This window comes from Bacillus sp. (in: firmicutes) (genome assembly GCA_017656295.1).
GTDB lineage: Bacteria > Bacillota > Bacilli > Bacillales > JACDOC01 > JACDOC01.
In genome coordinates this window covers 1-57,671 of the sequence record JACDOC010000013.1, presented here as the reverse complement: position 1 = coordinate 57,671, position 57,671 = coordinate 1, and the positions used below count along the sequence as shown (strand labels likewise).

The window sequence follows — 57,671 nt, the reverse complement described above, 5'->3', positions numbered from 1 at the left end:
ATTCATTTCTTTTCATCCTTTTCATAATCTTTTCTACATTCATAGGCGTATTTATCACACATCAACAACATCATCATACTATAAAACTAGAAAATGTATATAAGGATGTGAACGGTCATGCCAGCCTTAGTCGGTGCCGTTCAAGTTATCAGCATTGGTACTGGAGGGGTTTTTAATATCGGCGATGTGTTCCAAATACAACCGTTATCCTCTGCCAAAACCTACTCTGGCGCTGGTTCATTTAATACTGGTGACGGCTTAAACGTATACAATCATCAATCTGCAACGAATACGTTCGATCCGGACGTTGTAGACCAAGCAAATGCCTTTAATGTTTAATAAACGCAGGTGAACATCATGAACATTTATGTTACGCAAACGATCAATATCCACTCGATAAAAATTGGCAGCGTGAGCAACTCTTCAGTATTTCAAATCGGAACATCGGGAATTATCAAGCCTGCCTCCTATTTATACAATACCGGGGGATTTATCAAGCCCGCCCCTAGGCCGAAAACATTAAACGGACCGGTTCCAATAAGTCCGATCGCCCAACCACTTGTTCCATTCAATCCCTAGTTAGTCCCCCTCTTCCAATAAAAAGGGAGGTGAAAGGATGGACTGGTACAACCAAATTACAAATATACAACAATGGATTCAAAAACAGCATAAACAAATTCAAACTTTAGAAAAAGAAATTGATAAGTTAAAAAACCAAATCAAACAAATGAAAGAATCACCTGCCATCAATATCGAGAAAATAGAATATAAATTTGATCAACTGAAGATCGAACGATTAGACGGCACATTAAATATCGGTCTTACACCAAATGGACTATCTGAGATTGAAGAATTAGCTGTTCCGAATGGTGGGTTTCCACATCAAACTGTTTTTTATCGCCAGTCAGAAGCCATCTTGGATCGCCTTCAACAAACGATTGATCACGATATTGAATCGATTATTCAACAACACGAACAACAAATGGAAAAGCCATTAGATTCTCACATCCATCAACTTATTAAAGACGATATTAAAAAACAGCTTCCACAACGGATCAATTATCACCTACAAACACTGATGATGGGCCAATCCCGAGATTACAACGAACAGCAACTTGAACAAGAATTGCTACAAAAAATTATGAATGATATCCGACAAGGAGTTTATCATTTTATTTCTCACTTCCCACAAAACATGAAAGGAGTTTCTGACAAATGAATTTGCATGTTGAAAATCACGGCATAAACGTTGGATCGGTACGAGTGATCGGAGTATCGAGTTCCGGCTTATTGTTAGTCGGCGATGCTGAAACGATTCAACTCGCTGCCACCTTTGATACACCACCCGAATCATTAATCATTGGTCCCTTTGTTCCATTGGCCCCAGAGTGATGCCTATGTATAAACGATATTCGATTGTGGATTCAGTTGAAGCCAACATCGTATCCTTCGCTTCCGTTTTTGAAATCGGAGACTCCAACCGCATTTTACCTCGGGCAAACGTGTTAGCTGTCCAACGTGAAAAAGAGCTATTCTTTGGAAACGAAGGGAACTTTGCGCAATTTTCAGTCTTCAACGAACCAATCCCCTTCCCCCCTATTACAGAAAAGGTTACGATGTTAAAAAATGATCTAAATCCTGTCATTCATGTTAGAAATATCAACATTTTAGGTGTCTCTACATCATCTGTTTTTCATATTGGCAGTACTTGCTTTATTTCTTCAGAAGCAAGAATCAAGCATATTCGCCAATTATTAAGTGAATGAACTCTTTCTGTTTAACTGCATACACTATCACTAGATAACATATGAAAAGGATGTTTTTCATGCCAGCTATTGTCGGTCCTGTTCAAATTTTAAATGTTGGTGGAGGCACAGTCCAGTTTGGTGACGCGGCGGTTATCTCTCCTAAAAGCGCCTCAAAATCAACTAGTGGATCTGGTGGTTTTAATACCGGTGCGTTTATCGGGACAGTAACTGGATTTAGTGTAAACACAACGTTCGATTGCAATGTCATTGACCAGCCAATTACAGGAAATAATTAACAGGAGAAAGGAAGAAACCCTTTCTCCTGTTTTTACTTCCTACTGTACCGAAACCACTATTATAAAGAAAGTAAATGTCCACCGTCAAAGAAATATAAATACTTTTCTATTATTGGTTGTTGTACAATCTGCTCTACTGCTTGGGCATATAAGGCGATTTGCGTCTCGTATCGTTTTTGCAGAATTGGTTTTGCCTCCGCAAATCCTCCTAGAAAACGATCCGTAATGGCATCGGTCTTATAATCGAGCAAAATCAATTGATCCTTTTCTTTTATTAAACAGTCAATAACTCCTTGAACTAAAATGGTTTCCGAATCCCCTTGCCAATCCGGATAAATGTCAGTAGCTGGAACTCCAAAACTAAATGGGATTTCTCGAAGTACATGATCGGCTTGCAAGATCCGTTTACCAATTTCTGTATTAAAAAACGTAAGAATTTGATAAGGGTCAATAACAGCCTTTTGTTCTTCTGATAATATTTCACGTCGAACTAAATCATAAAGAAGTTCTTCAATGGAAGAAATGGTTGGCTGTTCAGAAAGGGAAATATGCTGCATGACGACGTGCATCGCGGTTCCCTTTTCAGCCGGCGTTAATTTCTTTTCTTGTAAGAAAAGCGGGCGCTTAAAAATCGCCTTTTGCTTCATTTTACGCTGTTTCCATTGGTCACTACCCAACTCATCTTTCCATTCAAACAGTCGTTTTATTTCGGATACCGATTGTTTAGAACGATGTTTCGTTGCCGCCACATGGGTATATTGCCATTCCAAGCGAGTGTAAATGTCGTTTTTCCATAGGGAGGTAACGTCGATTGGTTTTCCGTTTTGTACAAGCGTTTCCCAATGAACCGCTTCTTCTTGTTCCTGTTCACCAGTATCGTTAAATTGTTGCTTGTTCACTAATTGAACTTGCCACTTGGAAGGATGTTGACGAATCTCATCAGCCAAACCGATTGCATCTTCTTGAATAAGGATTCGTCCATCAAGATGTCGAACAAGAGCCGGTCCAATCCAATCTAAATAGCAATTCGCCTTGGCTCGATCGTAATCATTTAATAGCCAAGAAGACGTTTGTAACGCATGTTTCCATGACTGTAAACTCTTTTCGGCTTTTTTCAAACTGCCAACAAGGATTAATTTTTCCTTCGCCCGTGTTAACGCTACATACAAAATACGCATTTCTTCAGCAATGAGCTCCATCCATTTTTTCCGTTTTAACGCAAGCTGCGGAAGTGACGGATACGAAATTCGTTTGTCGGGATGAATATAAGGACTAGCAAAACCATAATCTTTATCCAATAAATAGCCATTCATGATGTCCATTTTATTAAACGGTTTGCCTAATCCCGCGACAAACACAATCGGAAATTCTAACCCTTTGCTGGAGTGTATAGTCATTAAACGAACGACATCCTCTTGCTCACCTAACGCCCGAGCAGCTCCTAAATCGTCTCCGCGGTCTCTCATTCGTTCAATAAAGCGTAAAAACCGGAATAATCCTCGAAACGATGTGGCTTCGTATTGTTTCGCCCGATCATACAGCGCGCGAAGGTTCGCTTGCCGTTGCTTACCTCCAGGAAGCCCTCCAACAAAATCATAAAAGCGCGTATCTCGATATAATTGCCATATCAGTTCCGATAACGTCCCTTGACGAGCAATGGTTCGCCACTGTTCAAACTGTCGCAGAAAACGGTCTAGTTTTTCGTGAACGTATGGACCTTCTTGTTCTCGTAATTCGACAAACTGCTTTGCCGCTTCATAAAAACTTCCTTTTTTCGAATGAATGCGAATTTGCGCCAATTGTTCTTCATCTAGCCCGACAATCGGTGACCGGAGAACAGCGGCAAACGGAATATCTTGATAGGGATTATCAATGATTTGTAGCAACGACAGCATAATTGATACTTCGGTTGCTTCAAAATAACCCGTTGACAAATTCGCGTATAATGGAATGCCTTCCTTTTTAAACTCTTCCATAATGGTTGGCGCCCATGGCATCGAGCGTAGCAATATGACTATATCTTTATAACGAATCGGGCGGTACGTCTTTGTTTTCGGATCAAAAATCGGATGTTCTTGTTCGATCAGTTCTTTCACTTTTTTGGCCATCAAACGGGCTTCAACTTGAGATTGTTCTAACTCGACTTGATCCAATATATCCGATGACTCGCTTCCTTCTTCTTCATGACCACTCGTCTCATCCGCGTGGTCAATCAAAATGACCTCTACCGGATAATCGTCGTCAGGATACGGTGCTCCTTTTACTAACTCCGCTTGCTTGTCGTACTCGATTTCCCCAACTGTCGTCCCCATAATTTGTTTAAAAAGAAAGTTCGTCCCATCTAACACTTCTTTACGGCTTCGGAAGTTTTTCGCTAAATCAATCCGTAGTCCGCTGTCTTTACCATCCGTCCGAAAGCGACGGTACTTGCTTAAAAACAAATTCGGTTCAGCTAAGCGGAAACGGTAAATCGACTGTTTGACGTCGCCAACCATAAATAAATTTCCTTTTTCTGATTTGACTAACTGAAGAATGGCTTCCTGAACCATGTTCGTATCTTGATATTCATCTACTAAAACTTCTTTAAATTTGTATCGATAGCTCATCGCCGCCTCCGAAGGAAGCAGCTCTCCCTCTTTCGCCTGTGGGTCACGTAAAATCGCTAAACAGTAGTGCTCTAAATCGTTAAAATCGACAAGCCCTTTTTCTCTTTTCGCTTCCGTAAAACGCACGTGAAACTTCTTCACCAAAGTGACTAATTCGGCAATAATCGGTTTCATTTCTCGCATATCGCGTAAGAAAAATTCGGGCTTCCGTGAAAATAAATCGGTTTTCAGCTTTTCGAGCATTCCTTTCGCTTTTTTACGTAGAGAATCACAATAGTCAACTAGCTCTTTATCGTATTCGTCTCCTCGACACGATTTTGCCCGAGTAAATTTCCAAGCTTGCATTTCTACATATAGGTCTTCCCAAGAAGAATGTAAAGCTCGCTCAAGCCGTTCTATTATTTGTAAATCGTCGAGATAATTTTCCGCACGTGGCGCAGGTCCCCCTGGTTTTTTCGTTCCTTCGTATGCTTCTTGGAGGAATCGTTTTGCGCCTTCAAGCTGTAACTGCACATCTCTTTTCAAATAATCTATAAATGGCAAGTCATCAATCGTCGTTTTTTCTTGTACGTCATACATGTTTATTAGTTGGTCGAGCCAACGGTCCGGTACAGGATGCGAACGGGAAAAGTCATAAATTTTTCGCACTAACGTTTGTAGCTCGACATCGCTTCGGTCATTAGAGAACGTATCCACTAACCGATAAAATCCGTCGTTTCCTTCTTTTCCATACTCATCTTCCATTAATTCGTCTAACACATCGTCCCGAATCAATTCTGCTTCTGTTTCATCGGCGATCCGAAAACTTGGGTCAATATCAATTAAGTAGTAGTATTTTCGAATTACTTCTAAGCAAAAGGAATGCAGTGTTGAAATGGACGCTTTATTGACAAGCGATAATTGGCGTCTGAGATGGGCCGAGTGCGGACGTTCAGCAATCGCTTTTTCCAATGCTTCCCGAATGCGGTGGCGCATTTCTGCGGCCGAAGCATTCGTAAATGTCACCACGAGCAGTTGATCGACATCAATGGGATCTTTTTCTGCTAAGATTTTCTGAATAATACGCTCAACTAAGACCGCCGTTTTTCCTGAACCAGCAGCCGCTGCTACTAAAATATCTCTCCCAGAAGCATAAATGGCCTTCCATTGGTCATCTGTCCAGGTGACCTCTTCTGGTTTAATCGGAATGTTCAGCTGGTCCATTACCTAAGACCTCCTCTCGAATGACTTCCATCATCTCGTTCTTTTTCTTTGGTACTAGAATTCGGTAGTTGTTTTCTTCAAACGCTTGATCAAATTGACACACCTGTTTAAAGGAACAATATTGACACGGTGTCCGATCTTTTAATTTGTATGGGGACAAATCGGTTACTCCTGATACGATTTGATTACCCGCTTTTTGGTACAGTCGACGAACGAATTGGCGTAAATGATAAAAGTCTTCTTTGCTCGCTGCTTTTGAAAAATAGTCAGATACCGTTCCATTTTTATTTAAACGAACAGGAACAATATGCGAGTCACCTGCTTCAATCGTTTCGTCCATTAATCGAATCGCGTCCGTGTCGTTCACAACAAGTCCGTTCATCTTAAAGCGTTTAAAGAGTTCACGTTCCAACTCTTCATCCGATAACCATTTGTTCGTTTTTACCATCGGGTTGTGTACGTGGAAATACAGCACCCCGGCTGGTAACGCTTGTTTACCAATAAGTTCTTCTGAATGAGAAACGACAATATCTAAGTACGTTAACATTTGAAGGGCTAACCCATAATACACTTCGGTTAAATCAATTTCTTTTGCACTCGACTTATAGTCAATAATCCGTAAGTAAATGTTGTCGCCATTTTCCGCTTTGTCCACCCGGTCAATACGTCCCGTCAATTCCATTTTTGTCCCATTTTTTAGCGTAAAGGAAAATGGTGGTAGCGGCTCATTTCTACCAAAACCTAATTCTAATCCAATCGGTGCAAACCCACTCGCTTTCGCATGCTCGCTTAACACATACGACGCTTTAGACACGATTTGCTCTAGCTTTCTTTTAATATAGTGATGGCGATTAGAGCTTAATAAGATTTGATGTTGTAGTTTCGGTGCTAAAAAGGCAATCGCTTGTCTCGCCATATCCGCGCACTGTTCTTTCGTTAATTGCTTCCATGATAAGTTTTGGCGATTAATTTCTTCAGCAATCCACTTTAACGCTCCATGGAACATTTCACCGATATCTGGTGCTTCTAATCGATAAATTTCACGTTCTTTTAATTTCAGTCCATACGTTGCAAAATGGGCAAACGGGCAACTATGGAAGCGCTCCATCCGGGATACACTCGCTAAAATCGTGTCCCCGTAAAGAGATTTGCTCGTTTCTTCCGACAATCGTTTCGGGCGATTTTGATAAAATAAGCTCGATAAAATGTGCGTGGCTTTCTCTTTCCAATTCGTAGTCGTTACGTAATAGTTATATACATCCCACCAAAAGTCCGCCATTGGATAGTTCCGTTTTTTAAGCTGCAACTGGCTTGTTAAGTACGCAATCGCCGTGTTGGGATGAGAAACATAGCTAAGTTGGTCCTCAGAGCGTAATTCAGACGGGTCATTCACGACTACTTGCTCTTCTAATTGTGGGAACATCTCATGGAATTTTTTCAAATACGGCGAAGGTAAAAGCGCCCTCCCTTCTTCATCCGCTATAGGATACGAAATGTACAACCGCTCTTCTGGAGTCGTAAACGCGATATAAGCAATAAACTCCTCGTCTAAGAGCTTCATTTTACTGCTTGGGGCAATTTTCAATCCGTTTGTTAACAACCATTCCCGGTCCTCATCTTGCAAAATGCCATCATCGTCCAATTTCGCTGGTAAAACACCGTCGTTTAATCCGATGACAAAGGCCACTTTCACGTGGGACAAGCGGGATTGTTCCATATTCGCTACCAATACTTGGTCCATCGCTGGTGGAACTAATGAAAACCGCATGGATTCGAGTCCAGCATCTAATACAGTAATAAATTTCTTTAATGACATCTCATCCGTTCCTAAAATTTCTACAAGTTGGTCGAGTAAGTCAATGACCGCATCCCATGCTTGTTGATGCTCGCGACTTTTTACTAAATCTCCTCGCTCGGTCGCTTCAAAGCTCATCTTTTCTAGTTTAGCTGGAATATCTAACTCTTCTAAATATAAATACAAGCTGGCGCACTTGTCACGAACGGTGGTTGCTTTTTTCAGGCGACGCGCTAGACGTAAAATTGGGGCGGTAATAAACAAACGCAACTCATTTAACTCATGTTCGATTTTCTTTTCTTCATCCGTTTGCGGAACTTCTTCGATTCCTCGAAATCTTCGATAAATCCACCGCTTCCTGCTCGTCCATTGCTCTCCTTTAATGCCATAAGCCAAAACATAGTTTTCTAGACGGTCCATTTTTTCCCGTAGTTCTTTTTTATTGCTTTGTAGTGGGAACAGCAAATCGGTTTTTACCGCTCGGAAAATCGGCTCATAACGCCAATGACTTTGAATCGTTTCTAGCGTAGAACGTAACAGTTCAATTAATGGATGGGTGTGCATCGGCCGCTTTTGGTCAATAAAGTACGGAATATCATAATCGAAAAAAATCGTTTCTAGTAAATCTTGATACACATTCCCATTTCGAATGAGTAGAGCGATGTCTTGATAGCGGTAACCATGTTGAGAGACGAGCGCTCGAATTTCTCGGGCTACAGCTTCAATTTCCGCCCGGCGATTTGCTCCTTGAATCACACGGATGCCATTTACTACTTTTTCGTATGGAACGGTTGGCCGGTGCTCAAATTGACTTTCGAGATGTTGGAGTTCTTCCTGTCGAAAGCGCTTTGGTGAAGTTAAAATGACTGGTTCTTCCACACGAATTCCTTCTTGAATCGCCATCGTATAAAGGGTTTGATACGTTTCCCCAGTCATTCGGAATAAATGTAAATCATGCGGAGGTTCGGCTGTATACGGTTGGTCCACCGTTAAGGCAATTGAAACTCGACGACACGTCTTCATCAGCTGTTGGATGACTAAGTATTCTTGTGGCGTAAAACTATGGAACCCATCAATATAAATATCCGCTCGTTGTAATTCTTCAGACTGTTCGATGGATTCAGCTAATAACCGGAAATAATCTTCACTATCAATATATTTGTTCACTAATCGCTGTTCGAACTCCTCATAGATTTTGTGTAAATCGTGCAGTTTATCTGCTAAGCTATGATTCTTGTTTTCTGATAATGTCTCTTTTTTGACGAACAATTCTTCCGGCTGTACACAATATCGTCGAAATTCGGTGAGCATCGTTTCCACTTGTTGAACAAAACCGGACTGATCAGCTGCTTGGCGAAAGAGCTTGAGCTCGTCTTTTTTGTCCTCAATAATTTTTCGAATAAGCATGTTTAATCCGGTTGAAGTTAAATGGTAGCGATTGATCCCACCTGTTTGTTGTAAAATGCGCCAGGCGAGGCGGGAAAAACTATATACTTGAGCGCGAATCATTCCGGCAATTTCCGGAGATTTCACTAATTGATATTCGGATAAAAACGTCATCTGATCTGGCACTAAATAAATAATCGGGTCGCCCATCGGCTCTTCTTTTAGTTGATCAACAATTTCTCGAAGAAATAACGTCGATTTTCCCGTTCCAGAACGCCCAATCACAAACCGTACGGCCATTCCTCTCTCTCCTTTCCAACTCTAACAATCAGCGCTCTTTTTAGTTGATAGGTCTATTATAATATACAATTTTAGTTAAAGGGACAGTCCCGCGCCACGGTAAAGCTTTAAAGTGGCGCGGGACTGTCCCTCATTACTTTACATTATTGAGGTGTGTACACTTTCTTTTTACTTTCGATCATGATGGTTAAGCTGATTAATGTTACTAAAATGGTGGCACCCATATCGGATAGGATGGCGATCCATAAGGTGAGCCATCCGGGTATGGTAAGCAGTAACGCGATTAGCTTTAATCCTAAGGCGAGAGCGATGTTTATTTTAATGATTTTATTTACTTTTTTTGAAATACGGATGGCAGCTGGCAGCTTTCCTAAATGGTCTTGCATTAAAACGATATCCGCCGTTTCAATCGCACTATCTGTTCCTTTCCCCATTGCAATTCCTAAATCGGCTGTTGCGAGGGCTGGCGCATCATTAATCCCATCTCCTACCATCGCCACTTTTCCGTTTTTAATGAGCTCTTTGACTTTGGAGACTTTCTCGTCAGGTAAAAGATTAGCATAAAAATTCGTTAACCCTACTTGATTGGCAACCTTTTCAGCCGTCTTGTGATGATCCCCGGTTAACATGACAGCCTTTTTTATTCCAACTGAGTACAAATCGTTAATAATATGTTTACTTTCTTCTCGAATTTCATCGGTAATTCCAAATAGCCCTAATACTTTTTCATTATCCGAAACAATCACAATTGTGTATCCATCATTTTTAAGTTGGTTAATCGTTTCTAATATCTCTTTAGGTATTGGAAAATTTACACTTTTCTCATTTCCTACTTTGTATGTGACACCATCTATGACAGCTGACACACCTTGACCAGTAATTGTTCGAATTTCTTCTAGTTCTGCATAAGAAATATTTTGTTCACTCAATTTTTCTGTAATTGCCTTGGCAATCGGATGAGAAGAATACTTTTCAATGGATCCAGCGATGTAATAAAACTTTTCTTCATCATAAACATACATTTTCTCCACATAAGGACGTCCCTTTGTTAATGTTCCTGTCTTATCAAAAGCGATCGTATCAATTTTTCCAAGTTGTTCGAGGAATACGCCACCTTTTACAAGGATTCCATTCTTAGCATTCCGCGTAATTCCTGAAATGATCGCAATTGGAGATGATAGGACTAATGCACAAGGACAACCTACTATGAGTACAGCTAACCCTTGGTAAAACCATGATTCCCAATCTCCCCCAAAAAAGAGAGGAGGTATGAGCATGACAATAACTGAAATCACCATAATAAGAGGTGTATAATATTTGGCAAATTGATTAATAAATTTCTCTGTTGGCGTCTTTGTTTCTTGCGCTTCTTCTACTAAATGAAGAATTTTGGCCAAGGAGGAATCTTTGTAAGCTTTTGTAATTCTTACTTTAAGAACTCCTTCATTATTAATACTTCCCCCAAGGACTTGTTCATTTGGTTCTTTTTCTACTGGCATCGATTCTCCAGTGATTGCCGCTTCGTTGACTGAACTTTTCCCTGATACGACCACTCCATCAGAAGGAACCGTTTGTCCTGTTTTTACAAGCACTAAGTCTCCTTCTTTTATCGTGTCGATTGAGACTACTTTTTCTTGACCATTCTCGATTAAAATCGCTTCTTTAGGAGCTACTTTTAATAACTCCTCCATCGATCTTCTTGCCTTTTCCATACCCATCCCTTCAAGTAATTCATTGACACCAAATAGGATGGCGACTAACGTTCCTTCTTTCCACTCTCCGATTCCAAAAGCGCCGACTAAAGCAATCGTCATTAACGTATCAATATTAAATTTGAGTTTTAAGAGGTTTTTAGCCCCTTTTAAAAAGGTTTGATATCCACTGGCAGCCGCAGCAACTAAATACATGATGGGAGGGATACTGTTATCAAGCTGTGTATCGACGAAAATCGCGGTAATAAAAATGAACGTAGACACTGCAAGCAACAGCTTCATTCGATAATTATTAGGATGGGAATGCGCACCATTTTTTTCAGAGCGATTCCATTCATCATCTTTTATGATAAACGCACCATCAGAAGACAAAATTTTCTCTACTTTTCGCAAATCAACCCCATCATTTAAAACAAGCTTGCTACTATGATAAAAAATTCTTGATCCTTTCCCGTTTTTTAATTTATTTATTTCTTGTTCCATTTCCCTAGCACAGTTGGCACAAGAGAGCCCTTTGATTTTATATTCGTTCATTACTAGCCCTCCAAACGTTAATGATGTCTTGCGTGATGGATGGTTTGCTGTAACATTGTCATTACATGATCATCATCAGCTGAATAATAAAGTGTGGTTCCTTCTCGTCTAAACTTCACTAAGCGCAAATTTTTTAAAAACCGTAATTGATGAGAAACAGTTGATTGTAAAAGCGATAATTTCTCGGCTATTTCATTTACAGAATGCTCTTTTTGCGCTAGTAAATGCAATATTCTTACCCTCGTTGGCTCAGATAAAGCTTTAAATGTTTGGGTGACAATAAACAACGTTTCCTCGTCAATCGATTCAAATTCTTCATTTGAAGTTTGGCTTTCATTTTTCAATTCGACATCTTTATAATTTTTTGTCATCGTATCACTCCTACTACACTTCAATATATGAAAATATGTTCATATATTGCAAGTTAATAATAAAAAAATATCCTGTTTTTGTCAAACAAACTTAGTTCTTACTTTATAAAAAGATGGTAAATCGCATACAATAAGGTGCCTAAAGCAACTCCAACAATCCAACCTGTCATATGCAAATTTACATATTCATTAATCGTTCCTATGTAAACAGATCCATAAAAACAAAAGGTCATTATAAATAATGAAAAGATAAATTTAACCCATGCTCGTCGCATGCCTTTACTTAGAATGGCCATCATTGCCCCTCCTTCTGCCAAATGGTGTAAAAATATTCCTTTCAATTGTGTTTGAGCGAAATGGAAATCAATTTTTGAAAGTACTCCGATTGAGATTCCAGTTGGGACACTATGAAAAATAAAACCTACCAATAATACGATGAAAGGGAAGTTACCCATTTTAGATGTCACTTGATTTTTAAGTATGTGCTCAAAGGTCAAAAAGCCAGTTACAGCAGTTACACATCCAATAAATACACCAAGAAAGTGGAATTCCTTAACAATATGCGGGATGTATTCCACTACAAGTAATAACAGCATACCACTACCCATCACCATGGTTATCATTCTCTCGTCCCTTGCAAAAAATAAAATGGTAAAAAAAGTGACCACCGCTCCTAACAATAAAGGGAATGTCACATATAATAGGACATAACCTACCATCACTTCACCACCTTGAACCCACACTTAACGGGCAGGTTTATTCTGTTTATTCATATTCTAAGCTAGGACAAATATGTGTTGAAAACAGTTGAACAAACAAAATCCCCGGTACATTGATACCGGGGGTTACGTTACTTAAAACGTCATATCTATTTCGTTTAACGGCCAGTAGCGAACATTTACTGTCCCAATTAGTTGGTCGATATCGACAAATCCAAAATGGCGGCTGTCGTAGCTTTTTCTACGGTTGTCACCTAAGACGAATACTTTTCCTTCTGGAACGATTTTTTCTCCGGTTAGCTCTTCCAAGGTAAAATCTCCAGTCAACTTGCCGCTCGTCGACTTCTTATATTTTTCCAAATAAGGCTCCTCAAATTTTTTTCCGTTCACATACAACGTATCGTCTACATATTGAATCCGATCTCCTGGAAGTCCGATGATACGTTTCACATAATTATCATCATTATGATGAAACACAACTACATCAAATCGTTCCAAATCTAATAAACGTACTCCAATTTTATTGACCATTAATTTATTGCCATCATCTAACGTCGGCATCATGGATTTCCCTTCGACAACATAGCTTGAAAACAAAAACGTCCGAATGATAAAAACAATGATAATTCCAAGTCCAATGGCTTTCCCCCACTCGACCAGCTCCACTTTCCATTGTTCCTTCATCATTTCACTCTCCATTGAATCACTAGTCATTATGAACGTAGTTTTCTCTCACTATTTACTTGTATTTTTTTCTCGATTCCCTTACCAACTAACCACAATATAAAAATGATAATAATAACAACGACCGTTTTAAATGGTTGGCGAATTAAAGAAATGACATCATGTCCGATAAAACTAATGGTAAAAATCATCACCATTTTTCCTGCCAACACGGCAATCATATATTGAAAAAAGTGAATATTAGACAATCCAGCGACAATATTGATTAAGGCTGAAGGGGTAAACGGAAAACAAAGAACTAAGAAAAGAGGACCGAATCCGTGGTCTTCCACCCAGTTCATTAACTTTTTTACTTTTTTATGACGGTGGATAAACGCTACGATCCGCTGTTGCCCATATGTTCGTACGATTAAAAAAACAAGTAAGGCTCCCGAACAAGCCCCCACCCAGGAGATGAGAAACCCGAGCCAAAGGCCAAACGCACTTGCATTGGCCATAACAAATAAAAAAAGAGGTAAAAAAGGCAAAAAAGCTTCCAAAAACACTAAGAGAAATCCTGGAAACACACCGAACGAACGATAGTCTTGGATCCATTCCATCACTTGTTCTAAAGTTAATAAAGCTTTAATTGCTTCCATATCCATTGAGTATGTTTCTCCTTCATGACTTTGACCTATTATTCCATTTTTTGGTTTAATCTATCCTAAAAGTCCGTCCATTGTAATTAGTATTTTCTTTTTTCAATAGGCTATGTTATATGTCATTGTTGATTTTTAAAAAGTTATTCACACGGCGGCGACTCCAGCGGGAACAATAAGACAAGCAAGACCCTTACTTAGCGTTGCGAGGGAAGCGGCTTGCACCTTGCCCGCGGAAAGCGTCCGCCACAAGCGAAATGTATACATATCAACAGTATCGTTTAACAGACATTCATGCCAAGTGCCATTGGCACATCGATGAATAAAATAACAGCAAAAGTTATCCACAGTTATTTTAGGGTAGAGCCTTTTAATAAAACTTGTGTGCGAAATATCCGGCGCATTCTTTCCAGTTGTTTCATTTGCAGTATACCATATTTTCGTCCAAAGAGGCTTGGGGATACATTGAAATAACCGCAAGAAATGATTCTTGCGGTAAAGGTAATGCTGAAACGAATCGTAAATCACTATGAAGTCGTTTGGTGTGCAGTGACGGTTTTCCACTGGGAGATTAATCGTGGTTCGATTCCCCTTTTAAAATGAAAATCACAGTTCTGCTTGTTCAATTAGGCAGCGCAAATCAATGTCAGGGACGTGAGGAAAATGAGAAAATACCTTTCAGATTTTCAATCTATAAAGAGGGAAATAATTACTTTGTCCGCTAAATGAAAGATTCTTTAATACCTTTTGAGATAATTCATTGTAGATTTTTTCGTCAAAGATGTTTTTAGCCATATAGTAATAATAGTTATTATTATTTGTAAACGAAGCCTTAAATTTAAAAAGATTATCATTTTCTTGGTATCCGCCGCCTAAATGAAGAGCTTTTAGTCCAAGAGATTTCGAGAGTTCTACCATCGCATCAAATAACAAGTTATTCGGTCTTAAAGGGAGGTATTCTGTTTTGGAGGCACCTAAATGATAATGGGCATAATCCTTTCCAATCAGTAAAATGATACCAGCAATGATTTGCTCCTTATATTTTGCAATTAGAAGGTATGTTTTACTGAGCATGGTTTCATCCATTTGGCGGTAAAAATAGGATTTATCAAAATAGTAATAGCTTGAGGCATTGTTACGATCCATCGTTTCATAATATAAATCCCTAAAAACTTCTATATCATCTTTATTCTTTGAAACCAATGCTTGAACTCCTTCTTTATTGGCTTTTTTAATATTTCTTTTATTGTTAGATGCGTAATTTTTTCTAATTTCTTCTAATGAAAGAGTCAAGTTTACTGCTGTTGTTTTTCGGATATAATCTACAGTCATTACATCCTTCATATATTCATGATTTTTCAGTAAAGGATGAAATCTAATAGTTTCAGTAATGATGTTATGATCGATACAATCCCTCTTAAATTGGCTGTAGAATGGTGTAATGACACTTCGATCCCCATCTAATACCGGACCGCCATAACCGTATGGAGTTACGATATCATAATATCCTTCCTTTAAGGGAATCTTTCGTTTAATAAATGGATAAAATACTTTTCCGTCCTTATTTTCATAATAAACGGCTTCCGGTACCCCTTCTTCTACATCAGCAAATAAATGGACGTATTCCTTTGAATAATAAACATCTAATATAGGAAATTTTTCTATATACGTGTTCCAATTATCATGTACACTTAATTTTACCATTTTTCCAGACACCTATGTTTCACCACCTAACACTTTATTATTCGGTAGGAGACAGTAGAGACCACATAACATTACCTCTGTTGATGTAGTGTAGTGTGTATGTGGTTTCTTTTTTTAGGACTATTGGGACCTACAATGGGTCCACAAAGCTTGTACAATAGAGGCCTCCGTATGAAGTGAAGTTAGTTGCTGAAGTTGGTAAAAAACGTGCGATCGTTTTAAAACACCACACCTAAATGTATACTTCTTCCAATTTTTCAGAAAGGAATATTCAGCAAATTTAGAACATCTAATGAACTTCAATTAATGATTATCTTGCGGGCATAAAAAAGGAGAACGAAAAACGAGGTTGAATGTGGAACAAACATTGAAAAAGAACCTCTTTTAAAACGGGTAGAATAATAGTGGTGAGGAATTCTGTCACATATCGAAACCGACGATGCCTCTTGACGAGTGAAGTCATAAAGAACCAGTTATTCAATATAAGATGACATACTTGGAGTAGAGTGAAGAGGAACAAAATCGTTATCAAAAGAAGTAAAACTAATCTACACGATGCAGTTTAAAATGGTTAATCTCGAGAGATTTACGACTACGAATTAGTTGAAATCATATAGATTTATTTTAACTATAAACTATTTATTCTAATTAACCAGTCATCACTTTTTCCACTTTCAATGCGGTTATTGGTTAACACGTATGCCGTGTTACCATCAAACGTAATGTTCCTTAACCGTCCCAATCCACTTAAAACGACGGTCTCTTGTTTGTTAGAAAGATTGAACTTGCGAATTTGAGCCCCTCTTAGACAAGCCGCATAAAGAGCACCGTTATAATATGCCAGTCCTGAAGGAGCCCATGTACTGTCACCAGATTGGAATAAAGGACTTTCCATCCCGTCTCTCGTTTGATTTCCAAAAATCAAAGGCCATCCATAATTTTTTCCTGGTAAAATTTTATTTATTTCATCATGTGCCCGCCAGCCGTTTTCTCCAGAAGGGCCATGTTCGGAACTATATAATTGTCCACCTTGATCCCAGGTTAAGCCCTGTGGGTTTCGATGACCATAGGAATAGATATACGAGTCGGGAAACGGATTATCAATAGGAATCGTTCCATCAAGATTCATTCGTAAAATTTTACCGGCAAGGCTTTTTACATCCTGGGCGAGTGCTGGAACTCCAGCTTCTCCAGTCGTAACATAAAGTTTTTTGTCAGGACCAATGGCGATTCTTCCGCCATTATGTGTTCGTCCACCTGGAATTCCTGCTACTAACTCTTTTTGTTCAATCCATGATGAACCACTTAATTTTACTGAAATCACGCGGTTATAGATTTTCCCTTGAGCTTCATACGTGTGATACAAATAGGCGGTTTGGTTGGTCCCGAAATTAGGATCCAATACAAAACCTAACAAGCCCCCTTCCCCGATCACTTTTATCTGTTTGGATAAAGTCATTGGTTGGCGAGTCACTGTTCCACCCTTAATAGCTACTAGGTTTCCAGGCCTTTCTGTTACATAGAAGGTACCATTATAAATCTCCATAGACCATGGAATATTTAACCCTCTCGCTACAATTTGATAAGGAGATTGACTTTGATCTGAAACGATAATTGGTATAGGTGTAATTGCGATTCCAGTCGGAGCATCTTTCACCGTGATCGAATCTCCGACTACGGTGTTCGTTCTCGTGTCAATTACCGATACCGTATCGTCTATACTATTCGTCACATAGGCATATCTTCCATTTCGGGTAATCGCAATTCCCTTTGGACCAGCACCTACCTTAATCGGACTTCCTACTACAGTGTTGGTTCTTGTTTCGATCACCGATACCGTATCGTCTATACTATTCGTTACATAGGCAAATCTTCCATTCGGAGTGATCACAATTCCCTTTGGGCCAGCACCTACCGCAATTGGACTTCCTACTACAGTATTGGTTCTTGTCTCAATCACCGATACCGTATCGTCTATACTATTCGTTACATAGGCAAATCTTCCACTTGGAATGATCGCGATCGCATCAGGACCAGTACCTACCACAATTGGACATCCTACTACAGTGTTAGTTTTTGTCTCGATCACCGATACTGTATTGTCTATACTATTCGTTACATAGGCAAATCTTCCACTCGGAGGGATCACAATTCCCTTTGGGGCAGCACCTACCGCAATTGGACTTCCTACTACAGTATTAGTTTTTGTCTCGATCACCGATACCGTATCGTCTATACTATTCGTCACATAGGCAAATCTTCCATTCGGAGTGATCGCAATTTCCTTAGGGCCAGCACCTACTTGAATTGGATTCCCCACTACAGTATTCGTTTTTGTTTCAATCACCGAAACCGTATCGTCACTATAATTCGCCACATAGGCAAATTTTCCGTTCCGTGTTATCGTTATTCCCTTTGGACCAGCACCTACTTCAATTGGATTTCCCACTACGGTGTTCGTTTTCGTTTCGACGACCGAAACCGTATTATCAAACTCATTCGTCACATACGTTACATATACAATGAGAACCATTCTCATTCCTCCATTTACAAATCTCACAAGATAAATATCTGGAAAAGCAAAAGTAAGTTTTATTTTACTTTTCCTATTAACAGTAGCCATAGCTTTGACATTCCCAACCTGGTTTACTTCTATCATTGTTTAGTTAACTTCTTGAGTAAGCAAATCATAGAAAACTACTGGGTGAGTAAATTCTCCTAAGTCCATTTCAACTATAAACCATGAATGTTAATCATCCAGTCATCACTTTTTCCTTTTAAAAGACGATTATTGGTTAACACGTATGCCGTGTTACCATCAAACGTAATGTTCCTTAACCGTCCCAATCCACTTAAAACGACGGTCTCTTGTTTGTTAGAAAGATTGAACTTGCGAATTTGAGCACCTTTTAGACCAGCCGCATAAAGAGCACCGTTATAATATGCCAGTCCTGAAGGAGCCCATGTACTGTCACCAGATTGGAATAAAGGACTTTCCATCCCGTCTCTCGTTTGATTTCCAAAAATCAAAGGCCATCCATAATTTTTTCCTGGTAAAATTTTATTTATTTCATCATGTGCCCGCCAGCCGTTTTCTCCAGAAGGGCCATGTTCGGAACTATATAATTGTCCACCTTGATCCCAGGTTAAGCCCTGTGGGTTTCGATGACCATAGGAATAGATATACGAGTCGGGAAACGGATTATCTTTAGGAATCGTTCCATCAAGATTCATTCGTAAAATTTTACCGGCAAGGCTTTTTACATCCTGGGCGAGTGCTGGAACTCCAGCATCTCCAGTCGTAACATAAAGTTTTTTGTCAGGACCAATGGCGATTCTTCCGCCATTATGTGTTCGTCCACCTGGAATTCCTGCTACTAATTCTTTTTGCTCAATCCATAAAGAACCCCTTAATTTCACTGAAATCACTCGGTTATAGATCTTCCCTTGTACTTGATACGTGTGATACAAATAGGCGGTTTGGTTTGTTCCAAAATTAGGGTCCAATACAAAACCTAACAGGCCACCTTCTCCATAAACTTTTATCGGCTTCGATAGTCTCATCGGGTGGCGAACTACTTTTCCATCCTTAATGGTAACTAGATTTCCTGACCTTTCTGTTACATAGAAGGTACCTTTATAAATATCCAATGACCATGGAATATTTAACCCTCTCGCTACAATTTGATAGGAAGGATGATTGGGATCTGTTCCCCCTTCTGCTAGTTTTTTCTCAAGTGCATTTTTTGTCATAGGTCCGTAGATTCCATCAATCGTTAGATGGTTCTGTTTCTGAAAGTCTTTTACGGCCGATTCCGTAAGATTCCCATATATACCATCTACTTTAAGAGAATATCCTATATCATTAAGAGCTTGTTGTAAGATTTTTACCCCTTCACCTCTTGACCCGTTCCGTAAAATGTCATTAGGTAAATCTCGTTTGAGGGGTTGTGCATGAGCATGTAGTGGTAAAAAAAATAAAAAAAGGGACAAAAAGATCATATTCAATGTTTTTATCATCTTTTATCCTTTCATACCTCCTTTCGAGAAAATCTTTAGATAAGTTTTCTATCTACCATTTACATTATGTTAGTGAGGAAAAAAAGTTTGTACCTTTGAATGAGGGAAATTGCGGAAAAATGAATGGAAAAGGAGATTAGAACTCCTTCTAAAAAAATAGCTGAGGAAATAATAGAAAAAAATTAATTTTTTCTTCTATAGAGAGGGAAAAAATCGCTACTACTGTTGAACGAAAAATGATTCATGACGCTTTGGGATAACTCATGATAAATTTTATCGTTTAGGATGTTTTTACCAATGTAATAATTAAAGTGATTATTGTTTGTAAATAATGACTTAAATTTAAAAAGACTATCATTCTCCTGGTATCCGCCGCCTAAATGAAGAGCTTTTAGTCCAAGAGATTTCGAGAGTTCTACCATCGCATCAAATAACAAGTTATTCGGTCTTAGCGGGAGGTATTCTGTTTTGGAGGCACCTAAATGATAATGGGCATAATCCTTTCCAATCAGTAAAATGATACCAGCAATGATTTGCTCCTTATATTTTGCAATTAGAAGGTATGTTTTACTGAGCATGGTTTCATCCATTTGGCGGTAAAAATAGGATTTATCAAAATAGTAATAGCTTGAGGCATTGTTACGATCCATCGTTTCATAATATAAATCCCTAAAAACTTCTATATCATCTTTATTCTTTGAAACCAATGCTTGAACTCCTTCTTTATTGGCTTTTTTAATATTTCTTTTATTGTTAGATGCGTAATTTTTTCTAATTTCTTCTAATGAAAGAGTCAAGTTTACTGCTGTTGTTTTTCGAATATAATCTACAGTCATTACATCCTTCATATATTCATGATTTTTCAGTAAAGGATGAAATCTAATGGTTTCAGTAATGATGTTATGATCGATACAATCCCTCTTAAATTGGCTGTAGAATGGTGTAATGACACTTCGATCCCCATCTAATACCGGACCACCATAACCGTATGGAGTTACGATATCATAATATCCTTCCTTTAAGGGAATCTTTCGTTTAATAAATGGATAAAATACTTTTCCGTCCTTATTTTCATAATAAACGGCTTCCGGTACCCCTTCTTCTACATCAGCAAATAATTGGACGTATTCCTTTGAATAATAAACATCTAATTTAGGGAATTTTTCTATATATGTGTTCCAATTATCATGTACACTTAATTTTACCATTTTTCCAGACACCTCTGTTTCACCACCTAACACTCCAAATACTGAGATGCTTTAGCTTAATATTTGGAGTTACGAATGTTTCGTTTTTTTCTCCTAGATAAGTCTCTCCTCTTTTAGCTTAAGCGTAAAAAGAAGGAGTACAGTTATACAACTGGTTAAAAACATAAGAATGAGCTAAGGCCTCTAAAAAAGCATAGACGGCACAACTAACATCATAAACTAAGTTGTGTCGTCTTCATTTAGATTCAATGTTGGATAATATTCAGCTAGATTTTGTTTAAACCTTCTTGTGTATGGTCAATGACAGAAATTTTTTAAAGTATAATTCAGTTTTGAACTCTAGGAAACTTCCTTATAATATTGGTATTCAGTCAATAGACATTTGAATCTGCTATTGCTACATATGAACTTTAAGTTCGGTAACGATTGTATATCTGGACTTGGAGATAAAACAAGTAGGGTACGGTTAGGTTCGATAATAGACAGGGCTTTAAGTAAGTCTGAATCCTGTAAGCATTTTATATCTGTTATTCGAAGATACTGATCATTTACCAGTCCTATTGTATATTCCCCATTAGTTGTTTCGATTTCTAATAATGAAAAGTTGTATGTTTTTTGTGCGACTTCAGTTTGAGGGTAGTTTTTTAATTTAAATGATATATTCTCACTTGAATTTGTATTATAAGGATTTTTTCCCATAAACCAATAGGTTTTTTCTGTCACCTGAAATCCAGTTCTTTCTTTCCAGGCTTTAGTTGTGACATTTTGATCAAAGACATCACAGGTTAGGTGTGAAATATCTTGCTCTTTAGCAAGTTTACATCCTCTCTTCATTAATTCTTTACCTATTCCGGAGCCTCTTATTTCAGGAGAAATAAAAAGATTATTATAATGTAATGTATTTTTGGTTAATCGGCATTCCAAGAATCCGGCTAACTTCTCCTCAATAAATGCTCCAAAAAATATGCAATTAGAGTACTGATATGGAACATTTACAATAGAGTTTACATAGTTTTTGTAACCTGGACATGCATAAATCATCAAGGAAAATAAATACGGGTCCATACCAGACTTTATCAGTGTAATGACATCGTCAACATGCTCCGTACTTAAAGGTAATATTTTCATGTTCATATATCCCTCTCTTTATTCTTTAAACGGCGTTCTTCGTCTAAATCTAACATAGGTCTGTTAGAAAATTCCGCCACACCATCCTTTTTGAAAACTTTAATGACGGTTATTAATAATATTTTCATATCCAACCAAAATGATCGTTCTTCTACATATTTAACATCCAACTCTAGTCTTTCGTCCCACCCTAACAGATTTCTACCTGATATTTGTGACAACCCGGTAATGCCTGGCTTTACGGAATGTCTTTTCATTTCCCTTTCTGTATAATAGGGCAAGTACTTCGTAAATAATGGTCTGGGTCCGACTAAGCTAAGATCCCCTTTAATAACATTAAATAATTGTGGTAATTCATCTAGACTGTATTTTCTTAGTAAGTTCCCAAACCGAGTCACTCGTTTTTCTTCAGGTAGAAGATTTCCTTGTTCATCTTTTTCATTCGTCATCGTTCGAAATTTATAAATATAAAATGGTTTGGCATTTAAGCCTGGGCGTAACTGCTTAAATAAAATGGGAGAACCTAGATAAATTTTTACTAACAAAGCAACGCATAAAATAATTGGCATAAAAAGAATAATTAAAAATAGAGCTGTAAAAAAATCAAATAGACGTTTCCGCTTCATCCCCACACCATCTCACCCCTTTAATGTATCACCTTAGCTATATACATCTTTTTATCTATCAACTATTTATTAAATTGACATATCTTTTGCTATCCACATTACGTCCCCTTACTTTGAGGTTTACTAACAAAAATCTTTCCTTTTGTATTTCATATTATTTTATGAAGATATAATGCGAAGGGAACGTTTGGAATGAGAATTGGGTATTTGAAAAGTTCTTATTCCTCCTCAAAGGTTTGAGCAGCTTTTATGGCAGCGGCCAACTTCAGATCCCACTCTGTATCGATATCTAAGGAACGCTCTCTAGGCATACAAAATCCAACCGTCTCTGTTGATAGAAACGTTTTCTTTTCTTGAAACCATTTACATCTCGCCATATAAATGGCCCCATTCAATGAAAATACTTTCGGCAGGTCCTGGCGTCTTAGAGCTGATTGATTCAAATCAATGACTTTTCTCAACTTTGCTTCCTGATCCATAAAATACATCCAAAAAGGACTTTTTTCGGTTTCAGTAACAGATACACATGAATTGGCATTTTTCTTTATACAATATTCAATACATTGATCGATATCGTTTGTGGTACGGAAAGGGGAAGTTGGTTGAAGCTGGATGACCCAATCGTAGTCATCGAGATGTTGAAGACAATGTAAAATAACTTCAACGGAAGAAGAGTGGTCTAATGCTAGTTCTTTTGGTCGAATAAACGGGACTTCACAACCATATTGTTTGGCTACTTCAATGATTTTTTCATCATCTGAAGATAACACCAGCCTGTCAATATACTTTGATTTTTTAGCTTCTTCAATTGTCCAAGCTAAAAGGGGCTTACCTGCTAATGGGCGTATATTTTTACCTGGTATTCCCTTCGAACCGCCCCTTGCTGGTATGATCCCTAGTATACGTTCACCATTAATCATGTGATTCCTCCTGATATCGAATTGCTGTACCTACTTCCCTTGCTGGTACTCCAAGGACTTTTACACCTTTCTTTACGTCTTTATTCACAAGCGCACCTGCTCCAACTAACGCAGCTTCTCCAATATGAATTCCTTGAATAACGGTTGCCCCTGTTCCTACATGACAACGTTTTTCAACATGAACGTTTCCTGATAACGTTACGCCAGGTGCTAAATGAACATGTTCACCAATTATACAGTCATGGTCAACAGATGCTTTTGTATTAACAATGGAGTTCGCGCCAATCACTACCCCTGGTTGAATAACAACACCTGCCATAATTTGAACACCCTCTTCTAACACAACATTCGTTGCAATAATGGCAGAAGGGTGAATAATATTTTCAAAGGTATAACCTAATTTTTTAAACTTTCTAAACATATATTCTCTTTTCTTGGTGTTGCCTACTGAACCGATTCCATTCACTAAATGAATTTCGTCTTGGTGGTATTCTAAAATCTTTTGATTATCTCCTATAATATGTCTTGGAGAACTTCTGACTAGGGGATTATCATCTATATAACCTAAAATGGAGCGGTTTTGGAGTTTCAAAATATCAGTCAATACTGAAGCATGCCCTCCGCATCCGATAATAATCACCGGCTTATTCATAAGAAAACCCGCTCATTTTTTTGATACGTTTTGTTCGCCTTTTTCCCCAAATACTCCCAATAATAAAATGGGGAAACCCCATCTCCCGGCCTCTTTATCGTTAAGTTTTCGCTTGAAAACGTTTCTCCTTTATTGATTTGTCTAGAGGCTACAATACTCTTTCGTATCACCGGTTTGTTTTTTAATTCAGAATAAGAGGGGATTTTAAGAGATTGGCCAAGAGAAGCTTCAACTTGACGAATAGAGGAAACCATTTCGCTAAATTCATCTAGTTCAAGGGAAGCCCTATGGTCAGGTCCTGGGAGATTACAATCCAATGTAATATGCTTTTCAATCACGACAGCTCCCATAGCTACAGCGGCTATTGGAATGGCAATTCCTTTCGTATGATCCGAATATCCAACAGGAAGGGAAAACGTCCTTTGAAGCGTTTTCATTGCATTTAAATTAACTTCATCAAAAGGCGCAGGATATTCAGATGTACAGTGAAGGAGTGTTACGTTCTCTTGCAAAAGTTTCTGTCCCTCTTCACTGCTATATGCTCTTTCAAAAGCTTCAATCGAAGGTGTTTGCATGTGAGTGGATTGATAACCGAAAGCCAAAACACCTAAAGCTTTTTCGACATCTGCTATCGAACTTGCCCCAGTGGATAAAAGAATCGGTTTTCCCGTTCTTGCCATTTTCAGCAACAGCGGAGCATTGGTTATTTCTCCGGAAGCAATTTTTAATAGCGGGACGTTAAATTTGTTCACTAACAGGTCTACACTTGGTTCATCGAACGGTGTTGACAGGAACAGGATGTTATTTTTATTACAATGTTCGATTAGTTCCTCATGCATTTTGGGGCTTAATTCCAATTTTTTAACCATTTCAAACTGAGATTCGTCAGGGTCAGTTGACTTTATTTGATAATCGGCTTTTACTGCCGTTTCCGTTAAACACAAGTCTGTTATAAACGTTTGAAATTTGATCGCATCCGCCCCAGCTTTTGCAGCGCCTTCAATTAATTCTTTTCCGAGCTGAATGCTTCCATTGTGATTAACCCCTGCCTCTGCAATGATAAACGTATGCCCCACTTACATCACTTCCTTTATCAACATAAATGATTCTGCAAAAGGAAATCCTGAAGTTGCCCCTCGATAGGCAGATAGTGCCTTGATCGCTTGATCACTCCTTGGAAAAGGATATTCTCCCATTTCACTCTTGAAAACCTTCATAATTTCAATTTTTTGATCAAGGTAGCGGGTAATATCCACATATACATTTGGTGTAAATTTTATATTCGAAGGATTGATTCCGAATTCCGTTTCTGAAAGAGTTTCATAGACGAGGATCCGTTTAATATATGAATAGCGAAACCATTTCGTACAAGAGAGCCCGCTTTCAAACACAAATTTATGATCGCTGTGTATATCTCCTGGGTATGGAAGATAAATAATGTCAGGACGTATTCGATGAATCGTTTCGCCTATTTGTTGAACCAACTTTTCTACCGGTACGGTATCTAATCGCGCAGTAGGAAAACCAAGTTTAGAAACAGAGTCAAACCCATAAAGATTTGCTACTTCATTGATTTCCTTCTCTCTATTGTTGATACGTTCTTGTGTAAAACCGTGCTCTACGGTCATTTCCGTAACAATTAGCCAGTGAATATCATCTCCATTATCTTTATGCCGTAGTAACGTTCCTCCACATCCTAACGTTTCATCATCCGGGTGTGGGGCTATAACTAAAATTGTGCTCATAAGTAACTCCCTTCCTCAGGAAGATCATTAAATTCATGGTCAATAAGCTGTACGGCACCATCCCCGCATTTGACAACAATTGTTGTTCCGTCCGATTTTAACACTTTTCCAGGTTCCAAGTTTTTTATGTTGGATGTAAAAGTTGAATCTTCAACGATCTGCACTTTCCATATTTTAACTTCTTCATTTTTATACATACAATGGGCCCCAACGTAAGGATGGGTTAATGCCCTTACTAGGTTATAAATTCCTTCGGCACTCATTCTCCAGTCGATTTCTCCGTCTTTTACAGAACGTTTTCTCCAATAATTTGCATGCAAATGATTCTGAGGATATTTCGTTAATGTGCCTGTAGCAAGCTGCTTTGTAAATTCAGTGATTTGTTCGAGTGCGATATCCGTTAATTTTTGATATAAAGTGCCTGCATCATCTGTATTCTCAATTGTGACAAAGCGTTGACTAATAATGTCTCCTGAATCTGCTCCCTCGTCCATGAGAAAGAATGTGGAAGCTGTTTGTTTTAAGCCAAGGGCCAGAGCCCATATGATGGGATGCCTTCCTCTGTTTTGGGGTAAAGCTGCAGGATGATAGCCAATGACTCCTAGTTTAGGAATGTTTAGAATTTCTTTTTTTAATAAATAAGACCATCCAAAGCAGTATATGACATCTGGACTTTTCTCTTCCAACCACCTTGCCATTGGAAGTTGATCATTCCCTTCAGCAACAAAACACGGAATGTTGTTTGCGTTAGCTAGCGGTTCTAACGAACAAAAATCGGAATTAATTTTTGATTGTCTTCTTGTAATAACCCCGATGACTTCAATTGCTGAATTTTTCATTGATAACAGTTGCTTAAGAGCTTGGTGACTGAAACGAACACAGCCAATGACAATTATTTTCATTGGTGTTGCTCCATATCATAAAATTTTTTCATCAGTAAATCTTCAAGAGAAACTTCTTTCAAAATTTTCTTAATTTTCTTCGCCACATTTCCAGTACCATACGGGGATATTACTCGTTTCAATGTTTGTTGGAAGTCTGCCGATAACGCTTTGTTAATCGCCAAAACAATATCTTCAGCTTTCTCTTTACAATCGATGACGGAATTCGCTCTAAGTCTTCCCTTTTGGCGATCACCTATATTGACCGTTGGCTTATGAAGAAAAGGAGCTTCAACCAATCCGCTGGAAGAATTTCCAATAACCACATCTGAATGCTTCATTGCACTTAAATACCGTAACTGTCCTAACGATGTATAGGCAATTGATCGTTCAGGATTCTGCGAGACGTACTCATCGATCAGTTGATTAATAATCCGCCCTTCTGTGTCGGAATTCGATTTTGTAAAAATAAGATGTGCATCATGAAAGGTATCTAAAGCTTTAAAAAGTTCTTTTATCGCGCGGAATGGACCGGTTTTACTTAATGTAACCGGGTGGTAAGTGATAAGAAAGTTTTTTTCTCCTAATTGAAAGCCAATAGAATCTTCCAATTCTTTTTTTTCTAGTAACTTTAAATATTGAATATTGTCGATGGAAGTCGCCCCTACATTCCATACTCGGTCTGGATGCTCTCCAAGTTGAATGACCCGTTTCCGATAAGGTTCAGCTGCTACAAAATGAAGGTGAGACATCTTTGTTACTGAATGTCTGATGGCTTCATCAATTAATCCTTCTGTGGTTTCTCCTCCGTGCAAATGGGCGATAGGAATTCTTGCTACCATTGCCGCTTGAGCAGCTGCTAAAATTTCATACCGATCACCCAACAGGACGAGCAAATCCGGTTTTAACCGTTCAAAGGCATCTGCAAATCCCATTATTGCAATACCCATTGATTTAGCAATACCAACTGGTGTATCACTGGAAAGAAGCATTTCCACTTTTTCATCAATCTTAAACTGATCTTCCTCGATGACTCTATAGGTTAAACCAAATTCCGGTGATAAATGCATACCGGTTACAACAATTTGCAAGGATAAATCGGGATCTGTATCAATTTCCTTCATCAGCCAATATAACAATCCATATTCTGCTCTCGTCCCTGTGACCACGCATATTTTCCGTTTATTCACCAATATCACCTAATTTTTTCAATAAGAAGTTTTTCACCACATTTTATGAATAGGTTTAATTTCCTACCACTGATTTTTACTTCCGTTTCAATGTTCACTTTTTTCCAAACAAAAAAATGATCAAAAAGGAAATCATTACACCTAACATAAAGGAAATACTAATATTTATAAAAGGTTTGGGTTTTACAGGTGTGGCATTGGTTTTGGCTTCTGAAAGGATATGGACATTCTTGGTTTTCATTAACTCGTAAATTTCTTCTTGGAAATAAAAAGCATAAGTATTGGCAATGTAAGCGGCTTTCTCAGGCGATTCATTTTCTACGATAATCTTAATTACCTGGGTATTTTCGACATTCTCGAATGATACTTTTTGTTCAAGGTCCTCCCTATTACCCGTTTTGGCAATTTCTCTCTCTACTCCGTCCATAATACGAGGACTTTTTAAAATTTCCATGTACGTACCGATTAATTTAAATTGATCATCAAGATTGATTAATTGCTCTTCAACTTCACCTTCGCCTTCATCGACCTCATTCGTTTCGTTTACTAAAATTTCAGCCTGCGCTTGATAGGTCGGCTTCATAACATAAAAGCTAATATACGCACTTCCCACAGTGAAAAGAAAAGTAATCACAATGATAACCCATGAATATTTCCACAACATGCGAACATAATCCTTAAATAAAATTGGTTTATCTGCCATCCTATAGATCCTTTCTTTTTTTCTTTAACACAATTTATGCATTCACAAAATCGCTTGACACTTTATTGATGTCTTTTGAATAGAAAAGGCATTGGTAAATGAACCTTTGGTAAATCTTATTCTTGGGATGGAGTCTCTTCTATTTCATAAACCACAGCTTCTTTTGATTGATAAATTAATTTAAAGTTTGAAGGTATTTGTTCAGAGTCGGGGTCAAATAAAAAGGAAAATTGAGGAAGATACTTCATTGTAAATCGATCATAAATAAGATAGTCGCTTTTTACGGGTAGGGTGAGCGGACCAGAAAACGAATTTGGTGCATGTTGAATCACCTTCTCATTAAGATCTTCATAGAAATAAATCCCATCTACTTCTCCCTCATAATATAAAGGGATCATTAAAAATTGTGTTCCTAAGTAATAGGCTCTAGCAGGATTGACGGCCATCACTGTTTTATCTTCGATATTCGAATCATAAGCTTTAAGCGTCTCGGTAATGGCTTTCTGGTCTGCTAATTGTCCACCATCATAATCGTCTTCTTGAATATATTGATAGGTCAAATAACCAGTTATTATAAATCCGCAACTGAGCAGCGAGAGTAGAAGCCATTTCCGCATAACCATGAGCGAAGGATAACATTTTTCATAACGGGTCAAAAGGTTACTAATCAAGTGAATTGATAAAATAGTGAATACAACAGTCCAGCTAAGAAAAACCTCTGGAAACACAAAAGCTTGGGAAACTAAAATAATAAATAAGACGACACCAATTAACAGACTTACCGAATAAATCTTCTTAATCGAAAACCAACTCCCTATCCATGCAGGCAATACAAATGGACTTAAGATCACGCACGTTGCTACCAAAAGCAGGATACTTAATAACATATTCGAAAATACATGATGAACATATGCCCATGGATTGGAGAAAATGATATCGGTTATTCCGTTAAAGTCTGCATGTAGTTTCCACCACCACATTGGATTTCGATCAAAAAATCCAAATCCAATGTTTAAATATTGCCACGTAGCAAACGGAGAGCCATTCTGGATGGTGTTCATAAGCCACCATGGAGAATTAACGACCAAAAAGGAACCTGCAAACATCATCAACGGTTTGCATGCCTTTTTCCAATGAAATGCGCGAAAAATGGTTAAGGCGATGAACGGAACAAGTATATAACTCGTATATCTTGATAATCCGGCTAACCCGGCAACCAATCCTAACAAAATAAACCGTTTCGATTCAGGAGCTTTCAAAGACTGAAACAATATGAGAATACTTGATACAAAAAAAAGAGAATCCAGCATATGATTTTCAGCCTGTAGTGAGGATATCAAAAAAAGGGGGTTTCCAACTAAAAACAGTTGTGTTAATAAGGCAATCGATTTCTTCCCCGTTAGCTCTACGGCTAATTTATAGGCTACATAAAGTAGCAGCACCCCCGATACGTGTGAGATAAGTTTAGATGCTAAAAACCCCGGAAGAAATAAATCGAGGAATCCCGAAAGCGATGAATACAATGGAGGCCAATAGTGGGAAGGCCAGCCTGTATACCCCTCCCCATTAAAAATACCACGACCTGCAAATAATTGAATGACTCCATCCCATTCTTCAAATGTATTATGAAAGTAGGATAGAGGAATTAAAAGGATAGCAAAGAGAATTGGAATAACAAATCCATTTCTAATTTGAATCATTTTCTTGATGTTCTCCACAATAGATTTTTCTCCTTCCCATTATGTTTTGCTTTATAATAATGAAACCTCGATCATTTTGGATTCCACTCCACAGGTCGTACCAGCGAAAAAACGTGTTCCCAGAATAATAGAGTTACGGTGTTGCCTACTGGACAGCATCCCCATCCGCCACTAAAACATCGCGTAGTACGTTAAACCAATCGGGGATCTTATGGGCGTCTTCCTCACATAAAATAAATGTAGGGAGGACGCCAAAAAAATATTAAATTAGCTTATCCCCAATGGAATGTAATAGCCATCCAAGCAGAAATCCTAGTATGATTCCCCCAAGAACCTCTATTTTAGAATGACCAATCTCTTCTCTTTGTAAGTTATTTTGTTCTTCAGACGTAAATGCTCGATTGATGCTATTTAATTGTTTCGCGTGCTCTCCGACATATCTTCTTAAACCTGTTGCATCCATGACCACAATCCATAAAATGGTCACTCCTAATCCAAAAAGGGGGCTAATAAATCCTTCGCTAAATCCGATTAAAGTAGTAGGAGTCATTACAACCGTAGCATGGGTGCTTGGAAATCCACCATTTCCAGTTTTTTGTTGTGCATGATGATAACCAAATTGATAAAAATGAATGAGAAATTTCATTGTTCCGGAAACGAACCATCCAATAAAAGGAGCTAGAAAATACAACATTTCTCCACCTCCTTACTCAAAGCTGATACCGTTTTCTTGTTCTTATATAAACGAATAACCCGATTAAAAACCCTAGCCACAAGGTGACTAATCGGACCAATAATGTCACGGAAACAGCCGTTGATTTCTCCATTCCAAAATAAAGTAACATTCCTGTTAAACTACCTTCTGTAACTCCTACCCCGCCAGGAATCATCGATAATGCTCCTGCTAATGTTGAAAACGAAAACATAAAGATTGAATGGAGAAGATTAAGATCAATACCCATCCCTTTAAGAATAATAAACATGGACACGCATTCCAAAAACCAAGCTACGATACTTATTACAAATGAAACCAATATAATTTTTGGTCCTATTAACTGGTATATACTTTCATAAAACAGGAGCAATTGCTCTTTGTATTTATTGACGATATGAAAGGAGGCTAATTTTTCTATTATCCACGTAACCATTTTTCTTGATTGTAAAATCAAGAAAAACAAAATAGTCCCAATCAAAACTATTAAAAAAAAGAGCAAGCCAAACTGAAAAATGCCGACTCCTAACGCAGCCAATAAAACCACGGCAAGAAAATCAGATAATAAATCGACAAAAATAACCGGAGCAGACAGGTGAACCTCTATCCGGAAGCATTTTTTTAGGGAGTAGGACTTAATAAATTCTCCTATTTTTCCTGGTGTCATAGACATACAATGGCCAATAAACCAAATGTTGAAACTGTCTTTTACATTTAAATCAATTTTTATCTGTTCAAGCAGATAATGCCATTTCACAAACCGAAAAAAGTAACTAATTAAAGTACTGAGAAGAGCTAAAACAATGACGGTCCATCCAATGGACAGCACCTTTCCACTTACTTTCTGAACATCTCCCCAGAGGATAAAGATAGAGAGTGTAACCACTCCGATTACGAACCCTGTGACAATTTTGGATGAGAGGTTTTTGTTCTTTTCCAATTCATTTTTTTGTCTAGGCATGGCTCTAGCACCTTACCATTTTATGAATTTAAAGAGTTTTTCTGGAACCATTCGAATGACCTGCATAATATAAAACCAATACCAAGGAGTGTAGAGGATCTCTTTTTTCTTTAGGATTGATTTGTAGATCGATGCGGCAATTGTTTGGGGAGGTGCCACTAATATCGATGGCTTTAGCAAACCGTAGGTCATTTTCGTGTCGACAAAACCCGGTTTTACGGTTAGTACATTCACTTTTGAATGAGCTAGTCGATTTCTTAACCCTTGTAAATAAACCGTTATAGCTCCTTTTGAAGCACCATAAATGTAATTATTCCGTCTTCCGCGATCTCCAGCAACGGACGAGATTGCACAGATAAACCCTTTTTGTTTTTTCTCAAAAAATCTTGCTGCTTCTTCAAGAATATATACTACTGAAGTAAAATTCACGTTAATCATTTCACGAATGGACGAACGATTTTGTTCCATTTCTTTTTGGTCATGCATTAAACCATAGGAGACGATGATTCCATCCAAATCACCAGTTAATTGAAGACATCTTTCAAAAAAAGACGAGATGTTTTCTTCTTTTAATGCGTCAAAATAAATGGTATTTGCATGAATTCCGTATCGGATTTCAAGATCGGTTCCAAGCCTGTTGATTTCTTCCATATCCCTTCCCGCTAGAATAAGATTTACATGTTTAGAAGCAAAGTGATAAGCTAACGCTTTGGAGATTCCGGACGTCGCACCCACTATTAATACCTGTTTCATTGACAATCCCCCGTTATCCCAAGCCTTCTAGACATCGACGATGAAAAAATTCCTTTTGGATCGACTTCCTTTTTTATTTTTTTAAACTGCTCTAATTTAGGGTACATCGCCTTAAAGGTGTCTGGATGTAAAACCGAATCTTTTGCAAGGTATATTCGACCATTATAACGAAGAACTAACTCATCCATTTCTTTTAAAAACGGAAAGATGGTTTGGTCTTTCACTGGAAAATCCAAAGCCAATGTATGACCTTTGAAAGGGAAGGAAAGCAATCCCTTATTTTCCATGCCAAAACTTTTCAATACCGCTAAAAAAGATGGCCTTTTAGATTGACTCAGTTTCTTTAGCATTTCTGTTAGCCCTGCAAAACTTGTCTCTTCCGGAAAGACAACCTGATACTGAATAAATCCTTTTTTTCCATAAAGGCGATTCCAGTTGAGAATGGAATCCAAAGGATAAAAATACGAATCATAATCAATGGTTTTATGAGATCCGTCCTTGAAAGAGTGGTAATAAAAATGATTAAATCCTTTAATCGTTAACGGGTTTAATAATGATGAAGGCATTTCAATCGGGACCTTCCATTTCCGTTTACGTTTTATTGGAAGAAAATTTGATGTGGTTTCTGAAGAGGGAGAATGGTTTCCTAGCATTAAGACAGAGCGGCCTAACGAATCGCCAGTTGCTAAACAATCAATCCATGCAACTGAATAGTCATATAGATGATCATGATGACGGAACAATTCGAACGCTTCCTCAAGGTTAGTAGCTTTTAGATAATTTACATCGATGGTTGTACTACTAACTTGAATCAATTTCATTCGGGCGCTTAGAATAATTCCGGTAAGTCCAATCCCCCCTACCGTTGCCCAAAATAAGTCCGCATTTTGTTCCCGTGAACAGGTCAGGATTTCTCCGGAAGCCGTCAGTAGCTTTAAATCAAGAATATGCTCGGAAAGACAGCCGGCTTTGTGATGATTTTTCCCGTGAACATCATTGGCAATGGCCCCGCCTAAGGTTACATATTTGGTCCCTGGTGTGACTGGAAGGAAATATCCCTTTGGTAAAAAGAATTCAATGATTTCTTCTAACATCGTCCCCCCTTCACATTCTAAAATCCCTCTTTCAGCATCAAATGACAGGAAACGATTAAATTTTGTGAGTAAGAGAAGTGAGTGGCCCCCATTTAAGGCTGTATCCCCATAGCTTCTTCCATTCCCTCTAGAAATTCTATAAGTATCATCCTGCCACTCAACCAATTCTTTTAAATCGCTTAGTTTTTCAGGTCTATAAACGAAACATTCCTCTACTGGGTAATTCCCCCATCCGCCTATTTTTTCTTTACGAAACATTTTTTTGTTCCTTTCATCTATTTTTTTATAAAATGGTTTTGGCTTTTAAGAATTCCGTACACTACATCGAATATTTATCGATCATGATCCATATTTTAGTAAAGACTAATTAAAATGAGCACAACATACATAACCGCCGTGATGAAAATATGCTTATCTTCCAATAAAATCTCTTCCGGTTTTCCTCCTTTTCCTTCTTGGTGAATTAAATAAAGGTATCGACAAATCCCGTAAATCACCAATGGGATGCTCCACATTAACAGATTGGAATGTTCTGAACTAATGACGAAAAGTGAGTAACTAATGATGGTGGTGGTGGCAAAAATGCTATTGTACTGATCAAGTAACGCAACGGAGTAACTCTCTAATACTTTCCGATGTGTTCCTTTTTTGTTCTGTAATAAATAAAGTTCTTGTCTTCTTTTACTAACAGCTAGAAACATCGATAACCATAAAGCACAAAGTAAAAACCATTCTGTCAAAGGAACATCGATCACAAGTGCACCTCCAACAGCTCGTAATACAAACCCGGAGGCTATTAATAAAATGTCTATTAAGACGACATGTTTTAATCGAAGTGAGTAGAATACATTTAAGGTGAAATAGAGTATGAGGCATAAAGCAAAGGAAACGTTAAACAAGTTAGCAACCCAAACGGAGGAGACAAAAAGAAGAAACCCGAATGTTAGTGCTAAATTGGGATTTAAAGCTCCTGATGCCATCGGTCGATGTTTTTTATCAGGATGCATCCTGTCGGCTTTCCGATCGACAAAATCGTTCAAGATATAAACACACCCGGAAATAAAGCAAAATAAAAAGAAGCTGACTAGAGATTTCCAAAATACATTAGGATTGACAAGTTGCATGGAGTAAAGCGGAGCTGCGAAGACAATAAGATTTTTCGTCCATTGTTTGGGTCGCAATTGTATAAAAAGTAGAGCCATTACCTTTAGGAGATTAGATAGATTCATATTTAACCACTTCATTCTTAAAGATCATTTGTAACCCTCCTAAGACGAATTTGTAGTATAGTATGCTTGACTAAAAAACGGGGTTACAAATCAACGGAATTAAGGGTATTTATAACATCCTATTTTAAAGCTTCCCTAGAAATTTAAGAACATTTCTTCTTGAAATTGCCATGATAGAGCCTTGTGGATTTACCCCGGGGGCAGTGCAAAGCAAACTAGCATCAGAAATGTACAGATTTGAAAATCCATGCACTTTTCCAAAGGAATCCGTCGCACAAATTTCTTTCTTTTCCCCCATTGGACAGGATGAAAACAGATGAATCGTCATTAAATTTGTTTTTGATGTAGGAAGAACCTCCGGGATATCTTTTAGGTGTAACCGATTACTAAACCTATTCATGCCAGATATGCTCGGGTAAATAACAGATGCTCCCGCTTCAAATAGCAAGCAAGAGAGTTTATAGAGCCCATCAGAAAGATCCCTTAAATCTTCCTCAGTAAGATGATAGCGCACCACCGGATCTCTAAAGCCTGGAATCGTTCGAACCGTTCCTCTTCCGTGCCCTGTTATCATTGCATAATAAACAGCCATCGTCTCCCAGTTTTCAACTACTTTATTTAAAAAATCAGGATGATCAATCATTCCGGTTGCTAGATAGGGAGGAGAGCTTATCGAACAGCCGAAACTGAGTCTAGGAGCAAAGTTTTTGACTTGAAATACAGGTACCCCCAGATCCAAATCATTAATTATCTCGTCAAACTGTGCAATTACCTTTAGTGTCGGATGGACTTGAAGCGTGTTACCAATATTATGTTTGATTCCGCTTCTTCTTAATAACGCAGCGGTTTGTACCGCTCCACAACAAATGAATAAGTGTTCTGTTTCAATGACTATTTCTCTTTGGGATTGATGTTTCCCGATTAAAACCCACTTTGCTCCATTTTGCTTAATGGACTTAATCCAAGTATCCGGAAGAAGCTTACAGCCATGTTCGATTGCTTTCGGTATAAACGTTTTTGACATAGATTGTTTATGGCTAAGAAATCGACCGTATTGATCTTGTTGTTGACTATAAGTAAACCATCGGGGAACTTCAACCGCTTCCCATCCCATCTTATCCGCCCCTTGTTTAAGCTTTAACGAAGGTTTGGATGGTTCATGCGGGAGAGTAGATACCGATAACGCTTGTTCACAAGCTTCAAAATGTGGAAGCATATCCTTATAAGATAACGCATCAACGTCAAAATTTTTCTTCCATTTTTCCAAAATATAGTCAGGAGTACGATGATATAGTCCGCTGTTTACCTCGCTTCCTCCTCCAACAACTCTTCCTTCGACATAAACAATTTTTGGAGAACCGAACATAGGAGTTATACCTCCATTTCGGTATTTCTCAACCATTTCTTCAATCGAAAATGATTTAGTCGATTCCAAAGGTTGTAGCGATCCTTCTTCAATCAACAAAACATCTCTACCGGACTCAGCCAAATAATACGCTGTCAATGCGCCACCAGGACCAGAACCAACGACCACCGTTTCACTTTTTAACTTTTCTGGAAATTGTGGAGAAACAGTGAATATTTGACTAGTCATAAAGATTCTCCCTTATTTTTCGTTCTATTTCTGAAAATAACCATAAATAAATAAGACTTTCATAAAAACGGATAAAATCTCTAAAATAACTAATTTTCGAATGCTTCCAAGACTTCACTTGGCGAACTTTTAATTTCTCTGGAAGGTGTTGAAACAGTTTACCTCCAATAAAGATGCCATAAAATCCAAAAAAGATAGTTGCGATAAATAGCGCAAGCTGTAAATAACCTGCCATTCTATGAAACTGCCCAACTACAAAATCTGTCATCTCGCGAGAGAAGTGATTCTCTTCGATGATTTCTTTCATTGGAGATGAAATCGATTGAGATAAGGCGAAAACCACTTTATAAAAATAACCCTTCATTGGCCATATCTCCTTTTTAATTTTCCTTTGGCTCTAACCTAAAATAACTCTGGATAACTTCTACTGTTATTTCATTCAGCGATGTGCCAATGTCATTTGGCATGAATGTCTGTTAAACGATACGGTTGATATTTATCCATTTCGCTTGTGGCGGACGCTTTCCGCGGGCAAGGTGCAAGCCGCTTCCCTCGCTACGCTCAAGTATGGGTCTTGCGGCTTCTTGTTCCCGCTGGAGTCGCCGCCTTTCGCTCATGTGAACAACTTGCTAAAAATCAACAATGACATATAACATAGCCTTTCTTATAAAGGACAAATCATATTTAAACGATATGAATCGTCATCTCACTTCGTACTAAAAAACGGATATTCCATTTGGTTTGACCAAGACCGTTTGAAATATAAAGTTTCCCTGTGGTCAACTGGTGCTTGCCTGTATAGATCCCTTTTTTAGCAAAAGGACCCATTGGCTTCAATTTAAAAAGAAAAGGGATGTTTAGTTGTTTCCCATGAAAATGCCCTGCTAATCCAAGGTCATAATTAAAAATGATGTGTTCAAAACAGTTAGGATCATGACAAAGAATGATAAGTCGCTCGTTAAACGGCTGTGCTGTATGATTTTGAATAAATCTTTTCCATTCCTTTTTATAAGGATCAATCCCCATCAGGGTAAAGCCGTCCAATGAGACCGTCTCATTTTCAAGAAGGAAAATGTGATAATTCCGAAATAGTGTTTTCAAATAAGCAATGTCAGGGAGACGGTAATCATGATTACCTAAAACGGCAAATACAGGAATATTCGATTCCTCCAATACTTTTAAATAAGCTTCCAATTTGGGGAGGGCCCACGTTTCGTCAAGGTAATCACCCGTTAAAAAAATGTAATCGATGCATTCTCTGTTGATGAATTTTTTTAACCGTTCAGGAGATACCCTTAATCTCTCTACATGAAGATCACTGAGCTGGAGAACAGTTTTATTGAGTCCTAAAGGTGTTTCCACACGAACGATTCTGACCCACCAGGTTGGGAACACGAATAACATGTAATAAGTAATGAAAAAAAACGTTAACCCTATTAATATCGACATCGTTTTCCATACTCCTTACCATTGACAACTTTTTGGAAACAACTAGTGAAGCAATGTCGTGACGAACTGTTGATAGCTCATTTCTTTCTCTTTCTCAACACGAAGTGGCAGTGAGTTGATTTTTTCGGAAGAATATTGTTTAATCAAATCATTTAGTTCGGTGTAATTGTTTGCAAAAATCCCATTTAATTCATGATCGATGTTGAGTTTTCGTTTTAATAACAGATCATGTACATAGATCACGGGAGTGTGAAACCACGAGCTCATATTACCTGCCGCTGATGAATAAGGGGTGACAACGCAAGTTAATGAAAGAAAAAGAGGAATCATTTCCGCAGGCAGACTATTGGATATCAGCGTTAATTCGTTTTTGAATACAGCATATTTATCCAAATCTTCAAATGGATGAGGTTTAACTAAAAGTTTGAGCCTATTCTTTTTCGCAATCAAAAGAAGCTTCTGAAGAAAAGCTATTTCTTCCTCCAGCTTTATAACCCCAAGCTTTGATAAAGGCTGTCCGATATATAACAGGCTGGATGGATGTCCTTTTAAAGGCTGAAGCATATGTTCGGGAATGATTTCAGAATATGTGTCCAATAAGTGACGTGGAGGTGCTGTTTGAGGAATTTCTATTAATTGTTTCGATCTTTTTTTGATAGACGGAAGCTTTTCAGGATCTGTAACCGCAATAGCGTTTACTTTTGGATGCAATCCCTGTGTCCCATGGTAAACCCGGGGATACCCCAATAATATAGGAATTTTCATTGTTAGCCATTGTTTAACATACAATTCAGGATACCTGTAGATTCCAACCCCTTCTTGAACGAGAGTAATTTTTGAACCTATTCGTGATGCCGACTCAATCACCTGACAAGTTAAAAAATCATTATCCTTAAATAAAATAACCGTTGTCGGAGATTCATTACGGACGATATCCGCCACCTTTTTAAACACTTTTTTGTTATCAAATACGATTCCTTTCACCGTTTTTTTCAAGCCCGGTATTACCCAGGCTTTGTTTTTCTCTGCCGCTTTAATAGCCATATCATTCACTTCTGAATTTTGTGAGTCCAGGATTAAGTATTGAACTTCTCCATGTATATAATGAGTGAGAAAATAAGCGAACATCATTTGAAAGTTGGAACTAACGACAAATAATACTTTTGTACCCATCAAGTTGAGCCTCCACATTTTTAGGATTGCCCTTTTATTAAATTGTCAGTATATATAAATCTCGTGTCAGCTTTCTGGCATAAACGGACCAGAAACGAGGTGTTGGTTAAACAGTTGAGGTGTAATTAAAGGTTTCAACCGCTCCAGGCTTTGTGAAAGTCTCGTCTTTTTATAAATGAAGGCGTTTCATTCGTTTTAGCCACATGAAATTAAAGCCAAACCGTATACTTTCAGCTGCTATTGTGGAAACAACCGCTCCCCATACTCCAATAACAGGAATAAGAGAAAGATTGATAACCAAGTTAATAGCCCCAGCTATAAAACTGCTTGCTGAAACACTGCCCGTTTTTTTTGAATACAGAAGTTTAGCTGCAATGATAAAGTTTACTCCCTGAATCATTTCTCCAATGAATAAAAAAGGGAGAAATTTCTGCGCAGGATAGTATGACTCAGATGCCAAAAGTTGTAATAAAAAGCCAGAAGAAACAATGGCTAGAAATCCCGTAACCAAAATGATGGCAAAAAAATAAGTATTCATATTTTCAGTGGTTTTCCCTTGTTTTTGTAACAAGTTATATCTCGGAACATAAGCACTATTAATACTCATATAGAGCAACCGAAGAACAGTAGCCATCTGGGCAGCTAATGAATAATAACCTAACTGATCCAACGGAATAAATTTTTCGAGGATAATGCGATCGGAAGCAACGATAAACCAGTTACTTAGCGTATGCGGTAAAAGGGGAATACTAAATGTCAAACTCATCCATATATAAGGTTTTGATAAGGAAAGAATCATATCACGTTTGCAAATGAAAAAATAAACGAGTAAAACAATACCTTCAGCCATAACATTAGCCAGTAATGCCCCAGAGGCCCCCATTTCCAATTTGATGATAACAACTAGCGAAATGGAAAGAATGAGAATACCTTTTAACATGTATCCTCCAATCATTGACCATGGCCGCTCTTTTACTCTAATAACGGAATGAAAGATAGAAGAAAGAGAGGTAAAAAAAGATAAAATAATAAAGTAAAAATAAAATGGATCAACAGGAATATTTTTAAATAGCAAACTCCCAATAATCGGTTTCAATACGAATAGAAAGATGGAAAGAGCACTTGAAAAAAGGAGAACAAAAAGGAAGATGGACCCTAAATACGTTTTTTGCTCATTTGGTTTTTCTAAGAATTCGTAATAAAGTCTTGTAATTGCACCATGAAGGGACAGTAACATGACCAGCTGCAAGATCCCTGCCAGCGCTTGAATGGTCGTGATGGTACCATATTCTCCTGGTGTTAAATACGATGTGTAAACGGGAAGCAAAATTAACCCTATTGCCGGAGTAATCATAGAACCTATTGTATATAACAGCGCATTTCCTAAGAAAGGGGAGCTATTCGCGGAACGATTTTGCATCTTTACCTATACTCTCTTTCGTATATTTTATTGTGCTTTCTATATATGATTGAGGAAATTTTTAATACAGGTAATGACCCGGTTTTGTTCTTCAATTGAAAGGTTTGACCCCGATGGCAAACAAATCCCTTTTTGGAACAAAAGATCGGATACACTTTCATTTGGCTGATGTGGATAATAACGATATCCTTGAAACAGAGGCTGAAGATGCATAGGTTTCCATACCGGCCGTGCTTCGATGTTCTCTTTCTCTAGGTGATGAATTAAATCGAGCGATGAAACTCCCATAAGTTCCTCATCCAATGTCATTGCTGTTAGCCATCTGGTTGAACGCCCGAACGATGCTTCAGGCATAAATGTTATTCCCTTATAGTCAGAAAGTGCTGCAAAATATTGTTCAAATACTTGCCTTCTAGCATTCACACGTTCTTCTAGAACACGAAGTTGAGCTCTTCCGATACCAGCAGATACATTGCTTAAACGATAATTGTATCCCATTTCTTTATGTTCATAATGTTTAGTTGGCTCTCTTGATTGGGTAGCCCAAAAACGGGCCTTTTCAAGAGCTTCTTCATCATCCGAAACTAACATACCTCCTCCTGAAGAAGTAATAATTTTATTACCGTTAAATGAATAAACCCCAAATTTGCCTAAAGTCCCGCTTGCCTTTCCTTTATAAGTAGCACCAAGCGATTCAGCTGCATCTTCAATAACTGGCACCTGGTATTCCTCACATATTGATAGCAATAAATCCATATCAGCACTTTGTCCGTATAAATGGACGATAATAACAGCTTTTGGTATTTTTCCTTCCCTTCTTGCATCTTCAAAAGCCCTCTTTAACGCTTGTGGTGACATGTTCCATGTAAAAGGCTCCGAATCTATAAAAACAGGAGTTGCCCCTTCGTAAAGAATGGGATTGGCACTTGCCACAAAGGTTAGGCTAGAACAAAACACGACATCCCCTTTCCCTACATTTAACAGCTTTAACGCAAGATGGATACCTGCTGTACCGGAACTTACAGCGACTGCTCCTTTTGATCCTACGACTTGAGATAATTCTTTTTCAAATAAATTAACATGCGGTCCTAGAGGTGCGACCCAATTTGTAAGAAACGCTTCTTTTACATAATCGATTTCTTTCCCACTCATATGAGGCGAGGACAAAAAAATTCTCTTATTCGTCATAAAAGATTCTCCTAACATTTATTTCTCTTTAATTTATTCAGTAAAAAATCTTCTGTGCCGATATATTTACCGTTATGCTTATGGGAACAAATTGAATGACTGTTCAACTTTTTATCTTTGATTTTTCTTGATCGACACAAACTGAAAGGAGAAACAACAAATAAAACCAATACATTGGATGACGTAGAGTGAAATGAAATAAAGTATAAAACAAGACGGTCATTAAACCTGTAAATAAAATAATCTCTTTTCTGACAATTAATAAATAGGCAATCCAGCCTAGAAAGCCAACATATAAACTTATTCCTACCAACCCTACATTCATCCCCATATCAATAAATGTGTTATGAGCTTCCATACCTTCAAATGGACCATCCCCTCCTGAAAACGCCCCCGGACCTAGGCCGAAAAAAGGGGAGGCTTCGATCGCTTTTAGCCCGTTTCTCCATAAAGTAATCCGCTCTTCTCCTTGATCCCCTTCATCAGAAATGGTCGACACTTCCTGTTTTAATCCTTCATGTATCGAAGGTCCAAATATCAATGCCGTAAAACAAAGGAATGTAGGTAGTAACACTTTCAACCATACGCCTGACCAATATCCGATTTGAGATTGGGTAACCTTTTTTACCCACATGGAAATAAGTAAAATGACTAAACCAACTGAAAAGGCGACAGTCAGGGCATCGCTTTTCGTTTCTATACCGATCCAAAAACAAGCCCCTGCTAAACCGATATACCAGGCTTTATGAAGGTAATTTTTTGCAATCGAACAAAAATAAAGACTTATATAAAGAAAAATTGAGACATTCATGGCGACCTGATTGGGGTTTTTTGACCAGGCTAAAAACCTTATACTGCCTTCCCAACTATCAATCGGGCCAATAGTAGAATACCGCGGGTTAAATAAGAGCAAAAAAAGAAATACACTGACGGTTACGGAAGTGGTTATTTTGGCAATCGTTAGTATTTTCGGTTTCCAATCTTTTTCAAAGGAAAGAACGATAAACAAGCAACTTGTAAAGAGATAAGCAAAAAAGGTACGGGCGACACCGGGAGTCCATACTCCGAGATATAGGGAGAACAAAGATCCAATCAATAAACATAAAAACATAAAAAACCAAAAGGGGACGAGTATTCTTGATAACGATGTTACAAATAATCTCTTATTCTTCCACTGCAGCAAAAAGGTCATGACCATCCAAAGAAAAAGCAAAATCTCTCCTGGCCCAACTGGTGATCCAGGTATTCTAAGCTGTGTAGCTGTTGATAAAATTAATCCGCCTGAAAGCCAGATAACCGAAATGTTTCTTGCTTCCCTCATTGTTCTTCCACCAACTTTACCGTCTTTTAATCCCGTGGTTGCTTTTCTTTTTCCAACCATGATTGAAACATTAAAATATCCCATAGATGGTGATGCCAGTTACGTTTTCCTGATAAATGCTCTTCCCATTTTTTTCTAACAGGTGATGGTTGGAAATACCCTTCTGTCAGCAAACGTTTCTCGTCTAATAATTCTTCCGCCCATTCCTTTAATGACCCCCGAAGCCAATAGCCGATTGGTACACCAAATCCGTGTTTGGGACGGTCGATCAATTCCCGATCAACATATTTGTATAACAGCTGTCTAAGTAACCATTTACTTTGGTTTTCCTTTATTTTCATTGATAACGGAATACGCCATGCAAACTCGACAACATTGTGGTCCAAGAACGGATTTCTCGTTTCAAGACTGACGCTCATGCTAGCACGATCTACTTTTACAAGGATATCATCTGGGAGATAATGGATCATATCGAGGTACATCATCGTCTCGGTCAAAGTGGAAAAATTCGTGAATGGATCATGATGAAATGGTTCATTGAAATAGTGGTTCTTTACTACCTGTTGGGGGTTTTTCCAATGGGAGGTTAGAGACTGGTACATCTCTACAAACGAATTAGCTTTTAGAGTACCTGCGAGTTTGTGTAAATATTCCCCTAGAAAACGATTTTTGTATTTAGAGGGAATAAACCAACTATTTTCCAGCTTCTGTGGAGAGATTTTTTCTAGTGACAGAGCAGCTATAGAACGTACACTCTTAGGTACATAATGAATCCTCTTCCAAATTTTCTCACCCCAGACATGCCGATTATAGCCCCCGAATAATTCATCGCCTCCGTCCCCACTTAAACAGACAGTTACGTACTGCCGTGCAAGTTCTGAGACTAAAAACGTTGGAATTTGAGAAGAGTCTGAGAATGGTTCATCGTATATGAAAGGGAGTTTAGGAATCACTTCCATCGCTTGTTTTTCTGTCACATACAATTCTGTATGATCGGTTTGTAAATACGAAGCAACTTCTTTTGCATACGTTGCTTCGTTGTACTCTGTCTGGTGATAACCAATCGTAAAAGTCTTAATTGGCCGACTGCTCTGGCATTGCATAAGTGCTACAATCGTAGAGGAATCAATTCCTCCTGATAGGAACGCACCAAGCGGAACATCCGAGACCATTTGTTGCTTTACGGCCGTTCGTAACACTTGATCCAGTTGAGAGATAGCTTCTTCTTCCGAGCAAAGAAGGGGAAATTGAAATCCGTTTTCTGCTGCTTTTTTTGCTGACCAAAACGCAATTGGTTTTGACACATGAAATGGTTTAGCAGGGTTTATGACGAGATAAGTCGCAGGCATTACTTTATATATATTTCCATAAATGGAAAAAGGGGCCGGGATACAGTTATAACGTAAATATATGGGCAACGCATCCCGATTCACCTTCCATACAAATTCAGGATGTACTTTCAACGCCTTTAACTCGGACCCAAACAAAAACGTGTGACCCATCCAACCGTAATAGAGAGGTTTTTCACCCATACGGTCTCGTGCGAGATAGAGGAGCCGTTCTTTCCGATCCCATAAAGCAAATGCAAACATTCCCGTAAATTTTGTTAATGCTTTTTTCATTCCCCACTTCTCAATACTTTCAATCATAACCTCTGTATCGGAACGACCTTTAAATACGACACCTGCTTGTTCAAGTTCTGAACGAAGAGCAACGTAATTGTAGATTTCACCATTAAAGATTAAAACGTATCGGCCGCTCTTTGAAAGCATAGGCTGATGTCCTTCAGAGGACAAGTCAATGACAGACAAACGCCGGTGGCCAAGTGCAATACCGTTTTGTTCATCCACCCAACTATCGCCAAAATCAGGTCCTCTTGATTGCAATGTGTCGGTCATGCGTAAAACAGTTGCTTGGAGTTCATCGTGACTTGTGTGACACAATGAATCAATATAGCCTGCTATACCGCACATAACATCGTCATCCTCCTGTTCCTTTCCCCTTTTTTACTACGGCTTTTTTCGTTTGTTTTGGAAATTTTTTTTGGCATGACTCTCTGCTCCTTTCAAAATGCAAGCTCTATTCTAACCTATTGATTAAATCACATTGTTTTTTTAAAATGACGCTCTCGTCAAACTCCTTTACAGCTATTTCCCGGCTATTTTTGCCGAAAAGCTTTCGTTTTTCCTCGTTTTCTACTAGCTCATTTAGCTTTTCATATAGCTCTATATAATTCCCCTTTTCAAACAAGAAACCGTTAACTCCATGCTGAACCTCTTCACGGCATCCCCTAATATTGCTGGCTATAATAGGTTTTCCCATAGCCATTGCCTCAACGATCGAACGAGGAAGGCCCTCACGGTAGGAAGGCAACACAAAAATATCACTCAACGCCAATATTTCTGGAATGTCTTTTCGATAACCAACATTTAAAATGGAAGGATTCTCTAAAAATCTTTTTTCCAGCTCGATATTACTTTCCAGATCTCGTTCACTATTCGACACGCCTCCCACCATTAAGAGCTTGACATAGGTATGTTTTTCCTTTAATAATTGAAAACTGTCGATTAAATCAAAGATACCTTTTTCTTTTACAAATCTCCCAATAAACGTAATCACAACATCTTCCTTTTTAATGGAAAGATGTTTTTTTAACTCTTCGATCCTTTTGAAATTGATTCGTTCTGGGTTAAATGTAGTATGGATATCCACACCGTTTCCAAGATGGATCATTTTTGAAGGGGTTTTGAAGGAGTGAGAGATACTTAAATCATAGTCCTCTTTACTTTGCAGAAGAAGCCAGTCTGTAAAATATTTGGCGAAAAATTTTTCAAGCCAGTAATAAAACTTGTATTGAAAAAAACGCATCCCTTCGTGAAAATAATAACCGTGGGCAGTATAGATAACGGTTTTAATTCCTGCTAGCTTGGCAGCAATTCTACCTAACACCGCTGCAACCGGTGTATGCACATGGACCACATCATATTTTTCTTTCTTCATTAAGGAAACCAATCTGTAAATCGTCTTAACATTCGACCAAGGTTTTATTTTTCGTTCAACTGGCACTTCAATGACATACAGCCCTTGTTCCCTTAATTCTTTTATCTTTCCAGTATCTGAACATGCAATATGGACGATATGTCCTTCAGAAATCAATGCTAAAATGAGCGGTTTTAACAAATGTTCAACGGACATATCTACCGCGCAGAGCTGTAATATTTTCTTCATATTACAGCCTCCATAAATGAATATTTTTAGGACAGGTATCCTGATCCAGCACTCCTTTAATATCAATCAGGATGCCTTGTTGTTTTTTTAAAAGCTGAATAAAATCTTGCCAGTTTTTTTCAGTATATTCTTTATGAGGTACAGCTAAAATGACAGCATCGGATTTTTGCAAATCTTCCCATGGTGTTATGTGAAGATCATATTCTTGTTCAACTTCTTTTGGATCGGCCATCGGATCATTCACTTGAACTTCCATCCCGAACTGTTTGAGTTGATGAATGAGATCAATGACTTTTGTATTTCGAATGTCTGGTACGTTTTCTTTAAATGTTAAACCTAAAACTGTTACTCTCGATTCCTCAATTAGGTACCTGTTCTCAGCCATCATTTTAATTAAGGTTGTTGCAACAAATGTCCCCATATAATCGTTAATCTTTCTACCTGCTAAAATCACATCTGGTGAATAACCAAGGGATTCCGCTTTGTATGTGAGATAATAAGGATCAACTCCGATGCAGTGACCTCCTACTAAACCAGGTTTAAACGGTATGAAATTCCATTTTGTGCTAGCCGCTGAAAGAACTTCGTTTGTATCAATTTTTAATCGATTGAAAATGATGGCCAATTCATTCATCAAGGCGATGTTCAAATCTCTTTGGGTATTTTCAATGACTTTAGAAGCTTCTGCCACTTTAATAGAAGAAACAGGATATACTCCGGCGTCTACCACCGTGCTATACATCTCAGCAATTATTTTCAATGCCTGTTCATCCTGACCTGATACGACTTTGACAATGTTTTTAAATGTATGATCTTTGTCACCCGGATTGATCCGTTCTGGAGAATATCCGATTTTAAAATCTTCTCCCCCTTTTAAGCCTGATTGTTTTTCGAGAATAGGCAAACAAACTTCTTCTGTTGCTCCCGGATAAACCGTTGATTCATAAACAATGATACTTCCTTTTGACAGGTTTCTTCCTATCGTTTCAGATGCCTTTATTAATGGTGTTAAATCTGGTTTTTTTTCATTGTCAATCGGTGTTGGCACTGTGACGATAATAAAATCACATTCTTTTAGCTTTTTTTCGTTCGTGGTAAATTCAACAGAAGAATTCTTTAACTCTTCTGTTGAAACTTCACCTGTGTGATCAATGTATCGTTTTAGCTCTTCTATTCGCTTTGAATGAATATCGAACCCTATAACAGGGAAGAATTTTCCAAACTCTAACGCAACTGGAAGACCTACGTAACCGAGTCCGACAACCGCTACCTTTCTCTGGACTGAAGGAATCTTGTAATAAGATTTATACCATTCTACAAATTGTTCGATTCCCTTTTCAATTGGAGTCTCTGGTCTAAAACCGACATCCCGCATTAAATCATCGATATCCGCAAAAGTTTCCGGCACATCTCCAGCTTGGATCGGCAAAAAGTTTTTTTTCGCTTTTTTTCCTAATTTGTCTTCAAGAATTGAAATAAACTTCATTAATTCAACAGGCTGATTATTTCCGATATTGTACACTTTATAAGGAACTTTTTCTTCTGATGTTGTATCCCCTTTTTTAATGAGACGAAAAATCCCTTCAATGATGTCATCGATATACGTAAAATCTCGTTTCATTTTTCCATAGTTGTAAATATCGATTTCTCGTCCCTCTAAAATCGCTTTTGTAAATTTGAAAAGGGCCATATCCGGTCGTCCCCATGGTCCATAAACAGTAAAAAAGCGTAACCCTGTGGTCTTCAAGTTGTATAAATAACTATACGTATGAGCCATTAATTCATTTGCTTTTTTCGTTGCTGCATACAAACTGATCGGGTGATCCACACGATCTTGAACGGAGAATGGCATTTTTGTATTGGAACCGTAAACGGAGCTTGATGAGGCATAAATAAGGTGCTCAACGTTATGATTTCGGCAAGCTTCTAAAATATTCATAAAGCCGACAATATTGGAAGAAATGTAAGCTTCGGGGTTTTCTAAACTATAACGAACACCCGCCTGTGCCGCAAGATGAACAACAATTGGCATCCAGTGCTCGGAAAAAAGCTTTTTGATTGCTTCATTATCTTCTATTGAAGCTTCAAGAAAAATAAAATTTTCATTCTTTTGTAAAATAGCTAACCTTGAACGTTTTAAAGAAACATCATAATAATCATTAAGATTATCCAAACCAATCACTGTATAACCTTCTTTTAACAACCGATCGGCTAGATGAAAGCCTATAAAACCAGCACAACCTGTCACTAGTATTTTATTTGAACTAGACGTGGACATAGGCAAAAATCCCTTCTAATGATGTTAAGATAATACTGATATATGTGGACGTTTTAGAAGTGGTTCCTTTAGTGGGAAAAGATGGGCATGGAAAAACTCATATTGGATGAGGGCTGCCGATATGTCCTAATCGTTCAATAAGGTAATTTCCTATTAACATAATAGCTGGTATAGTGATGGTGATTCACGGTTTAGTATCTAACAAACACACCTTCATGTTTTGATTAGAGAAAAGGTTGAAATCACGGTTTCTATCATAAATAGGTACGAACGACTACTGTCACAAATAGCCTTATTTCAGTAATCCATTTTTGTCTTTCTATTGGACATGCGTCTATACAGAAAGAAGATTTCTTCATAAACTATGTGCAAAAGATCAAATAAAAATTCCCTCCATTATACGAACAAAGTACATCTCCTTTATTATAAGCCTCTTTTGATTTTTCCTCTTTTATCAGCAAAGAGGATGATTATTTTTTTGTGCCTAGCAGTTGTACCTAAGTAATAAAGAGCCACTCGTAAAATTCACCCATTAAAATAAATTACCCTAGCTGAAGTTGAAAACAAGCGAACCTGTTCACAAACAGTAATATCTATTTCATACCGCATTACTTAACAGTAAAACCTATTATCTAAAAACAGTACCCTGTTTTTACCAACATATTTAAATTTCCAATAATAGAAAACAAGGATATTAGTAATATCCTATTGTTATTTATTTAAAGGAAGTAACTGGAGGAATCAAAATTGAACAGTCACAATGGAAAAGGAGTATTCCAAATATATTATAATGAAAAATTTTTATTTTTTATCATGGATACATTACTCATCCTGCTCTCTACCATTTTTAGCGTACTAATTAGCTTTAATGATGTAATCCCAAAAATTCTTCTTCCCGATATACCGTTCATATTTTTAAGCCTTTGGCTTGTCCATCTTATTGTCTTCTATTTCTATAAAATCTACGAACGGATCTGGATTTACAGTGGTCCACGTGATTTTATTTCAATCATAAAAGGGACTATGATTGCCAATGCAGTTGCAGGTATCTTATATCTCCTTCTTTCTAGTTATCAGTTAATGGCCCCTATTCCTCTCAGCGTCTTCGTCATAAACTGGATGAGTATATCCATCGTCACGGTCGGTATTCGTTTTTTCATAAGGTTTTACCATGATATTACCCCGAACCGTCACTCCCCGAATAAGCGAGTTCTGATTATCGGAGCAGGTAATACAGGGAGTTTCGTTGTAAAATTGATTCGAAATTCACCAAATACTCCTATGGATCCGGTCGCGTTTATCGACGATGACCATTATAAACTCAATAAAAAGCTTTTTGACCTTCCGATTATCGGAACTAGAGAGGATATACCAAAAATTGTAAAAGAAATGAATATCCAAACAATTATTATTGCTATGCCTTCCGCTCCCAAGCAAGAAATTGCTGATATTATTAATATTTGTAAAGAAACAAAAGCAGAAATTAAACTTTTCCCTCACTTTAGTGAAATTCTTCAAGGTGAGATTTCCTTAAATATGATTCGAGACGTAAAGGTGGAAGACTTGTTAGGAAGAGAGCCCATCGAGATTGATTTGGAGGAAGTAGCCAGCTTTCTCACAAATAAAACCATTCTCATCACGGGTGCAGGAGGTTCCATCGGAAGTGAACTTTGCAGACAAATTGCCAGATTAAACCCTCAGAAAATGCTTTTACTTGGGGCCGGTGAAAATAGCATTTTTTCCATTGAAACTGAACTGAAGCACAAATATCCCTCTATTCAGTTTCATAGCCTTATTGCAAACATCCAAGATCCAGTAAGAATTGAAAGTATTTTTGCAACCTACAAACCACACGTCGTATTTCATGCCGCTGCTTATAAACACGTTCCATTAATGGAAAATAATCCGATAGAAGCCATCAAAAACAATGTATTTGGCACAAAGAATGTAGCTGAGAGCGCTCATCACCATAAAGCTGAACGATTTGTCCTTATTTCTACTGATAAGGCAGTGAATCCTAAGAGCATTATGGGAACTACCAAAAAAATTGCAGAAATATTGATTCAACAAATGAATGAAACGAGTGAGACGAAGTTCGCTGCTGTAAGGTTTGGAAATGTATTAGGCAGCAGGGGGAGTGTCATTCCTTTATTTAAGAAGCAAATTGCAGAAGGAGGTCCGGTAACTGTCACTCATCCCGAAATGGTTCGCTATTTTATGACGATACCCGAAGCCGTACAGCTTGTCATCCAAGGAGCTGCCATGGCAAATGGTGGAGAGATTTTTATCCTGGATATGGGGAAACCCGTCAATATTACGAAACTAGCAAACGATTTGATCCGATTGTCCGGCTTAGAACCTGGTAAAGATATTCCTATTAAATATACAGGAATACGTCCAGGGGAAAAATTAAGGGAAGAATTGTTCACTTCAGAAGAAAGCCGGTCGACCACAAAGCACAACCGTATTTACATCTCAAAACCGTTTTCTTATTCTCAAGAAGAGTTTTCCTCCATTCTATCCAAGCTAGAACAACTGACTTTCAATAACACGTTTCCAATATCCTCGCAAGAGTTTAAATCGCTTTTGTCAGACATTGTCCCCTTTTACTCCGAGTCTATTTATGAAGGAAATCGCCCGAACGTTTAAACTGTTTCTCCTATATAATAGACAGATCCATCTATGAATTTTTCATTGCCATATCTACCTCTAAACTATGTCAAAATCTTATCGCTAAATGAAGTGGAATCACTTTAAAGAATGAGATTTCTCTCCCTTTCAGACTATAAACGCGTTATCCTCATCTTATTGAAAAATGTCATCAGGTTAACCATTGGGGATAGCCAAATAATTAAGACAAAATAAAAAGCGTCGGTGATTAGAATGAAACGTTTATTTGACTTTACTATTTCCCTCTGTTTGTTAGTATTAACCCTTCCCCTTTTCATTCTTATTATGATACTAACGTTGTGTACAAGCGGTACACCGTTTTTTTTTACACAAACTCGCATTGGAAGGCATCAAAAACCATTTCAACTCATTAAGTTTCGTACGATGACAAACAAACAGGACGAAAATGGAAATCTTCTTCTTGAACAACATAGACTCACTAAAGTGGGAAAGTTTCTTCGCAAATTAAACTTAGATGAATTACCTCTATTCCTGAATGTCATTAAAGGAGATTTAAGTCTGGTAGGTCCCCATCCTCTATTAGCAAGATATTTGCCATACTTAACAAAACAGGAATTAAAACGATTTTCAATAAGGCCAGGGATTACCGGATTGGCTCAAATTTCAGGAGGGGATCAATTAAGTTGGGATAAGCGTCTTAAATTAGATATACAATACGTAAATGATCAATCTTTTGGGCTTGATATCAAAATTTTACTGAAAACGTTGGTTCAAGTTTTCAAACGAAAAACAGTCATTAACACTCCATTGGAAATAAGGCAGGGTTTAGATGAAGAAAGAAGAGCTCTTACGATTGATCCATCTTCATTTATTCAAATTAGACCATTAAAAATAACAGATAGTGAACGCGTCATGCTTATGATTGAAAGAGGCCTTCCTTCTTCTATTTTCCAATGTACGATCTATAGCTGCATCGGCTACAAATCTTATTTAGAAGCGTTATTAAGTATTTCTCCACTTTCTCCGGAACAAACAATGGTTCATTTTATCGGAGCATACAAGCAAGATGAATTGGTCGGTTTTTCAGAGTGGAGAATCGGAGAATGCAATCTTCATTTGAATAATCTTTATGTGAAACCTAGTATGAGAGGTTCTGGTGTCGGTAAAAAATTAATACAAGAGGGATTGAATTTGGCCCAAAAGCTTCATTTATCCTCAATAACACTTGATGTTTTTGAGTATAATCAAAGCGCGTTGTCCTGGTTCAAACGTTTAGGGTTTATATATGGAAAAACAACCTATTGGTATGTTGGAACGAATCCTGCTCCGTTCCCCGAAACAGACGTTTCCTATACAATCATCAACCATCCTGCTTCTAAAGCATCACATCGGATATACGATTTTTCAACATTGGAAATCAAAACTTCCCGACAAACATATCATGTCAGCCGACTAAATAAAACATACTTCAAGATTCACGATCCATCCGCTCTCGACGATCACTTCTTACTACAAGCTCTCTACTCGATCGATCCGGTTCGTTCACTATTAATGGTACTTCCCACTCCATTAGGTGAGAAGTTTTCATATTTAAAAATGCTGGATAAATCCGTTCGTATGACCCTTCATTTGCGAAATGAGTAAAACCCATCGTATGATTGTGAATTTGGAATCCTCATGATAATTCACTTTCGGAATGATTTGCACCATGAGTAAATATTTAACATAACCTATATAAATTTTATTTACGTTTAAAAGGGTCTTATGTTACCTATAAGCTCCAAAAATCGGTAAAGGATTGATGAAGAATACACGAAGAGTAACATGTGATGAAGTTGAATGTATTGCTGAAAGAGACGATTCATGGCAACAATGATTTATTGAATTTTTTAAATGGGGGGAGTATCATGAATTCCATTTATAGCGAGCAAGAACTTAGAGAAATGGGTCTTAAAAGTGTAGGGAAAAATACGAAAATTAGTAGAAAATGCAGTATTTATATGCCGGAAAAAATTTCGATTGGCGACAATACAAGGATTGATGATTTTTGCTGTTTAGTTGGCGGGGAAAAAGGAATAAATATAGGTTCGAATGTACACATCGCCCATTATTGTCTATTGGGAGGGACCGGCGGCATAACCATCAAAGATTTTGCAGGTGTTTCATCCAGAACGGCGTTATATAGTGCAACTGATGATTATTTAGGAAGCAGTTTAACTGGACCAACCATTCCTAAAAAATATTTAAATGTTACGAAAGGAGAAATCGTACTAAATAAACATGTTATTATTGGAACGAATTCTACGGTGTTGCCCAATGTCACGATTGGAGAAGGAAGCGCTGTAGGTGCACATAGTTTGGTAACAAAAAGTTTAGCACCCTGGGGTGTCTATGTAGGTGTACCTGTAAAAAGAATAAAAGACCGTAAAAAGGATTTACTGCTATTAGAAGAAGCGTTCTTAAAAGAAGTAGCTGAAGAACGGTTAAATGAAAAATGTTAATTTTCCATAAACAATCAAAAATCCTTTTTTAGGAGTTATGTTGATTTTTGTCTCACTTCAGCTGTAGCTAAAAGTGAGACAAATCAACATGATTCTTAAAACTGTCATAAACGATGGTTGATTTTTTATTTTTAAGGATATCTTATGTTTTTTATCTTTTGGCTATGTTATCTGTCATTATTGATTTTTAGCAAGTTGTTCACACGGCGGCGACTTCAGCGGGAACAACACGCCAGGCAAGACCCTTACTTGAGCGTAGCGAGGGAAGCGCGGCTTGCACCTTGCCCGCGGAAAGCGTCCGCCACAAGCGTAATTTATAAATATCAACAGTATCGTTTAACAGACAACCATGCCAATAAAAATTGGCACATCGATAAATGAAATAACAGCAAAAGTTATCCACAGTTATTTTAGGGTAGAGCCTATCTTTTAAATAAAAATTTCACTATTGGAATCCAGCTCTTATCCAAAAAAACCATCATTTGCACGATAAAATGTTCTTTTCCTCTACCTTCTATCCTAAAAATGGCTGATTGATGAAGGATAAATCTATATTATCTTATATGTTAAGTAGACTTCTCCCCTTGCCATCCCCTTTTTACCTTATGCATGATCTCAATAATCTCACGGTTGGTATCATCATTTCAGGTAGAACATTTATATAATCTTACGTTTCTTACGGATTACCTTTTTGAAGTCATAGTAATCGTATCGGTTGCCCAATTTTCGTAGACTTTTTTGCCTCAAAAAACCCTCTTGGACGCCCATTTTGTTACACGCTTACACAAGCATTTCTTTAAAAGAATATGAATATAGTAACCTTTCACATTCTAAATGAGGTGAGATTTTTGAATGACTACAGAAAAATATTGGTTCCACCAACTGCCTCTATAAATGAAACATTAAAAATCATTGATGTAGGTTCCTTGCAAATCGCCCTAGTTGTTGATGATCAGAATAAGTTGTTAGGAACTGTTACAGATGGGGATGTTAGGAGAGGTATTTTAAAAGGCATCTCTTTGGATCAGCCTGTACCTCTCGTGATGAATCCTGATCCTGTAACCGTTTCTCCTACGATGGATTCGAAACAAATATTGAACTTGATGAAAACAAAAAAGCTGCAGCACCTGCCTGTTGTAAATAAGGATGGCTGTGTAATCGGTTTAAAACATTTAAACACGATTATTCAACCTCCTAACAGAGATAATATCGTGGTTCTCATGGCAGGGGGACTTGGAACGAGGCTAAGGCCGTTAACAAACGATTGTCCTAAACCATTATTAAAAATTGGGAATAAACCTATTCTTGAAACGATTTTAGAGAGTTTAATTGAACATGGATTTAATCGGTTTTACCTTTCCGTTAATTATAAGTCTGAAATGATTGAGGACTATTTTAAGGATGGTTCAAACTGGGGGGTAGATATTCACTATATACATGAGGATCAAAGAATGGGAACAGCAGGTTCTTTAGGACTGATTCCAGAAAAGCCGGAGAAGCCTTTTCTTGTAATGAATGGAGACATTCTTACAAAAGTAAATTTTCAATATTTACTGGATTACCATGAAAAACATAAAGGACAGGCAACCTTATGTGTAAGAGAATATGATTTTCAAGTCCCTTATGGGGTGGTAAATGTTGATAAGCATCGTTTGCTGTCAATAGAGGAAAAACCAAAATACCGTTTTTTTGTTAGTGCGGGGATATATATTTTTGAACCAAGCGTATTAGAAATCATTCCGAAAAACAATTATTTTGATATGCCTGATCTATTTAGAAACTTACTTGAAAAAAAGAAAGATGTCTCCATTTTTCCAATTAGAGAATATTGGCTGGATATTGGAAGAATAGATGATTTTGAGCGGGCCAAAGGAGAATTTGATCAAGAATTCAGCTAGTATTGTAGACGAGAATTTGCATATGGAATTGACGAAATACAAGGACTTTCTGTGCTACAACAGGGTTTATGGTCATATGATGGAATAGGGAGGGGATTGAAATGGAGCTGAAGAACAAAAAAATTCTTGTCACTGGTGCGGATGGATTTATCGGTTCACATCTAACCGAAGAGTTAGTGAAAAGAGGGTTAGATGTTCGTGCTTTTGTCTATTATAATTCGTTTAACTCCTGGGGATGGCTTGATCATTCACCCGACGAAATAAAAAGCGAATTAGACGTATTCGCGGGCGATATACGAGATCCATATGGTGTAAAAAATGCTGCCAAGGGCTGCGATGTTGTTTTTCATTTAGCTTCACTAATTGCAATCCCTTATTCGTACCACTCCCCAGATACGTACATCGATACAAATATAAAGGGAACCTTAAATGTTCTGCAAGCTGCAAGAGAACTAGAAATTGAAAAAGTTGTCCACACCTCTACAAGTGAAGTATACGGAACAGCGATGTTTGTTCCAATTACCGAAGACCATCCTCTTCAAGGACAGTCTCCTTATTCTGCTTCAAAAATTGGAGCCGATCAAGTTGCCATCTCCTTTTATAAGTCCTTTAATACCCCTGTCTCCATTATTCGCCCCTTTAATACGTATGGTCCCAGACAATCTGCCAGAGCTGTCATTCCTACCATCATCACTCAAATTGCTAGCGGAAAAACCAATATCAAATTAGGTGCTTTACATCCTACTCGAGATTTTAATTATATAAAAGACACCGTACAAGGGTTTATCGCTGTAGCCGAGTCCGAGAAATCCATTGGGGAAGTTATTAATATAGGAAGTAATTATGAAATTTCAATTGGTGAGACGGCTGAGCTCATTGCTGAAGTGATGGGGAAAGAAATTGAAATTGAAACAGAACACATCCGCTTACGCCCTGAGAAAAGTGAGGTTGAACGCCTCTGGGCAGATAATTCCAAAGCGAAGAGACTGTTAGGGTGGAAACCTGCTTACGGAGGCCGGGATGGGTTGAAAAAAGGTTTAAAGGAGACAGCGGAATGGTTTAGTAACACCCAAAATTTAAAACACTATAAAGCGGATATGTATAACCAATAACTTACGGATTCTAATAGTCAACTACAACAGATAAAAATGATTTTTGTCTCATCACCATATTCTGTGATGTTCACACAATTCCGGCAATAAGTTAGCGAGATTGATACTCAATCTAGAGTAGCTCCTTCGTCAGCTTGCAGACCACTAAGTGGGTAGAATGGAAGAGGTCAAGCGCTTTCCTTGACGGCTTCCATTCTAGCCACTACAATGCGGAAAGCTGATGAAGGGCATGGTTAAGCAACCTGATTTTTATAAGTTTTACCTGTACATTCCAAAAATACACGTAGTCGAAATCTTTCAAGGTTTCTGAAGCCAAAAGCACGTCTTTTGATGTTCTTAATCTTATGGTTTGTACCTTCAATCCGGCCATTCGTAAAAGGTGTAAGAAAATATTGTAAAATTTGTGCCTTCCAATTTTCTATCGTCTTGGCAACTTGATGAAATGAAGGAAATGGGCTGCTCCATGCGAGTTGAATCCATTCTTCTAAGAGTGAATCAGCTGTATCATAGTCATTCACTTGGTATATTTCTCTAAAGAGTTCTTTTAGAAAATAGGCATATGACAATTCTGAATGCTCTTTGAGCATCTCGTCTAATTGTTGTTTTTCATTAGCCGTTAACTTTTCAGAACCTTTCAAGAGTTTAAACCGTAAGCAAACT

Annotated in this window: 49 protein-coding genes and 2 pseudogenes (1 of these 51 running past the window's edge); 12 read left to right on the top strand and 39 right to left on the bottom strand. The window is 37.9% G+C overall.

Annotated elements, in window-relative coordinates; translation table 11 throughout:
• Positions 1-6 carry the 5' end (the start) of a DUF418 domain-containing protein gene (locus tag H0Z31_11075; protein ID MBO8177983.1) on the bottom strand. It extends 1,173 nt beyond the left edge of the window, so the window shows 6 of its 1,179 coding nt (coding positions 1-6); it begins with the start codon at positions 4-6; its stop codon lies off the left edge, out of view.
• A gap of 111 nt (positions 7-117) precedes the next feature.
• Here H0Z31_11075 and H0Z31_11070 point away from each other — a divergent pair, with 111 nt between their 5' ends.
• The 6 genes from H0Z31_11070 to H0Z31_11045 are packed head-to-tail and all read left to right on the top strand — an operon-like array spanning position 118 to position 2,044.
• On the top strand, positions 118-339 hold the full coding sequence (locus tag H0Z31_11070; protein ID MBO8177982.1) for a spore germination protein: 222 nt from the start codon (positions 118-120) through the stop codon (positions 337-339).
• 18 nt (positions 340-357) lie between these two features.
• A complete protein-coding gene (locus H0Z31_11065; protein ID MBO8177981.1) occupies positions 358-579 on the top strand; it encodes a spore gernimation protein in 222 nt (73 codons plus the stop codon).
• 37 nt (positions 580-616) lie between these two features.
• Positions 617-1,219 carry a hypothetical protein gene (locus H0Z31_11060; protein MBO8177980.1) on the top strand — a complete coding sequence of 201 codons (603 nt, stop codon included), beginning with the start codon at positions 617-619 and terminating at the stop codon, positions 1,217-1,219.
• Positions 1,216-1,392: a spore gernimation protein GerPD gene (locus tag H0Z31_11055; protein ID MBO8177979.1), complete on the top strand. Its 177-nt coding sequence runs from the start codon at positions 1,216-1,218 to the stop codon at positions 1,390-1,392. Before H0Z31_11060 ends, H0Z31_11055 begins: the two co-directional genes overlap by 4 nt.
• Before the next feature lie 5 nt (positions 1,393-1,397).
• Positions 1,398-1,766 (top strand): spore germination protein GerPE, encoded by a 369-nt coding sequence (locus H0Z31_11050; GenBank protein MBO8177978.1) that lies wholly within the window; start codon positions 1,398-1,400, stop codon positions 1,764-1,766.
• A gap of 59 nt (positions 1,767-1,825) precedes the next feature.
• The gene (locus H0Z31_11045) at positions 1,826-2,044 is read left to right on the top strand and encodes a spore germination protein (GenBank protein MBO8177977.1); all 219 of its coding nucleotides are present in this window, start codon (positions 1,826-1,828) and stop codon (positions 2,042-2,044) included.
• 59 nt (positions 2,045-2,103) lie between these two features.
• Here H0Z31_11045 and addA read toward each other — a convergent pair whose 3' ends face one another.
• The 37 genes and pseudogenes from addA to H0Z31_10860 form a co-directional block, all read right to left on the bottom strand.
• The gene (gene addA, locus H0Z31_11040; GenBank protein ID MBO8177976.1) at positions 2,104-5,853 is read right to left on the bottom strand and encodes a helicase-exonuclease AddAB subunit AddA; all 3,750 of its coding nucleotides are present in this window, start codon (positions 5,851-5,853) and stop codon (positions 2,104-2,106) included.
• A complete protein-coding gene (addB, locus tag H0Z31_11035) occupies positions 5,828-9,334 on the bottom strand; it encodes a helicase-exonuclease AddAB subunit AddB (GenBank protein ID MBO8177975.1) in 3,507 nt (1,168 codons plus the stop codon). Before addB ends, addA begins: the two co-directional genes overlap by 26 nt.
• Positions 9,335-9,477: 143 nt before the next feature.
• Positions 9,478-11,580 carry a cadmium-translocating P-type ATPase gene (gene cadA, locus H0Z31_11030; protein MBO8177974.1) on the bottom strand — a complete coding sequence of 701 codons (2,103 nt, stop codon included), beginning with the start codon at positions 11,578-11,580 and terminating at the stop codon, positions 9,478-9,480.
• Positions 11,581-11,597: 17 nt separating this feature from the next.
• Positions 11,598-11,951, bottom strand: coding sequence for a winged helix-turn-helix transcriptional regulator (locus H0Z31_11025; GenBank protein ID MBO8177973.1), 354 nt, complete (start codon positions 11,949-11,951; stop codon positions 11,598-11,600).
• Positions 11,952-12,049: 98 nt separating this feature from the next.
• A complete protein-coding gene (locus tag H0Z31_11020; protein ID MBO8177972.1) occupies positions 12,050-12,670 on the bottom strand; it encodes a hypothetical protein in 621 nt (206 codons plus the stop codon).
• A gap of 135 nt (positions 12,671-12,805) precedes the next feature.
• Positions 12,806-13,354: a signal peptidase I gene (lepB, locus tag H0Z31_11015; GenBank protein ID MBO8177971.1), complete on the bottom strand. Its 549-nt coding sequence runs from the start codon at positions 13,352-13,354 to the stop codon at positions 12,806-12,808.
• Positions 13,355-13,383: 29 nt separating this feature from the next.
• Complete coding sequence (locus tag H0Z31_11010) at positions 13,384-13,998, bottom strand: TVP38/TMEM64 family protein (protein MBO8177970.1); 615 nt, start codon at positions 13,996-13,998, stop codon at positions 13,384-13,386.
• A gap of 672 nt (positions 13,999-14,670) precedes the next feature.
• Positions 14,671-15,708, bottom strand: coding sequence for a GNAT family N-acetyltransferase (locus H0Z31_11005; GenBank protein MBO8177969.1), 1,038 nt, complete (start codon positions 15,706-15,708; stop codon positions 14,671-14,673).
• Positions 15,709-16,324: 616 nt separating this feature from the next.
• Positions 16,325-18,355, bottom strand: a complete 2,031-nt coding sequence (locus H0Z31_11000) for a PQQ-dependent sugar dehydrogenase (GenBank protein ID MBO8177968.1) — start codon at positions 18,353-18,355, stop codon at positions 16,325-16,327.
• Between the two features lie 74 nt (positions 18,356-18,429).
• Positions 18,430-19,716: a PQQ-dependent sugar dehydrogenase gene (locus H0Z31_10995; protein MBO8177967.1), complete on the bottom strand. Its 1,287-nt coding sequence runs from the start codon at positions 19,714-19,716 to the stop codon at positions 18,430-18,432.
• A gap of 182 nt (positions 19,717-19,898) precedes the next feature.
• The gene (locus H0Z31_10990; GenBank protein ID MBO8177966.1) at positions 19,899-20,936 is read right to left on the bottom strand and encodes a GNAT family N-acetyltransferase; all 1,038 of its coding nucleotides are present in this window, start codon (positions 20,934-20,936) and stop codon (positions 19,899-19,901) included.
• A 327-nt stretch (positions 20,937-21,263) separates the two neighbouring features.
• Positions 21,264-22,052 (bottom strand): GNAT family N-acetyltransferase, encoded by a 789-nt coding sequence (locus H0Z31_10985; GenBank protein MBO8177965.1) that lies wholly within the window; start codon positions 22,050-22,052, stop codon positions 21,264-21,266.
• Between the two features lie 2 nt (positions 22,053-22,054).
• Positions 22,055-22,678: a sugar transferase gene (locus tag H0Z31_10980; protein ID MBO8177964.1), complete on the bottom strand. Its 624-nt coding sequence runs from the start codon at positions 22,676-22,678 to the stop codon at positions 22,055-22,057.
• Positions 22,679-22,896: 218 nt separating this feature from the next.
• Positions 22,897-23,598 (bottom strand): acylneuraminate cytidylyltransferase family protein, encoded by a 702-nt coding sequence (locus H0Z31_10975; protein ID MBO8177963.1) that lies wholly within the window; start codon positions 23,596-23,598, stop codon positions 22,897-22,899.
• Complete coding sequence (locus tag H0Z31_10970; protein MBO8177962.1) at positions 23,591-24,250, bottom strand: acetyltransferase; 660 nt, start codon at positions 24,248-24,250, stop codon at positions 23,591-23,593. Before H0Z31_10970 ends, H0Z31_10975 begins: the two co-directional genes overlap by 8 nt.
• On the bottom strand, positions 24,247-25,326 hold the full coding sequence (neuB, locus tag H0Z31_10965; protein MBO8177961.1) for an N-acetylneuraminate synthase: 1,080 nt from the start codon (positions 25,324-25,326) through the stop codon (positions 24,247-24,249). Before neuB ends, H0Z31_10970 begins: the two co-directional genes overlap by 4 nt.
• On the bottom strand, positions 25,327-25,995 hold the full coding sequence (locus H0Z31_10960) for a PIG-L family deacetylase (GenBank protein ID MBO8177960.1): 669 nt from the start codon (positions 25,993-25,995) through the stop codon (positions 25,327-25,329). It lies immediately after the preceding gene.
• Positions 25,992-26,897 carry a formyl transferase gene (locus H0Z31_10955; protein ID MBO8177959.1) on the bottom strand — a complete coding sequence of 302 codons (906 nt, stop codon included), beginning with the start codon at positions 26,895-26,897 and terminating at the stop codon, positions 25,992-25,994. Before H0Z31_10955 ends, H0Z31_10960 begins: the two co-directional genes overlap by 4 nt.
• Positions 26,894-28,066 carry a UDP-N-acetylglucosamine 2-epimerase (hydrolyzing) gene (gene neuC, locus H0Z31_10950; protein ID MBO8177958.1) on the bottom strand — a complete coding sequence of 391 codons (1,173 nt, stop codon included), beginning with the start codon at positions 28,064-28,066 and terminating at the stop codon, positions 26,894-26,896. The genes H0Z31_10955 and neuC overlap by 4 nt, the downstream gene beginning before the upstream one ends.
• A gap of 94 nt (positions 28,067-28,160) precedes the next feature.
• The gene (locus H0Z31_10945; protein ID MBO8177957.1) at positions 28,161-28,769 is read right to left on the bottom strand and encodes a capsular biosynthesis protein; all 609 of its coding nucleotides are present in this window, start codon (positions 28,767-28,769) and stop codon (positions 28,161-28,163) included.
• 116 nt (positions 28,770-28,885) lie between these two features.
• Positions 28,886-30,487, bottom strand: a complete 1,602-nt coding sequence (locus H0Z31_10940; protein ID MBO8177956.1) for a glycosyltransferase family 39 protein — start codon at positions 30,485-30,487, stop codon at positions 28,886-28,888.
• A gap of 244 nt (positions 30,488-30,731) precedes the next feature.
• On the bottom strand, positions 30,732-31,163 hold the full coding sequence (locus H0Z31_10935; protein MBO8177955.1) for a divergent PAP2 family protein: 432 nt from the start codon (positions 31,161-31,163) through the stop codon (positions 30,732-30,734).
• A gap of 16 nt (positions 31,164-31,179) precedes the next feature.
• On the bottom strand, positions 31,180-32,142 hold the full coding sequence (locus H0Z31_10930) for a flippase-like domain-containing protein (GenBank protein MBO8177954.1): 963 nt from the start codon (positions 32,140-32,142) through the stop codon (positions 31,180-31,182).
• A gap of 12 nt (positions 32,143-32,154) precedes the next feature.
• Positions 32,155-32,895, bottom strand: coding sequence for an SDR family oxidoreductase (locus tag H0Z31_10925; GenBank protein ID MBO8177953.1), 741 nt, complete (start codon positions 32,893-32,895; stop codon positions 32,155-32,157).
• Entirely contained in the window at positions 32,892-34,247 is a 1,356-nt protein-coding gene (locus H0Z31_10920) for an FAD-binding oxidoreductase (GenBank protein MBO8177952.1), read from the bottom strand. The genes H0Z31_10925 and H0Z31_10920 overlap by 4 nt, the downstream gene beginning before the upstream one ends.
• Before the next feature lie 95 nt (positions 34,248-34,342).
• Positions 34,343-35,218: a decaprenyl-phosphate phosphoribosyltransferase gene (locus H0Z31_10915; protein MBO8177951.1), complete on the bottom strand. Its 876-nt coding sequence runs from the start codon at positions 35,216-35,218 to the stop codon at positions 34,343-34,345.
• Between the two features lie 124 nt (positions 35,219-35,342).
• Positions 35,343-36,812, bottom strand: coding sequence for a GMC family oxidoreductase (locus H0Z31_10910; GenBank protein ID MBO8177950.1), 1,470 nt, complete (start codon positions 36,810-36,812; stop codon positions 35,343-35,345).
• Positions 36,805-37,176 (bottom strand): hypothetical protein, encoded by a 372-nt coding sequence (locus tag H0Z31_10905; protein ID MBO8177949.1) that lies wholly within the window; start codon positions 37,174-37,176, stop codon positions 36,805-36,807. Before H0Z31_10905 ends, H0Z31_10910 begins: the two co-directional genes overlap by 8 nt.
• Positions 37,177-37,288: 112 nt before the next feature.
• The gene (locus tag H0Z31_10900) at positions 37,289-37,429 is read right to left on the bottom strand and encodes a hypothetical protein (protein MBO8177948.1); all 141 of its coding nucleotides are present in this window, start codon (positions 37,427-37,429) and stop codon (positions 37,289-37,291) included.
• Positions 37,430-37,496: 67 nt separating this feature from the next.
• Positions 37,497-38,261 carry a metallophosphoesterase gene (locus H0Z31_10895; GenBank protein ID MBO8177947.1) on the bottom strand — a complete coding sequence of 255 codons (765 nt, stop codon included), beginning with the start codon at positions 38,259-38,261 and terminating at the stop codon, positions 37,497-37,499.
• Positions 38,262-38,303: 42 nt separating this feature from the next.
• On the bottom strand, positions 38,304-39,305 hold the full coding sequence (locus tag H0Z31_10890; GenBank protein ID MBO8177946.1) for a hypothetical protein: 1,002 nt from the start codon (positions 39,303-39,305) through the stop codon (positions 38,304-38,306).
• A gap of 298 nt (positions 39,306-39,603) precedes the next feature.
• A complete protein-coding gene (locus tag H0Z31_10885; GenBank protein MBO8177945.1) occupies positions 39,604-40,854 on the bottom strand; it encodes an oligosaccharide flippase family protein in 1,251 nt (416 codons plus the stop codon).
• Positions 40,855-40,893: 39 nt separating this feature from the next.
• Complete coding sequence (locus tag H0Z31_10880) at positions 40,894-42,042, bottom strand: DegT/DnrJ/EryC1/StrS family aminotransferase (protein ID MBO8177944.1); 1,149 nt, start codon at positions 42,040-42,042, stop codon at positions 40,894-40,896.
• Between the two features lie 103 nt (positions 42,043-42,145).
• Positions 42,146-43,363, bottom strand: coding sequence for an O-antigen ligase family protein (locus tag H0Z31_10875; protein ID MBO8177943.1), 1,218 nt, complete (start codon positions 43,361-43,363; stop codon positions 42,146-42,148).
• A gap of 26 nt (positions 43,364-43,389) precedes the next feature.
• On the bottom strand, positions 43,390-45,336 hold the full coding sequence (asnB, locus tag H0Z31_10870) for an asparagine synthase (glutamine-hydrolyzing) (protein ID MBO8177942.1): 1,947 nt from the start codon (positions 45,334-45,336) through the stop codon (positions 43,390-43,392).
• A 7-nt stretch (positions 45,337-45,343) separates the two neighbouring features.
• Positions 45,344-46,591: pseudogene (locus tag H0Z31_10865) on the bottom strand (glycosyltransferase family 4 protein).
• Between the two features lie 1,288 nt (positions 46,592-47,879).
• Positions 47,880-48,869, bottom strand: a pseudogene (locus H0Z31_10860) (NAD-dependent epimerase).
• A gap of 780 nt (positions 48,870-49,649) precedes the next feature.
• Here H0Z31_10860 and H0Z31_10855 point away from each other — a divergent pair.
• The 6 genes from H0Z31_10855 (at position 49,650) to H0Z31_10830 (ending at position 57,011) form a co-directional block, all read left to right on the top strand.
• On the top strand, positions 49,650-51,518 hold the full coding sequence (locus tag H0Z31_10855; protein MBO8177941.1) for a polysaccharide biosynthesis protein: 1,869 nt from the start codon (positions 49,650-49,652) through the stop codon (positions 51,516-51,518).
• Between the two features lie 234 nt (positions 51,519-51,752).
• The gene (locus H0Z31_10850) at positions 51,753-53,144 is read left to right on the top strand and encodes a GNAT family N-acetyltransferase (GenBank protein ID MBO8177940.1); all 1,392 of its coding nucleotides are present in this window, start codon (positions 51,753-51,755) and stop codon (positions 53,142-53,144) included.
• Between the two features lie 263 nt (positions 53,145-53,407).
• Positions 53,408-54,001, top strand: coding sequence for an acyltransferase (locus H0Z31_10845; GenBank protein MBO8177939.1), 594 nt, complete (start codon positions 53,408-53,410; stop codon positions 53,999-54,001).
• 144 nt (positions 54,002-54,145) lie between these two features.
• Entirely contained in the window at positions 54,146-54,382 is a 237-nt protein-coding gene (locus tag H0Z31_10840) for a hypothetical protein (GenBank protein ID MBO8177938.1), read from the top strand.
• A gap of 467 nt (positions 54,383-54,849) precedes the next feature.
• The gene (locus H0Z31_10835; protein MBO8177937.1) at positions 54,850-55,899 is read left to right on the top strand and encodes a CBS domain-containing protein; all 1,050 of its coding nucleotides are present in this window, start codon (positions 54,850-54,852) and stop codon (positions 55,897-55,899) included.
• Positions 55,900-56,000: 101 nt separating this feature from the next.
• Positions 56,001-57,011 (top strand): SDR family NAD(P)-dependent oxidoreductase, encoded by a 1,011-nt coding sequence (locus H0Z31_10830; GenBank protein MBO8177936.1) that lies wholly within the window; start codon positions 56,001-56,003, stop codon positions 57,009-57,011.
• 233 nt (positions 57,012-57,244) lie between these two features.
• Here the strand turns inward: H0Z31_10830 and H0Z31_10825 are convergent.
• The coding region (locus tag H0Z31_10825; GenBank protein ID MBO8177935.1) for a transposase at positions 57,245-57,671 on the bottom strand (427 nt) is incomplete at its 5' end.

Excerpts from the sequence above, each read along its gene's own strand:
- H0Z31_11070 (MBO8177982.1), top strand. The coding sequence starts at position 118 with ATGCCAGCCTTAGTCGGTGCCGTTCAAGTTATCAGCATTGGTACTGGA.
- H0Z31_11065 (MBO8177981.1), top strand. The coding sequence starts at position 358 with ATGAACATTTATGTTACGCAAACGATCAATATCCACTCGATAAAAATT.
- H0Z31_11060 (MBO8177980.1), top strand. The coding sequence starts at position 617 with ATGGACTGGTACAACCAAATTACAAATATACAACAATGGATTCAAAAA.
- H0Z31_11055 (MBO8177979.1), top strand. The coding sequence starts at position 1,216 with ATGAATTTGCATGTTGAAAATCACGGCATAAACGTTGGATCGGTACGA.
- H0Z31_11050 (MBO8177978.1), top strand. The coding sequence starts at position 1,398 with ATGTATAAACGATATTCGATTGTGGATTCAGTTGAAGCCAACATCGTA.
- H0Z31_11045 (MBO8177977.1), top strand. The coding sequence starts at position 1,826 with ATGCCAGCTATTGTCGGTCCTGTTCAAATTTTAAATGTTGGTGGAGGC.
- addA (MBO8177976.1), bottom strand. The coding sequence starts at position 5,853 with ATGGACCAGCTGAACATTCCGATTAAACCAGAAGAGGTCACCTGGACA.
- addB (MBO8177975.1), bottom strand. The coding sequence starts at position 9,334 with ATGGCCGTACGGTTTGTGATTGGGCGTTCTGGAACGGGAAAATCGACG.
- cadA (MBO8177974.1), bottom strand. The coding sequence starts at position 11,580 with ATGAACGAATATAAAATCAAAGGGCTCTCTTGTGCCAACTGTGCTAGG.
- H0Z31_11025 (MBO8177973.1), bottom strand. The coding sequence starts at position 11,951 with ATGACAAAAAATTATAAAGATGTCGAATTGAAAAATGAAAGCCAAACT.
- H0Z31_11020 (MBO8177972.1), bottom strand. The coding sequence starts at position 12,670 with ATGGTAGGTTATGTCCTATTATATGTGACATTCCCTTTATTGTTAGGA.
- lepB (MBO8177971.1), bottom strand. The coding sequence starts at position 13,354 with ATGAAGGAACAATGGAAAGTGGAGCTGGTCGAGTGGGGGAAAGCCATT.
- H0Z31_11010 (MBO8177970.1), bottom strand. The coding sequence starts at position 13,998 with ATGGATATGGAAGCAATTAAAGCTTTATTAACTTTAGAACAAGTGATG.
- H0Z31_11000 (MBO8177968.1), bottom strand. The coding sequence starts at position 18,355 with ATGATAGAAGTAAACCAGGTTGGGAATGTCAAAGCTATGGCTACTGTT.
- H0Z31_10995 (MBO8177967.1), bottom strand. The coding sequence starts at position 19,716 with ATGATAAAAACATTGAATATGATCTTTTTGTCCCTTTTTTTATTTTTT.
- H0Z31_10985 (MBO8177965.1), bottom strand. The coding sequence starts at position 22,052 with ATGAAAATATTACCTTTAAGTACGGAGCATGTTGACGATGTCATTACA.
- H0Z31_10980 (MBO8177964.1), bottom strand. The coding sequence starts at position 22,678 with ATGAAGCGGAAACGTCTATTTGATTTTTTTACAGCTCTATTTTTAATT.
- H0Z31_10975 (MBO8177963.1), bottom strand. The coding sequence starts at position 23,598 with ATGATTAATGGTGAACGTATACTAGGGATCATACCAGCAAGGGGCGGT.
- H0Z31_10970 (MBO8177962.1), bottom strand. The coding sequence starts at position 24,250 with ATGAATAAGCCGGTGATTATTATCGGATGCGGAGGGCATGCTTCAGTA.
- H0Z31_10960 (MBO8177960.1), bottom strand. The coding sequence starts at position 25,995 with ATGAGCACAATTTTAGTTATAGCCCCACACCCGGATGATGAAACGTTA.
- H0Z31_10955 (MBO8177959.1), bottom strand. The coding sequence starts at position 26,897 with ATGAAAATAATTGTCATTGGCTGTGTTCGTTTCAGTCACCAAGCTCTT.
- H0Z31_10945 (MBO8177957.1), bottom strand. The coding sequence starts at position 28,769 with ATGGCAGATAAACCAATTTTATTTAAGGATTATGTTCGCATGTTGTGG.
- H0Z31_10935 (MBO8177955.1), bottom strand. The coding sequence starts at position 31,163 with ATGTTGTATTTTCTAGCTCCTTTTATTGGATGGTTCGTTTCCGGAACA.
- H0Z31_10930 (MBO8177954.1), bottom strand. The coding sequence starts at position 32,142 with ATGCCTAGACAAAAAAATGAATTGGAAAAGAACAAAAACCTCTCATCC.
- H0Z31_10925 (MBO8177953.1), bottom strand. The coding sequence starts at position 32,895 with ATGAAACAGGTATTAATAGTGGGTGCGACGTCCGGAATCTCCAAAGCG.
- H0Z31_10920 (MBO8177952.1), bottom strand. The coding sequence starts at position 34,247 with ATGTTTCGTAAAGAAAAAATAGGCGGATGGGGGAATTACCCAGTAGAG.
- H0Z31_10915 (MBO8177951.1), bottom strand. The coding sequence starts at position 35,218 with ATGAATCTATCTAATCTCCTAAAGGTAATGGCTCTACTTTTTATACAA.
- H0Z31_10910 (MBO8177950.1), bottom strand. The coding sequence starts at position 36,812 with ATGACTAGTCAAATATTCACTGTTTCTCCACAATTTCCAGAAAAGTTA.
- H0Z31_10905 (MBO8177949.1), bottom strand. The coding sequence starts at position 37,176 with ATGAAGGGTTATTTTTATAAAGTGGTTTTCGCCTTATCTCAATCGATT.
- H0Z31_10900 (MBO8177948.1), bottom strand. The coding sequence starts at position 37,429 with ATGAGCGAAAGGCGGCGACTCCAGCGGGAACAAGAAGCCGCAAGACCC.
- H0Z31_10895 (MBO8177947.1), bottom strand. The coding sequence starts at position 38,261 with ATGTCGATATTAATAGGGTTAACGTTTTTTTTCATTACTTATTACATG.
- H0Z31_10890 (MBO8177946.1), bottom strand. The coding sequence starts at position 39,305 with ATGGCTATTAAAGCGGCAGAGAAAAACAAAGCCTGGGTAATACCGGGC.
- H0Z31_10885 (MBO8177945.1), bottom strand. The coding sequence starts at position 40,854 with ATGCAAAATCGTTCCGCGAATAGCTCCCCTTTCTTAGGAAATGCGCTG.
- H0Z31_10880 (MBO8177944.1), bottom strand. The coding sequence starts at position 42,042 with ATGACGAATAAGAGAATTTTTTTGTCCTCGCCTCATATGAGTGGGAAA.
- H0Z31_10875 (MBO8177943.1), bottom strand. The coding sequence starts at position 43,363 with ATGAGGGAAGCAAGAAACATTTCGGTTATCTGGCTTTCAGGCGGATTA.
- asnB (MBO8177942.1), bottom strand. The coding sequence starts at position 45,336 with ATGTGCGGTATAGCAGGCTATATTGATTCATTGTGTCACACAAGTCAC.
- H0Z31_10850 (MBO8177940.1), top strand. The coding sequence starts at position 51,753 with ATGAAACGTTTATTTGACTTTACTATTTCCCTCTGTTTGTTAGTATTA.
- H0Z31_10845 (MBO8177939.1), top strand. The coding sequence starts at position 53,408 with ATGAATTCCATTTATAGCGAGCAAGAACTTAGAGAAATGGGTCTTAAA.
- H0Z31_10840 (MBO8177938.1), top strand. The coding sequence starts at position 54,146 with ATGTTTTTTATCTTTTGGCTATGTTATCTGTCATTATTGATTTTTAGC.
- H0Z31_10830 (MBO8177936.1), top strand. The coding sequence starts at position 56,001 with ATGGAGCTGAAGAACAAAAAAATTCTTGTCACTGGTGCGGATGGATTT.